The 51,857-nt window shown below is 64.5% G+C and carries 48 protein-coding genes (1 of these 48 only partly in view); 21 read left to right on the top strand and 27 right to left on the bottom strand.

Going from position 1 to position 51,857, the window contains the following annotated elements; genetic code table 11:
- Both AC0L3P_RS24260 and AC0L3P_RS24265 read right to left on the bottom strand, forming a co-directional pair.
- On the bottom strand, positions 1–427 hold the 5' end (the start) of the coding sequence (locus AC0L3P_RS24260) for a mucoidy inhibitor MuiA family protein (protein ID WP_354059802.1). Its footprint begins 1,250 nt before the window's first position; only the first 427 of its 1,677 coding nucleotides appear in the window; the start codon lies at positions 425–427; its stop codon lies off the left edge, out of view.
- Between the two features lie 168 nt (positions 428–595).
- Entirely contained in the window at positions 596–1,216 is a 621-nt protein-coding gene (locus AC0L3P_RS24265; RefSeq protein WP_473305668.1) for a response regulator transcription factor, read from the bottom strand.
- 203 nt (positions 1,217–1,419) lie between these two features.
- Between AC0L3P_RS24265 and AC0L3P_RS24270 the strand changes: the two genes are divergently transcribed.
- Positions 1,420–2,448, top strand: a complete 1,029-nt coding sequence (locus AC0L3P_RS24270) for an AraC family transcriptional regulator (protein WP_473305671.1) — start codon at positions 1,420–1,422, stop codon at positions 2,446–2,448.
- Between the two features lie 2 nt (positions 2,449–2,450).
- On the opposite strand, the gene AC0L3P_RS24275 is transcribed toward AC0L3P_RS24270, so the two are convergent.
- On the bottom strand, positions 2,451–3,662 hold the full coding sequence (locus tag AC0L3P_RS24275; protein WP_473305674.1) for an NnrS family protein: 1,212 nt from the start codon (positions 3,660–3,662) through the stop codon (positions 2,451–2,453).
- A gap of 128 nt (positions 3,663–3,790) precedes the next feature.
- Between AC0L3P_RS24275 and AC0L3P_RS24280 the strand changes: the two genes are divergently transcribed.
- Positions 3,791–4,501, top strand: coding sequence for a Crp/Fnr family transcriptional regulator (locus AC0L3P_RS24280; RefSeq protein WP_473305676.1), 711 nt, complete (start codon positions 3,791–3,793; stop codon positions 4,499–4,501).
- 87 nt (positions 4,502–4,588) lie between these two features.
- On the opposite strand, the gene AC0L3P_RS24285 is transcribed toward AC0L3P_RS24280, so the two are convergent.
- Complete coding sequence (locus AC0L3P_RS24285; RefSeq protein WP_473305678.1) at positions 4,589–4,786, bottom strand: DUF1858 domain-containing protein; 198 nt, start codon at positions 4,784–4,786, stop codon at positions 4,589–4,591.
- 180 nt (positions 4,787–4,966) lie between these two features.
- The gene (gene hemN / locus AC0L3P_RS24290) at positions 4,967–6,319 is read right to left on the bottom strand and encodes an oxygen-independent coproporphyrinogen III oxidase (protein WP_473305681.1); all 1,353 of its coding nucleotides are present in this window, start codon (positions 6,317–6,319) and stop codon (positions 4,967–4,969) included.
- A 159-nt stretch (positions 6,320–6,478) separates the two neighbouring features.
- Here hemN and AC0L3P_RS24295 point away from each other — a divergent pair, with 159 nt between their 5' ends.
- The 3 genes from AC0L3P_RS24295 to AC0L3P_RS24305 all read left to right on the top strand — a co-directional run bounded on the left by AC0L3P_RS24295 (position 6,479) and on the right by AC0L3P_RS24305 (position 8,950).
- Positions 6,479–6,685 (top strand): hypothetical protein, encoded by a 207-nt coding sequence (locus AC0L3P_RS24295; protein WP_354059792.1) that lies wholly within the window; start codon positions 6,479–6,481, stop codon positions 6,683–6,685.
- A 237-nt stretch (positions 6,686–6,922) separates the two neighbouring features.
- Positions 6,923–8,020: a copper-containing nitrite reductase gene (nirK, locus tag AC0L3P_RS24300; RefSeq protein WP_473305686.1), complete on the top strand. Its 1,098-nt coding sequence runs from the start codon at positions 6,923–6,925 to the stop codon at positions 8,018–8,020.
- 51 nt (positions 8,021–8,071) lie between these two features.
- Complete coding sequence (locus AC0L3P_RS24305; protein ID WP_473305688.1) at positions 8,072–8,950, top strand: SUMF1/EgtB/PvdO family nonheme iron enzyme; 879 nt, start codon at positions 8,072–8,074, stop codon at positions 8,948–8,950.
- 43 nt (positions 8,951–8,993) lie between these two features.
- Here the strand turns inward: AC0L3P_RS24305 and AC0L3P_RS24310 are convergent, their stop codons facing one another.
- Genes AC0L3P_RS24310 through AC0L3P_RS24320 form a run of 3 tightly spaced genes read right to left on the bottom strand, consistent with a single transcriptional unit; the run spans position 8,994 to position 11,028 of the window.
- On the bottom strand, positions 8,994–9,629 hold the full coding sequence (locus tag AC0L3P_RS24310; protein ID WP_473305691.1) for a GNAT family N-acetyltransferase: 636 nt from the start codon (positions 9,627–9,629) through the stop codon (positions 8,994–8,996).
- Between the two features lie 22 nt (positions 9,630–9,651).
- Positions 9,652–10,302, bottom strand: a complete 651-nt coding sequence (locus tag AC0L3P_RS24315) for a CoA transferase subunit B (RefSeq protein ID WP_473305693.1) — start codon at positions 10,300–10,302, stop codon at positions 9,652–9,654.
- Between the two features lie 18 nt (positions 10,303–10,320).
- Positions 10,321–11,028 (bottom strand): CoA transferase subunit A, encoded by a 708-nt coding sequence (locus AC0L3P_RS24320; protein WP_007596238.1) that lies wholly within the window; start codon positions 11,026–11,028, stop codon positions 10,321–10,323.
- A 288-nt stretch (positions 11,029–11,316) separates the two neighbouring features.
- Between AC0L3P_RS24320 and AC0L3P_RS24325 the strand changes: the two genes are divergently transcribed.
- The 5 genes from AC0L3P_RS24325 to AC0L3P_RS24345 all read left to right on the top strand — a co-directional run bounded on the left by AC0L3P_RS24325 (position 11,317) and on the right by AC0L3P_RS24345 (position 17,758).
- Positions 11,317–13,245, top strand: coding sequence for an AsmA family protein (locus AC0L3P_RS24325; RefSeq protein WP_473305762.1), 1,929 nt, complete (start codon positions 11,317–11,319; stop codon positions 13,243–13,245).
- A 206-nt stretch (positions 13,246–13,451) separates the two neighbouring features.
- On the top strand, positions 13,452–14,837 hold the full coding sequence (locus AC0L3P_RS24330; protein WP_473305696.1) for an ABC transporter substrate-binding protein: 1,386 nt from the start codon (positions 13,452–13,454) through the stop codon (positions 14,835–14,837).
- 94 nt (positions 14,838–14,931) lie between these two features.
- Positions 14,932–15,804 carry a carbohydrate ABC transporter permease gene (locus AC0L3P_RS24335; protein WP_354059779.1) on the top strand — a complete coding sequence of 291 codons (873 nt, stop codon included), beginning with the start codon at positions 14,932–14,934 and terminating at the stop codon, positions 15,802–15,804.
- Complete coding sequence (locus AC0L3P_RS24340) at positions 15,801–16,652, top strand: carbohydrate ABC transporter permease (protein ID WP_007596245.1); 852 nt, start codon at positions 15,801–15,803, stop codon at positions 16,650–16,652. The genes AC0L3P_RS24335 and AC0L3P_RS24340 overlap by 4 nt, the downstream gene beginning before the upstream one ends.
- A gap of 113 nt (positions 16,653–16,765) precedes the next feature.
- Positions 16,766–17,758, top strand: coding sequence for a hypothetical protein (locus tag AC0L3P_RS24345; protein WP_473305703.1), 993 nt, complete (start codon positions 16,766–16,768; stop codon positions 17,756–17,758).
- Here AC0L3P_RS24345 and AC0L3P_RS24350 read toward each other — a convergent pair.
- The 5 genes from AC0L3P_RS24350 to AC0L3P_RS24370 form a co-directional block, all read right to left on the bottom strand.
- Complete coding sequence (locus tag AC0L3P_RS24350; protein ID WP_473305705.1) at positions 17,691–18,503, bottom strand: ABC transporter permease; 813 nt, start codon at positions 18,501–18,503, stop codon at positions 17,691–17,693. The genes AC0L3P_RS24345 and AC0L3P_RS24350 overlap by 68 nt on opposite strands.
- 4 nt (positions 18,504–18,507) lie before the next feature.
- Positions 18,508–19,422 (bottom strand): ABC transporter permease, encoded by a 915-nt coding sequence (locus AC0L3P_RS24355; RefSeq protein ID WP_473305707.1) that lies wholly within the window; start codon positions 19,420–19,422, stop codon positions 18,508–18,510.
- Positions 19,419–20,588, bottom strand: coding sequence for an ABC transporter ATP-binding protein (locus tag AC0L3P_RS24360; RefSeq protein ID WP_473305709.1), 1,170 nt, complete (start codon positions 20,586–20,588; stop codon positions 19,419–19,421). Before AC0L3P_RS24360 ends, AC0L3P_RS24355 begins: the two co-directional genes overlap by 4 nt.
- Positions 20,589–20,663: 75 nt before the next feature.
- The gene (locus AC0L3P_RS24365) at positions 20,664–22,124 is read right to left on the bottom strand and encodes a glycerol-3-phosphate dehydrogenase (protein WP_473305711.1); all 1,461 of its coding nucleotides are present in this window, start codon (positions 22,122–22,124) and stop codon (positions 20,664–20,666) included.
- Positions 22,125–22,163: 39 nt separating this feature from the next.
- The gene (locus AC0L3P_RS24370; protein ID WP_473305713.1) at positions 22,164–24,851 is read right to left on the bottom strand and encodes an EAL domain-containing protein; all 2,688 of its coding nucleotides are present in this window, start codon (positions 24,849–24,851) and stop codon (positions 22,164–22,166) included.
- A gap of 202 nt (positions 24,852–25,053) precedes the next feature.
- Here AC0L3P_RS24370 and AC0L3P_RS24375 point away from each other — a divergent pair, with 202 nt between their 5' ends.
- Entirely contained in the window at positions 25,054–26,157 is a 1,104-nt protein-coding gene (locus AC0L3P_RS24375; protein ID WP_473305715.1) for an NAD(P)/FAD-dependent oxidoreductase, read from the top strand.
- Positions 26,158–26,323: 166 nt separating this feature from the next.
- Here the strand turns inward: AC0L3P_RS24375 and AC0L3P_RS24380 are convergent, their stop codons facing one another.
- Entirely contained in the window at positions 26,324–26,503 is a 180-nt protein-coding gene (locus AC0L3P_RS24380) for a YdcH family protein (RefSeq protein WP_007596254.1), read from the bottom strand.
- A 327-nt stretch (positions 26,504–26,830) separates the two neighbouring features.
- Between AC0L3P_RS24380 and AC0L3P_RS24385 the strand changes: the two genes are divergently transcribed.
- From AC0L3P_RS24385 to AC0L3P_RS24395, 3 genes are all read left to right on the top strand, one after another.
- The gene (locus AC0L3P_RS24385; RefSeq protein WP_027519980.1) at positions 26,831–27,037 is read left to right on the top strand and encodes a YdcH family protein; all 207 of its coding nucleotides are present in this window, start codon (positions 26,831–26,833) and stop codon (positions 27,035–27,037) included.
- Between the two features lie 116 nt (positions 27,038–27,153).
- Positions 27,154–27,372, top strand: a complete 219-nt coding sequence (locus tag AC0L3P_RS24390; protein WP_275169573.1) for a hypothetical protein — start codon at positions 27,154–27,156, stop codon at positions 27,370–27,372.
- Between the two features lie 23 nt (positions 27,373–27,395).
- A complete protein-coding gene (locus AC0L3P_RS24395) occupies positions 27,396–27,647 on the top strand; it encodes a hypothetical protein (RefSeq protein WP_354204743.1) in 252 nt (83 codons plus the stop codon).
- On the opposite strand, the gene AC0L3P_RS24400 is transcribed toward AC0L3P_RS24395, so the two are convergent.
- Positions 27,648–28,409, bottom strand: coding sequence for a GGDEF domain-containing protein (locus AC0L3P_RS24400; RefSeq protein WP_354059758.1), 762 nt, complete (start codon positions 28,407–28,409; stop codon positions 27,648–27,650).
- Positions 28,410–28,550: 141 nt separating this feature from the next.
- On the opposite strand from AC0L3P_RS24400, the gene purE reads away from it, so the two are divergent.
- A complete protein-coding gene (gene purE, locus AC0L3P_RS24405; protein WP_275169576.1) occupies positions 28,551–29,039 on the top strand; it encodes a 5-(carboxyamino)imidazole ribonucleotide mutase in 489 nt (162 codons plus the stop codon).
- The gene (locus AC0L3P_RS24410) at positions 29,036–30,142 is read left to right on the top strand and encodes a 5-(carboxyamino)imidazole ribonucleotide synthase (protein ID WP_473305725.1); all 1,107 of its coding nucleotides are present in this window, start codon (positions 29,036–29,038) and stop codon (positions 30,140–30,142) included. Before purE ends, AC0L3P_RS24410 begins: the two co-directional genes overlap by 4 nt.
- Before the next feature lie 35 nt (positions 30,143–30,177).
- Here the strand turns inward: AC0L3P_RS24410 and aqpZ are convergent, their stop codons facing one another.
- Entirely contained in the window at positions 30,178–30,900 is a 723-nt protein-coding gene (gene aqpZ, locus AC0L3P_RS24415; protein ID WP_473305728.1) for an aquaporin Z, read from the bottom strand.
- Between the two features lie 260 nt (positions 30,901–31,160).
- Between aqpZ and rpsU the strand changes: the two genes are divergently transcribed.
- Both rpsU and AC0L3P_RS24425 read left to right on the top strand, forming a co-directional pair.
- On the top strand, positions 31,161–31,469 hold the full coding sequence (gene rpsU, locus AC0L3P_RS24420; RefSeq protein WP_473305731.1) for a 30S ribosomal protein S21: 309 nt from the start codon (positions 31,161–31,163) through the stop codon (positions 31,467–31,469).
- Positions 31,470–31,594: 125 nt separating this feature from the next.
- The gene (locus AC0L3P_RS24425) at positions 31,595–32,245 is read left to right on the top strand and encodes a tetratricopeptide repeat protein (RefSeq protein WP_473305733.1); all 651 of its coding nucleotides are present in this window, start codon (positions 31,595–31,597) and stop codon (positions 32,243–32,245) included.
- A 27-nt stretch (positions 32,246–32,272) separates the two neighbouring features.
- Here the strand turns inward: AC0L3P_RS24425 and AC0L3P_RS24430 are convergent, their stop codons facing one another.
- From AC0L3P_RS24430 to AC0L3P_RS24480, 11 genes are all read right to left on the bottom strand, one after another.
- Entirely contained in the window at positions 32,273–33,220 is a 948-nt protein-coding gene (locus AC0L3P_RS24430) for a hypothetical protein (RefSeq protein ID WP_473305735.1), read from the bottom strand.
- Between the two features lie 92 nt (positions 33,221–33,312).
- The gene (locus AC0L3P_RS24435) at positions 33,313–33,597 is read right to left on the bottom strand and encodes a cupin domain-containing protein (RefSeq protein ID WP_354204730.1); all 285 of its coding nucleotides are present in this window, start codon (positions 33,595–33,597) and stop codon (positions 33,313–33,315) included.
- Between the two features lie 35 nt (positions 33,598–33,632).
- The gene (locus tag AC0L3P_RS24440) at positions 33,633–34,730 is read right to left on the bottom strand and encodes a calcium:cation antiporter (RefSeq protein WP_275169582.1); all 1,098 of its coding nucleotides are present in this window, start codon (positions 34,728–34,730) and stop codon (positions 33,633–33,635) included.
- Positions 34,731–34,780: 50 nt separating this feature from the next.
- Positions 34,781–36,262, bottom strand: coding sequence for a sodium:proton antiporter (locus tag AC0L3P_RS24445; RefSeq protein WP_473305740.1), 1,482 nt, complete (start codon positions 36,260–36,262; stop codon positions 34,781–34,783).
- Complete coding sequence (locus tag AC0L3P_RS24450) at positions 36,216–37,025, bottom strand: alpha/beta hydrolase (protein WP_473305742.1); 810 nt, start codon at positions 37,023–37,025, stop codon at positions 36,216–36,218. The genes AC0L3P_RS24445 and AC0L3P_RS24450 overlap by 47 nt, the downstream gene beginning before the upstream one ends.
- 164 nt (positions 37,026–37,189) lie before the next feature.
- The gene (locus AC0L3P_RS24455; protein ID WP_085349147.1) at positions 37,190–38,587 is read right to left on the bottom strand and encodes an NAD(P)(+) transhydrogenase (Re/Si-specific) subunit beta; all 1,398 of its coding nucleotides are present in this window, start codon (positions 38,585–38,587) and stop codon (positions 37,190–37,192) included.
- A gap of 42 nt (positions 38,588–38,629) precedes the next feature.
- Positions 38,630–38,947, bottom strand: a complete 318-nt coding sequence (locus tag AC0L3P_RS24460; protein ID WP_007596278.1) for a proton-translocating transhydrogenase family protein — start codon at positions 38,945–38,947, stop codon at positions 38,630–38,632.
- 11 nt (positions 38,948–38,958) lie between these two features.
- Positions 38,959–40,086: a Re/Si-specific NAD(P)(+) transhydrogenase subunit alpha gene (locus AC0L3P_RS24465; RefSeq protein ID WP_473305745.1), complete on the bottom strand. Its 1,128-nt coding sequence runs from the start codon at positions 40,084–40,086 to the stop codon at positions 38,959–38,961.
- 137 nt (positions 40,087–40,223) lie between these two features.
- Entirely contained in the window at positions 40,224–40,376 is a 153-nt protein-coding gene (locus AC0L3P_RS24470; protein ID WP_007596280.1) for an aa3-type cytochrome c oxidase subunit IV, read from the bottom strand.
- Positions 40,377–40,518: 142 nt separating this feature from the next.
- Complete coding sequence (locus AC0L3P_RS24475) at positions 40,519–43,485, bottom strand: cell division protein (protein WP_473305747.1); 2,967 nt, start codon at positions 43,483–43,485, stop codon at positions 40,519–40,521.
- A gap of 264 nt (positions 43,486–43,749) precedes the next feature.
- Positions 43,750–45,717: a M3 family oligoendopeptidase gene (locus tag AC0L3P_RS24480; RefSeq protein ID WP_473305749.1), complete on the bottom strand. Its 1,968-nt coding sequence runs from the start codon at positions 45,715–45,717 to the stop codon at positions 43,750–43,752.
- Positions 45,718–45,844: 127 nt separating this feature from the next.
- Between AC0L3P_RS24480 and AC0L3P_RS24485 the strand changes: the two genes are divergently transcribed.
- The 3 genes from AC0L3P_RS24485 (at position 45,845) to AC0L3P_RS24495 (ending at position 51,754) form a co-directional block, all read left to right on the top strand.
- On the top strand, positions 45,845–47,341 hold the full coding sequence (locus AC0L3P_RS24485; RefSeq protein ID WP_473305751.1) for a sigma-54-dependent transcriptional regulator: 1,497 nt from the start codon (positions 45,845–45,847) through the stop codon (positions 47,339–47,341).
- 347 nt (positions 47,342–47,688) lie between these two features.
- Positions 47,689–49,842, top strand: a complete 2,154-nt coding sequence (locus AC0L3P_RS24490; RefSeq protein ID WP_473305754.1) for a L,D-transpeptidase family protein — start codon at positions 47,689–47,691, stop codon at positions 49,840–49,842.
- 289 nt (positions 49,843–50,131) lie between these two features.
- Positions 50,132–51,754 carry a peptidoglycan L,D-endopeptidase MepK gene (locus AC0L3P_RS24495; RefSeq protein ID WP_473305756.1) on the top strand — a complete coding sequence of 541 codons (1,623 nt, stop codon included), beginning with the start codon at positions 50,132–50,134 and terminating at the stop codon, positions 51,752–51,754.
- Positions 51,755–51,857: the final 103 nt, after the last annotated feature.

Consider the following 51,857-nt stretch of genomic DNA (forward strand, 5'->3'; position numbering starts at 1 on the left):
CGGGCGACGCTTCCGCAAAATGCTCCGCGAATTTGCGCCGCGCATTGGCCGAGTCGATCGCGCCTTGCAGGTCGGCGCGCTGGTCGTTCAGCGCCTCGATGCGCTTGTCCAGCTCCGGCAAATTGACCGGCGCCGCACGTGGCGTTCGCGCATCGATCGTGCCGATGGTGAGCTTCGCTCCCCCCTCACCCTCCACCCGGATCGAGGAGGTGTCGAGACCAAGCGGGAAGTCCTTGGCAATGAGCGTCGAGTCACCAGACGGCAGGTCCACCGCGATGACGCGGGTGACGGTCGCGCCATCGGGGTAAACGGTGACGGTATCGATGGCCGATGTGGCGTCCAATTCTGCGGCCCATGACGGCGACGCGAATGCCGTGGTCAACAGAACCAGGCTCGTCGTTGCCAAACATTTTGCGGTGATGCGCATCAAGTCCCTCCTCCAACTCATCGCCGCCGCCAGCCGGACGCGCGATCCAATGCCTCGCCAACATGGTTGGACGCGGCAGGGAAGGAATTGGTTCGATTGGGGTTTCCGTGGGGCGTCGCCGCGGCGGCAGCAAGGCCCGCAATATGTCGTCGGCCCGCGACGAAGCCCTTAATCCTGAGCGGACGAAGCCTGCCCGAAGATGCGGCGAAGCAGGTCTGTCACGTTCTTGGCACCGGCCTTCCTCAGAATGCCGGCGCGATAGCCCTCGACCGTCCGTGCGCTCAGATGCATGCGCCGGGCGATCTCCTTGTTGGTCAGGCCGGCGGCGAGATGCTCGAGCACGTCGCCTTCACGCGCGCTCAGGGGTTCGCAGCCCGGCAACCAGCGCTGCCGGTTGGAGCCGGGCTGCGCGAACTCGTCGATGGCGGCACCGATCCGGTCGACGATGTCGCGGGTGCGGAACGGCTTCTCGATGAAGTCGGCCGCACCGCTCCTGATGGCGTCGACCGCCATGGCGATGCTGCCGTTTGCCGCGGTCACCAGCACCGGCGCCATGCAGTTTTCCTCGCGCAGGCGCTTGAGCACGTCGAGACCGGAGCGATCGGGCGGCATCTCCAGCAGCACGCAGGCCGGCATCCGCGCCTTGGCTTCCGAGAGCAGAGATGCGCCGTCGGCGAAGCAGATCACGTTGTATGCGCTCTGTTGAAGCGCGGTGGAAAGTTGTTCGCGGGAGGCGGCATCGGTGTCGATGACGAATACCTCACCCTTGGAAAGCATGTTCCCCGGCATAATTCCGATCCAGCAATGTCTTTGGTCAAATGGTCCGAGACGGCAGCGGGGCCTCATCGCGCCGCGCCGTCATATGCACGGCATTCGCGCCCGTGCTTCGGTTTCACTTATGTATGTTCCACCTGGTTCCCGGATTTGACGGATCGGGACATAAACTTTACATTTCGGGACATCTGCGGGAATGGCTGGCAGGAACGGGTCGCATGACCGACCTCATTCGTAGCGCAGGCTTGAGCTATTACCCGGAGGTCGCCCGGTCGGTCGGGCTCGACCCCAAACAAATGATGCGCAAGGTCAGGCTGCCGCTAGCCTGCCTCGACAAGCCCGACACGCCCATTGCCGTCACCGGCCTGCGACGTCTGCTCGAATTATCGGCAGAGGCGTCCGGAGCCGAAGATTTCGGCTTGCGCCTTGCCGAGCGCGGCGGGCTGACCAATTTCGGAGCGGTCGGCTTGATCGTGCGTGAACAGGCGACGGTTGGTGAAGCCATCGAAGCCTTCTCGCGCTTCATCCCGATCCATCACGACGGCATGAAGCTGGACGTCACCCGCGACAAGCAAACCGTAACCGTCACGCTGCACCTGCGCGGCCGGCAGCCGACCGCGCCACGCCAATCGATCGACATGGCGCTCGGCAGCGTCCACCGCATCATCCAGTCGCTGTTCGGCAGCGATTGGCGGCCGCAGGAAGTGCACCTGCATTATCCACCGCCGCACGACCGCAAGCGCTACCGCGAGTTCTACGGCTGCCGTGTGACTTTCAATGCGGAGGACGATTCGATCCTGCTGTCGGCACACGACATGGAGCGCCGGATCCCGAGCGCGCATCCGCTGATCGCGAGCTATCTGCGCAAGCGGATCGAGGCGATCGAGACGCGGCCGGCAAGCTGGGAGGAGAAGGTCGACGAGGTCGTGCGTCTCCTGCTCGCCGGCGGCGACTGCACGGTCGAGCGCGTCGCCGAGCACCTTGCCTGCACCCGCCGCACCATCCACCGCCACCTCGCCGAAGCCGGCACCAGCTTCTCGGCCATTCTCGACGCGCAGCGCGCCGATCTCGCGGTCCAGCTGATCGACGACCCCGGCCGGCCGCTGGCCGACATCGCCGTGCAGCTCGGCTTCTCCGCGCAGAGCGCCATGGCCCGCTGGTTCCGCGGCCGCTTCGGCTGCACCATCACCGCATGGCGCAAAGGCGTCCGGCCGCTGGAATCCCTGACCGCGGCGACCACGGCTTGAATTCAGCGTGCCGGGACGGGCACGCCCATGATGGCGAGGGCGCGGCGATGGCTGCCGGCGAGCAGCGGGCCGAACGCGATGGCAAAGCCGAGGAACGCAACGATCCAGCCGCAGGCGGCAAGGTGCAGCAACGCATCGCTGTGCCCCGGCCAAACCACCGCCGCGACCCGCGCCAGCGCCGCGACGATGATCGCGGCATAGATGGCTTGTGTCGCCGGCGAAGCCGTCAGCGCCTGTCCGGTATGGCCGAGACTCGCACGGGTCATCACCGCGAGCGTCATGGTCCCGGCCGCGCCCGCCATCCAGGTGTGGATGCCCGCGCTCGGCGGCAACGCGCCGAAGACGGCAAAAGCATGCAGGAGGAAGCCGAGCGGCACGAAGACATAGCCGACATGGAGAATCAGGAGCAGCCGCTCGCGGAAGGTGCGATCACCGGCCCAGCGTGCGAGTCGCACCAGGTGCAGCACACCGACCAAGGCCATCACCGCCGCGGTGACCGTACTCAACGGCGCGGCGATCCATGAGACGAGCGCCAGCGCACTGCACCCGATCACCACACCGTCAAAACGCCCGAACGGCACCGGGAGACGGCCGGGGTTGAACTTGACCAGCCAGTTTCGGGTGAAGCTCGGGATGATGCGGCCGCCGATCAGCGAGATCATCAGAACGACCACGCCGATGCCGACGCGGATGCTGACATCAGCCGCACCCGCATAATGCGCTTCGAGATGGAAGGCGACATTGCCGGCGAGCAGCACCAGTACCAGCACCACGACGGGCAGGTTGCGCCAGTTGCCGCCGGCGATGATCTCGCGCGTTGCAGCAGCGACGACCAGCGTCAGGAAGGCGGCATCGACGGCAAGCGCGAACCCCCAGCCGATATCGGCGGACAGCGTCACCGCGACCCGCCCGGCGAGCCAGACCGCCAGCAGCGCGCCCAAGGACGGCCCCTGGATCGGCAGCCGGCCGGTCCAGTTCGGGATCGCCGTGAACAGGAATCCCGTGATCACCGCCGGCAGGAAGCCATAGAGCATCTCATGGACGTGCCAGTCGCGCGGCGCGAAAGCGGAGCTCATCGACAATTCGCCGTAGAACATCGGCAGCCAGGCCAGGATCGAAAGCCCTGCCTGGATGGCGGCGAGCAGGAAAAAGGGCCGAAAGCTGTTCGCAAACAGCGGCCAGCCCTCAAAGTTACGGGATCGGGCGCCAGCCATGGGTCAACTCCAGTCGATTCAAATCGTCGCCTGGAAAAATACTGCCGTCCGGCCGGCTCGTTTTTGAGCTATCGCAAACACCCTGACGATTGCAGGTGTCATCACACTTCCAGCGCCAAGGAGGCAGGATGGCCAAGGTCGACACATCGCTGGTTGCGCATTTGCCGCTGTTTGGGGGTGTAAAACCGGAGGACCTCGAGGAGATCCTGCGCGAGGCCCGCTCGGCACGCTACCCCAAAAACAGCGCCATTTTTGAGCAGGGCGCGGACGCGCAATCCTTCTTCCTGCTGCTGCACGGCCATGTCCGCGCGGCCAAGACCACACCGACCGGCGAGCAGATCGTGGTCCGCTATGTCGCGCCGGGCGAGACGTTCGGGCTCGCGATGGCGATCGGAGCCGCGCGCTATCCGGCCACGGCGATCGCGGTCCACGACAGCGTCGCCCTGATCTGGCCGACCTCGGCCTGGCCGCGACTGGTCGAGCGATTTCCCTCGCTCGCCGCCAACACGCTCCAGACTGTCGGCACTCGGCTGCAGGAGAGCCACACCCGGATCCTGGAAATGTCGACCCAGCAGGTCGAGCAGCGCGTCGCGCATGCGCTGCTGCGCCTCGCCAAACAATCCGGCAAGAAGCTCGACCACGGCATCGAGATCGACTTCCCGATCAGCCGCCAGGACATCGCGCAGATGACCGGCACCACGCTGCACACCGTGAGCCGGATCCTGAGCGGCTGGGAACAGCAGGGGCTGGTCGAAAGCGGCCGTCAGCGCATCATCCTGCGCGATCCGCATGGGATCGTTGTGCTGGCGGAGCGAAGCCCGGACAGCGGCGCGGCATAGGGCCAGGGGTGAGGGTCGCGTCCGCTTACGGCGAAAGCGCCCCTCACCCGGGAATCCGCGCGCGGCCCGCGCGAAGTCCGGACCGGTTCACGCCGGCACGCGGTCCCGCAGCGCGGCGAGGAATTTGTCGCGATCGATGCCATGCTCGCGGCAGGCGTCATCGACCGTGTGAAAGGTTGCGATCGGACAACCCACGCAGGCCATCCTGAAGGCGAGAAACACGCGGACCGTGTGCGGCGCCGTGCGCATGATGTCATCGACCAGATCGTCGGATCCAAAAGGCATGGACAACACCTCCGTTCCGAAACCACGATAGCGGAGCGGGCGGCGGCTTCTTTGTTGGAGCGCAATCTGGTTGTCATTCCCGGGCGCGCGAAGCGCGAGCCCGGAATCCATCGGGCAGCAGACCAAGAGGTGAAATGGATTCCGGGCTCGCGCCAAGTGGCGCGCCCCGGAATGGCGGGACTACACCGCCCGGCTATGCAACTGCTTCGCGGGATCGAGATGCGCGTCGAATGCGGCGGCGACGCTGCGCACGAGAAAGCGCGAGTCCTTTGCGACTGCGATGCGGTCGCCGTCCAGTCTCACGACGCCGTCGGAAATCAGCGGCTGCAGACGCGACGCCGATTTCAGCATTGTCCCGGCCTCTGCGCCATGACGCGCGCAGATGTCGCCGAGATCGGCGCTGAACTCGCACATGATGCGTTCGATGATGTCGGCGCGCAGCCGGTCGTCGTCGGTGAGCCCATAGCCTTTCGCGGTGGCCAAATGGCCCGCGGCGATGCTCTGCGCATAGGCGCCGATCTGCACCTCGTTCTGGACATAGCCCTGCGGCAAATGTCCGATCGCGCTCGCGCCGAAGCCGAGCAGAACTTCGCTCTTGTCGGTGGTGTAGCCCTGAAAATTGCGCCGCAGCGTGCGTTGCTCGAAGGCCACGGCCATGGAATCGTCGGGCCGCGCGAAATGATCGAGCCCGATCTGCACGTAACCGGCCTCCTTCAACGCATTGGCGATCGCGCAGGCCTGGTCGTGGCGCCCAAGGCCGTCGGGTAGCACGGCCTCGTTGATCATGCGCTGGTGCTTCTTGAAAGCAGGCACATGCGCGTAGCCGAACACCGAGAAGCGGTCGGGCCCAAGCTCGAGCGAACGTCGCACCGTATCCAGGCACGAGGCAACGGTCTGGTGCGGCAGTCCATAGATCAGATCGAAATTGATCCCGTTGACGCCGGCGCGCTGGAGCATGTCGACGACGGAAGCCGTCTGCTCAAAACTCTGCACACGGTTGATCGCGCGCTGCACGACAGGGTCGAAGCTCTGCACGCCCAGGCTCGCGCGATTGACGCCGGAGAGCCGCATGGCCTCGACCATCTCGGCAGTCAGTGTGCGGGGATCGATCTCGACTGCAATCTCGGCCGACGGCAGCACGAAGAACGATTGGCGCATCGCCGCCATCAACTCGGCAAAAGCCTCCGGCGCCATGATCGTTGGCGTGCCGCCGCCGAAATGGATGTGCTCGACCTTGATGCGCCGGCCGATGGTCTCGGACACCTGCGCGATCTCGCTGCGCAGCGTACGCAGATAGGCCGCGATGAGACCGTCTCGACGAACGATCTGGGTATGGCAGCCGCAATACCAGCACATCTCGCGGCAGAACGGCACGTGCAGATAAAGCGACGCGCTGGCCAACGACGGGAGCTCCGCCAGCCACCGGGTGTAGGCACCCGCGCCGATCGCCGGCGAGAAATGCGGTGCGGTCGGGTAGCTCGTGTAGCGCGGCAGTCGTTCCTCGCCGTAACTCACCGCAAGATCGGCCCTCATATCCTACCCATTCGTCAATCAATGTTGCGCAGCGGGGCGGCGCATCCCGGATAGCGCTAAATTACCCGTTTTCGGGCGCGAAACCTTGCGCTCGCTCAAAGTCCGCGCACGGGATCGGAGCCATGGTGATATTTGATTATTGCCCTCTGGAGACAGGTTATGGCGTCGTTCGCGCTCGATCTCGTTCTGTGGCTCACCGGCGTTCGCGGCCATATCCCGCGCTTCGACGATTTTCGTCCCGTCCCCTCCACCCCTGCCGTTGGCGCCGGCCACCTGGTACGCGTGATGGTCATCACGGCCGCCGTCTTTGCCGCGCTGTCGCTCGCGGTTTGGGGGACGGTCTGGATTGCGATCCAGTTGCTCTAGTCGACTACAATCCATTCGCAATCGACGTAATTGAACATGCGAACGATTTACGGCCGGTGCGGCTGACGTCGGGCGCCGTCGCGTCTTTGGTATCGCCGATGCGATCTTCGACAAACTCCTAAGGATTTTTACCGGAGGCGAATACGGCAAAAGCTTGTTGCAGCACAAACACGCTTGCCGCGATCGGCGCACACTGCATTCCGTCATCAAGACCATTTCAGATGAAGGATGCTTCCAATGTTCACCCGCCGAGCCGCATTGATCAGCGCCGCCGCAACCGCCCTGATGCTGGCGACCCCCGCCTTGGCCGCCGACGATCTCAAACTGCCGCGCCAGAAGGTCGAGCTGGTCGCTCCGCCCTTCGTGCATGCGCACGAGCAAGCGACCAAGCAGGGCCCCAAGATCGTTGAGTTCACGCTCACGATCGAGGAGAAGAAGGTCGTCATCGACGAGAAGGGCACCACCTTCCAGGCGATGACCTTCAACGGCTCGATGCCGGGCCCGATGATGGTCGTGCACGAGGGCGACTACGTCGAAACGACGCTGGTCAATCCCGCAACCAACTCCATGCCGCACAACATCGACTTCCATTCCGCGACCGGTGCGCTCGGCGGCGGTGCGCTCACGCTGGTCAATCCCGGCGAGCAAGTCGTCTTGCGCTGGAAGGCGACCAAGACCGGCGTGTTCGTCTACCATTGCGCACCGGGCGGCCCGATGATCCCCTGGCATGTCGTCTCCGGCATGAACGGCGCCGTGATGGTGCTGCCGCGCGACGGCCTCAACGACGGCAAGGGCCACGCGCTGAAATACGACAAGGTCTACTATGTCGGCGAGCAGGACATGTACGTGCCGCGCGACGACAAGGGCAATTTCAAGTCCTATGAATCGCCGGGCGAAGCCTTCACCGACACCGAAGAGGTGATGAAGAAGCTGATCCCCTCCCATGTCGTGTTCAACGGCAAGGTCGGCGCGCTCACCGGCAAGAACGCGCTCACCGCCAATGTCGGCGAGAACGTGCTGATCGTGCATTCTCAGGCCAATCGCGACAGCCGTCCGCATCTGATCGGCGGCCATGGCGACTATGTCTGGGAGACCGGCAAGTTCTCCAACGCGCCGGAGACCGGGCTCGAGACCTGGTTCATCCGCGGCGGCTCGGCGGGAGCTGCGCTGTACAAGTTCATGCAGCCCGGCATCTACGCCTATGTCACGCACAATCTGATCGAGGCCGCCGACCTCGGCGCCACCGCGCACTTCAAGGTCGAAGGCAAATGGAACGACGATCTGATGATGCAGGTGAAGGCCCCTGCCGATATCCCGGCCCCCAACACCAACTAGACGCGACGAGGGGCGGGTGATGACCGGCCCCTTTTTCCTTGGGGAACGACCATGCTGATCGCATTCAAGCTGAAACTGTTCCTCGCCTGCGCCGCCGGGCTCGCAGGGCCGATCGCGGTAGCGCCGCTGGTGTCGGACATCGGGCCTGGCGGCACCGTGACGGAGCCCGCCATCGTCAGGGTCGCACCAGGCAGCCTGTCCTATCGAGAGGCCGGCGATTTCACCCGTGGCGGGCAGCAGGCGGAAGCGCCGCTGAGCGCGATGCGCTTCGAGAGGCCGCTGCACATCATGCGGCATCAGGTCTCGTCATCCGACTACCAGATTTGCGTGCAGGAGGGGGCTTGTCGCGCGCTTGATCGCGGCGTGGCAATCGTCTCCGATCGGCCTGCGGTGCAGGTGAGCTGGCACGATGCCGAGGCTTATGCAGCATGGCTATCGCGCAAGACCGGTCACAGCTACCGCCTGCCGAGCGACGCGGAATGGGCGTTTGCGGCCGGCTCCAGATTCAGGGATGACGGCCTTCCGGTGGACGCAGCAGATCCATCGAAGCGCTGGATCGGCCGCTACGAGCGTGAATCCGAGCGCGACCTCTTCGACACGACGGCCTATCGGTTCGGCAAGTTCGGTTCGAACGAGCACGGCATCGAGGATCTCGCCGGCAATGTCTGGGAGTGGACCTCGACCTGCTTCGTGCGCTCGCGGATCGACGAGGCCGGCAATGCCGGCCGCCCCACCGTGAATTGCGGCGTGCGGATCGCCGAGGGCGCGCACCGCGCCTATGTCACCGATTTCATTCGCGACGCCCGTGCCGGCGGCTGCGCGCAAGGCGTCCCGCCCGCCAATCTCGGCTTCCGCCTGGTTCGCGAGGAAACGTCGTGGGTCGCCAGCGTGTCGGCGCGGTGGAGCAAGACGTGGGCAGCGAGGTCGTGAGGGATCGTAGCGTCATGGCCTTCGCCAGCACGACACCGGGAATTCACATCGCCCGCGCGAACATGCGAAAGCCCGGCGCACCGATGATCGCCTCGAAGGCCGGATCGCGCTTCTCCTCGGCAAGGACGAAGCCGGCCTTGGCATAAGCGCGCTCGGCCGGCTCGTTGCCGATCAGGAACGATATCGTCGCCCGGGTAAATCCAGCTGCCCGCCCCTTCTCCAGCGCATGCGCGATCAGTGACTGCACCAGGCCGCGGCCGCGATAGGCGGGATCGGTCGCGACATGCTCGATCATCCAATCGCCCTCGCCGCCCTGAACCCAGCAGGCGCGCGTGTAGCCGCCACGTTGACGAATGGCCTCCAGCTCTGCCGCGGCGAGCCCGGACGCGGCTGCGACTTCCTCGATCGCACGCCAAGCCGCTGGTCCCGTGCCGGCCGCCGGTAGCGCACACAAGGCGGCAGCAGGCTTGCCATCGATCTCGGCGACCAGAAATTGCGAGACGTGCCACATCGACACCGCTCGGGCGGCTGCGACGCGCGCGATGAATTCGCGGCACTGTGTTTCAGGCCAGCCGAGCGCAACGTCGAACCAGCCGCGCTGCCGGTAGCCGCGCTGCGATGACAGGATGCTTTGTGCGATGAAATCAGCGTCTTCGGGACGCGCAGACCGTATCGTCATGCGCGCCCCTTTTGCGAAAACCTTACGTATTCTTCAGCGCGACGCGGAATTCGGCTTCGGTCTTGGCCTTGACCTCGTCGAGCGAGACGCCGTCGGCGAGCTCGATCAGCGCCATGCCGCCGCTGCCGTGCTTGTCGATGGAGAAGACAGCCAGGTCAGTCACGACCATGTCGACCACGCGCTCGCCGGTCAGCGGCAAATTGCACTGCTTCAGGAGCTTTGGACCGTCCTTGGCCGAATGCTCCATCACCACGACCACGCGCTTGACGCCGGCGACGAGATCCATCGCGCCGCCCATGCCCTTGACCATCTTGCCGGGGATCATCCAGTTGGCGAGATCGCCGTTCTGGGCCACCTGCATGGCACCGAGGATCGACAGATCCATGTGGCCGCCACGGATCATGCCGAAGGAATCCGCGCTCGAGAAATACGAGGTCGACGGCAGCTCGCTCACGGTCTGCTTGCCGGCGTTGATGAGATCGGCGTCCTCTTCACCCTCATACGGGAACGGGCCCATGCCGAGCATGCCGTTCTCGCTCTGGAGGCTGACGTCCATGCCGTCCGGGATGTAGTTCGAGACCAGCGTCGGGATGCCGATGCCGAGATTGACGTAATAGCCGTCACGCAGTTCCTTCGCGGCGCGCGCAGCCATCTGTTCACGGGTCCAGGCCATGTGGTTCTCCTGATACGCTTAAGCGGCGGTGCGCGGGCGGGTGTTGCGGAATTCGATGCGCTTCTTGGCCGTTCCGACCTCGACGATGCGCTTTACGAAAAGACCGGGCGTGTGAATGTGGTCGGGATCGAGTTCGCCGGCCGGAACCAGATGCTCGACCTCGGCCACCGTGACCTTGGCGGCGGTCGCCATCATCGGGTTAAAATTGCGCGCGGTCTTGCGGTAGATGAGATTGCCGGCGGTGTCGCCCTTCCAGGCGTGGACGATGGCGAGGTCGGCGAACAGGCCGCGCTCCATCAGGTATTTCTGTCCGTCGAATTCCTTCACTTCCTTGCCCTCGGCGATCAGCGTGCCGACGCCGGTCTTGGTGTAGAAGGCCGGAATGCCGGCGCCGCCGGCGCGGATGCGCTCGGCCAGCGTGCCCTGCGGATTGAATTCGAGTTCCAGCTCGCCGGCGAGGAATTGCTGGGCAAACAGCTTGTTCTCGCCGACATAGGACGAGATCATCTTCTTGATCTGTCGGGTTTCGAGCAGGCGGCTGAGGCCGATGCCGTCGACGCCGGCATTGTTTGAGACCACCGTCAGGTCCTTGACGCCGGAGTCGCGGATCGCGTCCGACAGCGTCTCGGCGATGCCGCAGAGGCCGAAGCCGCCCGACATGATCATCATGCCGTCTTTCAGAACGCCCTCGAGAGCCGACTTGGCGTCGGGATAGACCTTGTTCATGCAAAAAACCTCGACTGAACCTTCGGCTTGCAGGCGTCGCGCCTTATTGGCGGCGATTATTAGGCGAAATCGTCCAAAGCCGTCAATGATACGGGGTTCTCCGCTCCGCCGCTGGGTGATAGAAGCTGCCCAAGCTGTGGGCGCAACCGTTCCCGCGGCCTTGAAAGCGACAAGAAAACCCATCAACTTTCGGCACTTAACACAATAGGTCTTGGGCGTGGGGCGCGCAGGTTTCCCGGCCCGCCTTCTGGCTCCAGCGACCAACTCGATCAGGACATGCCATTGACCATGGCCCAAGGAATGAAGCGCCTCGGGACGCCGATCGCGGCGCTGCTCGGCGTGGCGCTGATCGCCCTGATCGCGACCTCATGGCTCATCAACCGCGACGCGCTGCGCAAGGCTGTGGAAACGCAGATCCGCGACGTCACCGGGCTCGAGGTCAATGTCGCAGGCGCGATCGACATTTCGGTGCTGCCGGCAAGCTACATCTCCTTCCATGACGTCGGCCTGAAGGGCGGCGGCACCAGCGACCCCGCGCTCCGTGTCGACGTGCTTACTGCGAACCTGCGGCTGCTGCCGCTGCTGCTGCAGCGGTTCGAGATCGCCGACCTGACGCTGTTGCGGCCGCGCATCCATGTCAGCCTGAAGCCGGACGGCGAAAGCAACTGGACGCCGTTCATCCAAACCATCGCGCGCACCATGAAGCCCGGCGCCGAGAATCAGGTGTCGTTCTCCGAGATCCGGATCCAGGACGGCGTGCTCAATTACGAGGACGCTGCCACGCACGGCACCGAGAAGTTCGAGGACATCGACCTGTCGCTGGCCTGGCCCTCGATCTCGCGCTCCTTCGCCGCGACCGGACAGTTCGACTGGCGCGGCGAACGGGTCGACGGCTCGATCAGCTTTTCCGATTTCGTCGCCGCCCTCTCCGGCGAGCGCTCGGGGTTGAAGGCGCGGATCGCGAGCGCGCCGCTCAAGCTCGCCTTCGACGGCAACGTCGCCAACCGCACCAGCCCGATGATGGAGGGCACGCTCACGATCGACAGCCCGTCCTTGCGCAACGCGTTGCGCTGGACCGGCCAGCCGCAGCCCGCCAGCGGCGGCTTCGGCCGCTTCGCGCTGAAGGCGCGCGCCAATGTCGTCGGCGCATCGATCGCGCTCACCAACGTCAATGTCGAGCTCGACGGCAACACCGCCGAGGGCGTGATGACCTACGCCAATAATGGCCGGCAGACGCTGCAGGCGACGCTCGCAGCCGACGCGCTCGACTTCACACCCTACATCTCGACCTTCCGCCTGCTCGCGAGCGGCGCGCGCGACTGGAACAGGCAGCTGTTCGACCTCAACGCCCTGTCGACCACCGACCTCGACATGCGCCTGTCGGCAGCCAAGCTGACGGTCGGGGCGTCGAAACTCGGCCGCACCGCGATCGGCGCGAATCTACGCAACGGCACGCTGGCGCTCTCGGTCGGCGAGGCCCAGGTCTATGGCGGCATCGCCAAGGGCTCGTTCGGCATCGCGCGCTCCGACACCGTCGCCGACATCAAGGCGCAATTCCAGTTCACCGACGTCGACCTTCAGGCCTGCGCCGCCGAGCTGTTCGGTATCAACAAGCTGTCCGGCCGCGGCAACATCAACGTCTCGCTCCTCGCGTCCGGCTCGAGCCCGTTCGGCCTCGTGCAGTCGCTCGACGGCAGCGCCACCGTGACCGGGCATGACGGCGCGATCTCGGGCTTCAATGCCGAGCAGCTCCTGAAGCGGCTCGAGCGCCGGCCGCTGTCCGGTGGCGGCAATTTCCGCAACGGCTCCACCCCTTACGACAATCTCACCATCGCGGTGAAGTTCTCCGACGGTGTCGCCACCGCCGAGGACATTCGCGTCGAAGGACCTGCAGCGAAGATCACGATGACCGGCACCGCCTCGGTGCCGACGCGCGAATACGACATGAAGGGCGTGGCCAGCCTCAACAGCGCGTCGGGGTTCGAATTGCCCTTCGTGGTGCAGGGCCCCTGGGATGACCCCCTGGTCTTTCCCGATCCGGAAAGCCTGATCCGCCGCTCGCCGGCCTCTGCGCCCCTGCTCGACATGCTGAAGGACCGCAAGCCGGGCGACGCGGTGCGCTCCGCGATCGAGCGCATCACCGGCACCGGAAAACGTCCCGCACCGGCCGAATCGCCGACGGCGCAGAACGCCAAGGAAGGCGCGAAGTCCAATTAAGCACGGCGATCAAGCGGCACCAGCCGATCGTGCGAATTGATCAGGGCGCATTGATGCGGCGATTGGATCGATGCGCACATTAAGCATCTCCACAGGGCGATCCCCCACGACCTATGTCTGACAAGAAGCCGCTAGATCGTACCACGGCCATGCGCTAGTGTTTTATACGACCGGTTAAAAACACCGGCCGTTTGAGGGAGAAAAACGTGAAATCCAAGGTTATTGGCGCAGTATCACTGGCGGTCGCTGCGGCCGGGCTGTTCGCAGCCGCTGCACCCGCATTTGCGCAGCAGAAGACGATTACGGTCTGGTGGGGCAAGGGCTTCTACCGCTCCGAAGACGACGCGCTGATCGAGACGATCAAGAGGTTCGAAGCCAAGACTGGAATCAAGGTCGAATTGTCGCAGTACGCGATCCAGGACATGATTCCGAAGACGGTCGCCGCGCTCGATGCCGGCACCGTGCCCGATGTCGCCTATTCCGATTCCTATGACGTGCAGGCGCAGGGCAAGTGGGCCTATGAGGGCAAGCTCGAGGACCTCTCGGAAGTCATGGAGCCGATCAAGGGCCGATTCGTGCAGAACACGCTGGACGCCTCGATCCTCTATAACGATGTCACCAAGAAGAAGGCCTATTACGGCTTCCCGCTGAAGCAGCAGAGCATGCATGTCGAGATCTGGAACGACATGCTGGAGAAGGCCGGCTTCAAGCTCGCCGACATCCCGACCGACTGGGAAGGCTACTGGACGTTCTGGTGCGACAAGGTGCAACCGGGAATCCGCAAAGCCACCGGCCAGCGCATCTACGGCGTCGGCCAGCCGATGGGCGTGGAATCCACCGATGCCTTCCAGTCGTTCTACACCTTCATGGACGCCTACCACGTCAAGCTGGTCGACGACGACGGCAAGCTCACCGTCGACGATCCCAAGGTCCGCGAGAACCTTATCAAGGCGCTGAAGGACTACACCGACACCTATATCAAAGGCTGCACGCCGCCGTCCTCCACGACCTGGAAGGATCCGGACAACAACGTCGCCTTCCACAACAAGACAATCGTGATGACCCACAACTTCACGATCTCGATCGCGGCGAAATGGTTCGAGGATTCCCAGAACCAGGCACTCACGCAAGAGCAGCGCGACGCCGGCAAGAAGGCCTATGAACAGGACATCGTCACGGCGTCCTTCCCCAAGGCGCCGGATGGTTCGACCATCCGCTACCGCTCCGACGTCAAGACCGGGCTGGTCTTCACCGCGGCCAAGAACAAGGCTGAGGCCAAGCAGTTCATCAGCTTCCTGCTCCAGGAAGAGAACGTCCGGCCCTATATCGAGGGCGCGCTCGGCCGCTGGTTCCCGGTGACGAAGGAAAGCCAGGCCAGCCCGTTCTGGCAGGCCGACAAGCACCGCAAGGCGGTCTACGCCCAGTTCACCGGCGGCACCGCTGCGTTCGACTTCACCAAGAACTGGAAGTTCACGATTCTCAACAACGAGAACGTGTGGGCCAAGGCGATGAACCGGGTGGTCAGCGAGAAGGTTCCAGTCGACAAGGCCGTCGACGAACTGATCGCCCGCATCAAGCAGGTCGCGGGTTAAGTCATCATCCCCTCGCCCCGCCCTGGGGGTGAAGTTATAACAACAGTACCGGCCGCGTTTCGCGGCCGGCAACTCTTTGAAGAGTCCAACAAGAATGGCGATTACGCTCTCTGGTGATCAGTCGATCCCCGCACCGCCCTTGTCGTCGCGGCTGACCCCGGCGCAAATCTGGGGCATCGTGCTGCTCGCACCCTATTTGCTCGTTTTCCTCGCCTTCGTCGTCTACCCCGTCTGTTACGGGTTATGGCTGGCGCGGGCTCCGTCGAATTATGTCGCGCTCTATCACGACCCGATCTTTGCGCGCGCCGCCGTCAACACGCTGATCTTCCTGGTCATCGGCATCAACATCAAGATGCTGATCGCGCTGTTCCTGTCCGGCTTCTTCGCGCAGCAGCGCACCTGGATCAAATGGCTCTCCGTGGTCTTCATCCTGCCCTGGGCAGTGCCGTCGATCCCGACCATCCTGTCGGTGCGCTTCATGTTCAACCCCGAATGGGGCATGGTCAACCACCTCATCTTCTCCTTGACCGGCGATGACGGTCCGAACTGGCTGAACGACCCGACGGTGGCGCTGACCATGGCGATCGGCGTCCACATCTGGAAATCGCTGCCGTTCTGGACGCTGATTCTGATGACCGGACGGCTTGCGATCGCGCACGACCTGTTCGAGGCCGCAGAGGTCGACGGCGCGAGCTGGTGGCAGAAATTCCGTTACATCACCTGGCCGTCGCTGCAGACCCTCTACATCACCTGCACGCTGCTCTCGATGATCTGGACGCTCGGCGACTTCAACAGCGTCTATCTGCTCACCGGCGGCGGCCCGGCCGACCTCACCCACGTGTTGTCGACGCTCGGCATCCGCTATCTCCGGCTCGACCAGCTCTCGCTCGCGATGGCCTCCATCGTCTGCGCGATACCGTTCGTCCTGCCGCTGATGTACTTCATGATGAAACGGTTGTCGCGATGAAGCTTCCCTCTCTCCGTGACGTCGCGACCGAGGCGCGGCTGCTCCTGATCGGCATTCCCGTCCTGCTCTGGACGATGATACCGATCTATCACATGTTCCTGTTCGCGATCTCGCCGAAGGAGGACGCGTTCTCGGGCAAGCTGTGGCCGGATCATCCGACGCTGCACAACTTCGAAATCGTGTTCAAACAGCAGCATTACTTCCTGCGCGACTTCTATGTGCAGTTCTGGAATTCGCTGGTGATCGCGGCGGCCGTCGGCGTGCTGACGCTGGTCATCGCGACCGCGGCGGCGTTCTCGATCTCGCGGCTGCGCGTGCCCGGCGGGCGCATCGTGATGAACCTCGCGCTGTTCACCTATTTCATCCCGGCGGCGTTCCTCGCGGTGCCGATGTATCGCACCATGGGCAATTACGGCCTGCTCAACAATCATTGGTCGCTGATCCTGGCCATGGTGACGATCGCCAGCCCTTACGCGATCTGGGTGCTCAAGCAGGCCTCCGACAAGCTGCCGGTCGAGCTGGACGAGGCCGCCGTGATGGACGGCGCGACGACCCTCCAGATCTTCCGCCTGGTCTATTTGCCGCTGATGATGCCCTCGCTGGTTGCGATCGGCACCTACGCGGTGCTGCTCGCCTGGAACGAATACCTCTACGCGTTCCTGCTGCTCTCGAACGACCGCGAGATCACACTGCCGGTCGCGCTCGGCAACTTCCTGGCCGCCGACGACTCGCCGTGGGAGCTGCTGATGACGACCGGCTTCATCTACGCGCTACCGCCGGCGGCGATCTACTACGCTTTCCGCCGCTACATGGTGGGCGGGCTCACGGCAGGTGCGGTGAAGTCCTGACGCAACAGGACGGATCGGGTCGCCACAAGCAAGGCGCTTGAGCAGCCCAGCGGACAATTGCAAGTTGTTCGCGTCTGCTCTAACTTGCGTCCCGCAAAGCCGGCGGGGCGCTCATGCGCAGCAACGATGCACTCCATCTTGGCCTGATGCTCGGGGCGCTCGCGGCGTCCTATCTGGTGCCGTTCGAGCTGTTGCTGCTGGCCTATGTTGTGCTCGGCCCGGCGCATTATTTCACCGAGATCTCATGGCTGCACGATCGCAGCTACTATCTGCCTCACCGCGGGATTGCCGCTGTCCTGGCGGTTGTCGCCGTGGTCGCGGCCCTGATCGACAATGCGTCATGGTTCGGCTTTGCGATGTGGGGCGCGCTGATCGTCTGCGCCATGCTGGCGGCGACCACCTCGGCGATCGAGAGCATGCTGCTGTTCATGGCGGCAATCGCGCTGTCCGCCATCATGTATTCGAGCGGGTCGTCACTCGCGGTCATCGGCATCCTGATTCCGACCCTGATCCACGTCTGCCTGTTCACGCTGATTTTCATGGTGCTCGGTGCCTACCGACCCGGCAGCCGCGTGCAGGCCGCGCTGGTGGCTGTCTACCTCGTCGCGATCGCCACGATCCTGCTGCTGCCGCCGACGGCCGAAATCCGGATCACGAGCTTTGCCCGCGTCGGACAGGATTACTTCGGCAATCTCGGCCCGGCCCTCGGCCGCCTGTTCGGCGTGCCAGGACTCGTCCTCGACGTCAGGCTGACCAGCCTGCTCGCCTTCGTCTACACCTATCACTATCTCAACTGGTTCATCAAAGCCGACGTGATCCGCTGGACCGCTGTGCCAAAGGCGCGGCTGGCGGCGATGGCCGGCGCCAGCGCCGTCTCGACCGCGCTGTATTTCTACGATTACGCCTTCGGCTTCACCTTCCTGCTGGCGCTGAGCCTGATCCACATCCTGCTCGAATTTCCGCTCGACAGCCTTGCGCTGCGGCAGCTTGGCGCTGCGGCTCAGGACGCGTCTCGCGCATGGTTAACCGGACGAACGGCTACAGCGGCGCCGCGCTCTCGCCCTGCGAGCTCGACAATTTCGAGGCGAGCGAGGCGATCACGATGACGACCGCGATCAAGGCGATCACCAGCGTGCAGATCGCGTTGATCTCGGGCTTCACTCCCAGCCGCACCTCCGAATAGATCCGGATCGGCAGCGTCGCCGAGCCCGGGCCGGTGGTGAAGCTCGCGATCACGAGATCGTCCAGCGACAGCGTAAAGGCGAGCATCCAGCCCGCGACGATCGCGGGCGCGATCAGCGGCAGCGTCACGGCCACGAACGCGCGCACCGGATCGCAGCCGAGATCCATCGCGGCCTCTTCCAATGAACGGTCGAGCGAACCGAGGCGGGACTGCACGACGACGGCGACGAAGCACATCGTCAGCGTGGTGTGCGCGATCGTCACCGTCCAGAAGCCGCGCTCGGCATTCAGCGCCACGAACAGCAGCAGCAGCGACAAGCCGGTGATTACCTCCGGCATGACCAGCGGCGCATAGAGCATGCCGGAGAACAGGGTGCGGCCGCGGAACCGCTCGCCGCGCGACAGGGCCACTGCGGCGAGCGTGCCGATCAGGGTCGCAATGGTCGCCGACGAAACGGCGACGCGCAGGCTCATCCAGGCCGCCTCGATCATGGCGCGATCATTGAAGAACTCGTGATACCAGCGCAGCGACCAGCCACCCCACACCGTCACCAGCCGCGAGGCGTTGAAGGAATAGATGACGAGGATCAGGATCGGCAGATAGAGGAAGGCCAGACCCAGCGCGAGCGAGGCGACGTTGAAGCGGGACAGGCGGGAGACCTTGCGCATCGCCTCACCGACCCTGTTCCAGCTGACGCTTCTGCAGCCGTTCATACAGCAGCAGCGGCACCAGCAGCACCACCAACAGCACGATGGCCGCGGCCGAGGCGACCGGCCAGTCCTTGTTGGTAAAGAATTCGAGCCACAGCGTCTGGCCGATCATCAGGGAATTGGAGCCGGCCAGGAGATCCGGAATGACGAACTCGCCGACGATGGGGATGAAACATAGCAGCACGCCGGCGCCGACGCCGGGCAGCGACAGCGGGAAGGTGACCAGCCAGAACACCTGCCAGCGCGGCGCGCCGAGATCGGAGGCGGCCTCCTCCAGCACCGGCTCCATTTTCGCCAGCGTGGCGTAGAGCGGCAGGATCATGAACGGCAGATAGGAATAAACGATGCCGATATACATCGCGCTGTCGGTCGAGAGCCACACCACCGGCTGGCCGACCAGATGCAGCGCCAGCAGGATCTGGTTGAGCAGGCCGTCGTGCTGGAGGATGTTGATCCAGGCATAGATGCGGATCAGGAACGAAGTCCAGAACGGCACGATCACCAGCACCATCGCCACGGCCTGCCAGCGCGCCGGCAGCCGCGCCATGCCGTAGGCGACGGGATAGCCGATCAGGAGCAACAGCGCGGTCGCGGTGACGGCGACGGTGAGGCTACGCACATAGGCGAACACGTAGATGTCGTCGGAGGCGAGCAGCTTGAAATTGTCGGTCGAGAGCGCGGCAAAGGCGGCCTTCAGCGCCCCCCATCCCGCCATCAGGTCGAACACCGGCTCGTAAGGCGGCTGCGCGATCGCCGTCTGCGACAGGCTGATCTTCAGCACGAAGCCGAACGGCACCAGGAAGAACAGCACCATCCAGACATAGGGCGCTATCGCGGCAAGGCGAGCCGGTCGCGCAAAAATGCGGCGCGCGCTCATGACGGCAGCACCACGCAGTCGTCGGGCGTGAACCAGGCGACGACAGGCTGGTTCAGGCTGTAGGCGTCGACGTCGAGGCGCGCGCTGTTGGCGACCGAAGCCTGCAGCATCCCGCCGGCGCCGAGGTTCACCTTGTAAGTGGTGGTGCCGCCGAGATAACAGATGTCGGCGATCACGCCGTCCAGCTGGTTGATCGCCGTTCCATGACCGGCTTCCCTCACCGGACCACGGCGCGACAGCTTGACCTTCTCGGGGCGGATCGCAACCGATAATCTGACCTCACCGAACGGCTCGCGCGGCTCCGCCACCACCAGCGGTCCCGCATCGCGCGTGCCGATGACCAGACGATGACCGTCGCGCAATTTGGACTCGGCGTCGAACAGGTTGATGTCGCCGACAAACTCCGCGATCCAGCGCGAGCGTGGCGCCTCGTAGAGTTCGCGGGGGGTCGCGACCTGCGCGAGCTTGCCGTCCCTCATCACGCCGATCCGGCTCGCCATCGTCATCGCCTCTTCCTGATCGTGGGTGACGATGATGAAGGTCATGCCGAGCCGGCGTTGCAGCTCCATCAGCTCGCCTTGGGTGCTTTCGCGCAACTTCTTGTCCAGCGCTGCGAGCGGCTCATCGAGCAGAAGCAGTTGCGGGCGTCGCGCCAGTGCGCGCGCCAACGCCACGCGCTGGCGCTGACCGCCGGAGAGCTGGTCGGGCTTGCGCTTCTCGAGCCCGTCGAGCTTTACCAGCGCAACCATCTCCGCGACACGCGTGGCAATGTCGGCGCGTGCCATGCCGGCGCGCTTCAGGCCGAAGGCGATGTTGTCGCGCACCGACAAGTGCGGAAACAGCGCGTAGTTCTGGAACATCATGTTGATCGGCCGCTCATGCGGCAGCGCCCGCGCGATGTCCTTGCCGCCGAGCAGGATGCGCCCTTGATCCGGCGCCTCGAAACCGGCGAGCATGCGCAGCAGCGTGGTCTTGCCGCAGCCGCTGGGCCCGAGCAGTGCAAAGAACTCGCCGGCCTTGATGTCGAGCGACACGCCGTCGACCGCACGGAACGTCCCGAACGTCTTGGCGACGCCCTCAATGCGCAGCAGCGGCTCGCCGGCCGCGAACTGCCTCTCTCCGACCGCCTCCGCAATAGCGTCTGTTCCGGGCAACTCGTCAGTCATGGTCCCTGCCAACCCCAATCCCGCCGCACGCTAGCGGCCGATCGTTCCTCACTCAACCGGTTAGAGGCGGTTCGTTCACATCGGATTCGCCATGAACGCAGCCAGCGCATCGCATCCCTCCGCCGACATCGTCAGGCCGAGCTTGGAGCGGCGCCACAGGATGTCCTCGGGAAAACGCGCCCATTCGTGGGTCATGAGATAGCGCACCTCCGCGCCGGTCAACTCGGGACCGAAGGCGGGGCCGAGATCGTCGCGGGTCTTCGCCTCGGCAAGCACAGCCGATAGCCGCGAGCCATAGGCCGCGACGAGGCGTTGGGCCTGAGTTTCGGAGAGAAAACGCCAGCGATCACGCGCAAGATCGACCTCGGTGTCGAAACAATCCCAGGCAAAGTCTCCGCCGGGTAGCGCCGCGCCAGCCGTCCAGGGCGGCGACATCGGATAGAACGGCGTCAACTTCGCCACCGCGCGCTCCGCCCGCAGGCGCGAGGTGGTGACGTCACCGCCGAACATCGTGATCAGCGGCGCCTTGCGCCGCCGCGCGTGGAACAACGTCGTGCCGTCACGCCCGCGCGCGGACGCCAGCGTCAGGTTGACGCCGGAGACCGCGCGCACCACGTCGGTCGGCGCGACGCGCTCGCGGAAATAGCGACTGGCCGCTTCGCAGAGATAGTTGACGTCCGCTCCCGGCATCGCGACGATCGCGGGATCGCCGGTGAAATCGTGCGTGACTGTGCCGATCAGCGTGAAATCGCGCTCGACAGGGCTCGCGAAAATCAACCGGCCATCACTGTTCTGGAAGACGTAGACGTTATCGGAATCAAAGAGCCGCGGGACGATGATCTGGCTCATCTGCATCGCCGCCATGGCGGGTTGCGGCTGCCGCAGCACGGTCTCGGCGACCATCGACGTCCAGCCGCCGGTGGCATTGGCCAGTGCCCGGGCCGTGATCGTGCGGCGATGGCCGCGGTCGACCACCGCGAGCCGCCATGTGTCGGTCCGATCGGCACGCACACAGCGCGCTCCAGTCCGAATCACGGCGCCGCGCTCGGCCGCATCAAGTGCCGTGAGCACCACCAGCCGGGAATCGTCGACGACGCAGTCCGAATATTCGAAGGCGGTGCCGAACGGTCGTTTCAGCGCGTTGCCGACCGGATGATGCGTGATGTCGAGGGTCGCCGTTGCAGGCAGGCCGCTCCGGCTGGTGAGGCTGTCGTAGAGGAATAGGCCAACGCGCAGCAGCCATGGTGGGCGCTCGTCGGAATGCGCCGGGATCACGAAGCGCATCGGCCGAACCAGATGCGGTGCGATCCGGAGCCAGGTCCGGCGTTCGGCGAGCGCCCGGCGCACCCGTCCGAAGCCGCGCCGTTCCAGGACCGAGAGATCGCCGTGGATCAGCCGCGGTGTTGCCGAGGACGCCGCGCCGCCCAGATCGCCCTGCTCCAACAGGATGACCCGCAGGCCGCGGCCGGCGGCATCGCGCGCGAGGCTGACACCGTTCAGGCCGCCGCCGATGATCGCAAGGTCGTAATCCGTCATGAAGCCGTCGAATGGGAGCGAAAGAAGCGCCCATCCTCACTAGCCGGTCTTGAGCGCAAGCTCCATGACTTCGGCGCGACCGACGAGGCCGGCATATTTCCCGATCGGCAGGGGCTTGCCGAGCAGATAGCCCTGCACGCCGTCACATCCTTCCGCGGCGAGGAAGGCGAGTTGTTCGAGCGTCTCGACGCCCTCGGCAACGATCGACATGTCCAGGCCATGGCCGAGATCGATCACCGCGCGTACGATCGCCGCCGATTGCGGGTTGCGGCCGAGATTGATGATGAAGGCGCGGTCGATCTTGATCTTGTCGAACGGGAACGCCTGGAGATAGCTCAGCGAGGAATAACCGCTGCCGAAATCGTCCATGGAAATGCGCACGCCGAGCGCCTTGAGCCGGCGCAACAGCGCAAGACCGCGATCAAAGTCCTCGATCAGCACGCCCTCGGTGATCTCGAGTTCCAGCCGGCCGGGTGCGAGACCCGTCTCGATCAGGATGGAATGGACGAGCCCGACCACGTCGCCGTGCATGAACTGCGCCGGCGACAGGTTGACCGCGATCTGAAGCGGCGTCGGCCAGGACGCGGCCTCGCGGCATGCCTCGCGCAGGATCCACTCGCCCATCTCGACGATCAGGCCGCTTTCCTCTGCGATCGGAATGAATTCGGCCGGGGAGACCTGGCCGCGCACCGGATGCTGCCAGCGTGCCAGCGCCTCGAAGCCGATGATCTCGCTCTCCGCGACGCTATTGCCGGCGGCTCCCTGCGGCTGGAAGGCGAGCGAGAGCTCGCCGTTCTTGATCGCCATCGAGAGGTCCTGGTGCAGCACGCGGCGATCGCGAATCTGCTGGTCCATCTCCGGCTGGAACAGGCTGATCGTGCCGCGCGATTTCTGCTTGGCGCGGAACAGCGCCGCGCCGGCATTGGCGAGCAGCGAGGCGGCGTCGGCGCCGTTGTGCGGGAAGATCGACATGCCGGTGGTGACACCGGCGCGGACCGGGCGGCCGTCGATCTGGAATTCCTCGGCGATGGCTTTACCGATCTGCTGCGCCAGCGCGAGACCTGCCTCCGGCTGCTTGCCGTCGATGATCAGGCCGAACTCGTCGCCGGACAGGCGCGCCACCACGCCGCCGCGCGCGGAATCCTGGAGCCGCTGGGCCACCTCGACCAGGAGCTTGTCGCCGTGCGCATGACCGAAGACGTCGTTGATCTCCTTGAGGCCGTCGAGATCGACGCACAGAACCGCGAACTCTTCGCCGGTGCCCTCGCAGGCCTCGATCATCTGGGTCAAAGCCTGCAGGAAAGCGGCACGGTTCGGCAAATCGGTGAGGCCATCGTGATAGGCCATATGCGCCATGCGCGACTCGGTCTGCCGGCGATCGGTGACGTCCTCGTGGGTCTTGATCAGATATTGCGGCTCGCCGGTGTCGCTCAGCACGGTGGCACGGCGAGTGAGGAACAGCCGCAGCCCGTTCTTTGTGGAGATCGGGTGCTCTTCGGTGATCATCCCACGCTTCTTGATCGCGGCTTCGTCGCGCGCGATGATCAGCTTGGCTTCCTTGGGATTGAAGATGTCGGACGCGGTCAGGCCCGTGGCTTCCTCGCGCCTGCGGTTGAGGATCGTCTCCGCGCTGCGGTTGGCGAGCAGATAGCGGCCGTCCTTGACCTGCTCGACGATCAGGGCCACCGGGATGTTGTCGACCACGAGCTCCAGGAACTTCTTCGTGCTCTCCAGCTCCTGCGACAGCGAGCGGCGGTCGGTAATGTCCTCGAACACCACCAGCAGAAATTCAGGCTTGTTGCTCTCGTTGCGAACCACGATCCGGATCGAGGCTACCATGCGCTGGGTCGCGCCGCGCTCGACCTCGAATTCGTTGCGGTACTGGCCGGCGGGCGCGATCAGCGCCGCCCGATCGGTCGCCTCGATGGTGGCCGCCGAATTTGGCCCGAACAGTTCGCGCGCGTTCTTGCCGACAACCTGGTCCCGCGAAAATCCCCAGAAGCGCTCATAGGCGCTATTGGCGAAGATGTAGCGACCATCATCGATGTTCTTCGCGGCCACGCAGGCCGGCACGTGGTCCAGCAATGTTTCCAGGAACTGCTTGGTGGAGGCGAGCTGCCGAGACAGCCTGCGCTGCTCGCTGACGTCCAGATGCGTCGCCACCGAGCCGCCGTTGGGCAGCACGAAATACTTTACCAGGATGGCCCGGCCATCCGGCAGCTCGGTGATCAAGCCGTTGGTGCTTGCCGCTTTCTCGTAGAACTCCTCGTCGGAGGCGCCGCCGAGCACTCCGCGCTTGCGTCGCAGCTCAAGGATGTCATGGCCGGTCATTCCGGCCCAGATGTCCGACCGCATCAAGCCGTAGATATCGAGATAGCGGTCGTTGCAGAAGATGATGCGCCGTTGCGCATCCGTCATCACCACGCCCTGGTTAAGGTTGTTCATCGCGGATGAGACGAAGGCATTGCGCCGCAGCTGCAGGCGCCTGGTCCGGCGCAGCGAGGAATGGATCCACAGCGCGACCGCGACGAGGAACGAGCAGATCACGACGCCCGCGATCAGGGCTTCCCAGATCACGTCGGGATCGAGGTGGCCGAGATAGCTCGGAGGAGTGAAGCTGTCGGAGAGGGCAAAGGCGCGCGCAGGCGTCACCGCTGCGAACAGGCACACGACGGCCTGCACCGCAATCGGAAGCGCGCTGCCCGCGTGCCAGTTCTTCTCAGCCATCAGCCACCCGCGATTTCAACGTCGGATTGTCTGGCCTCGCGGGTTTGGATCGGGTAAACGCCTGTACGCGCAACGGAAAAATGTGGCATCAAATACGGCAATTGCCCTGACATGATAAATGCTTCCTTAACGGAAAACGCCCCCGCGCCGCCGTCCCCAGGCGTGAGGCCATCGTCGCTTCGAACGGACGTCCTGCACAACCATGGATAGGGTCGACTGCGTTGTCATCGGAGCCGGCGTGATCGGGCTCGCGGTGGCTCGAAAGCTGGCGCAGGCCGGGCGCGAGGTGATCGTGCTCGAGGAAGCCGAGGCCATCGGCACCATCACCTCCGCGCGCAACAGCGAGGTGATTCATGCCGGCATCTACTACCGCGCCGGAAGCTGGATGGCGCGCATGTGCGTCGACGGCAAGCACGCGCTCTACCGTTACTGTTCCGAGCGCGGCATCCCGCACAGGAATTGCGGCAAGCTGATCGTCGCGACCAATCCGAAAGAGACCGAGAAGCTGCAATCGATCAAGGCGCATGCCGAGGCCAACGGCGTACTCGACATGCAGCTGCTCGCGGGCGATGCGGCATCTGCGCTGGAGCCGGCGCTCGCCTGCGACGCCGCGCTGCTGTCGCCGTCGACCGGCATCATCGACAGCCACGCCTACATGCTCTCGCTGCGCGGCGAAGCCGAGGACGCGGGCGCGGCCTTCGCGTTTCACACCCCGCTGATCCGTGCCAAGGCAACCGCCGGCGTGATCGAGATCGAGGCGGGCGGCGAAGCGCCGATGACGCTGCAATGCAGCCTCCTCGTCAACGCCGCCGGGCTCTCGGCGACCGCGGTGGCGCGCAACATCGAGGGCATGCCGCTGGAACGGATTCCGACGGCCTACCTCGCCAAGGGAAACTACTTCAGCTGCAATGCCAGGGCGCCGTTCTCGCACCTGATCTATCCGGTGCCAGAGCCCGGTGGCCTAGGGGTGCATCTGACGCTGGACATGGCAGGGCAGGCACGTTTCGGCCCCGACGTCGAGTGGATCGAAACGATCGACTATGAGGTCGATCCGTCGCGCGCCGAACGCTTCTACCCGGCCATCCGCAAATACTGGCCGACGCTGCCTGACGGCGCGCTCATGCCGAGCTATTCGGGCATCCGTCCGAAGATCGTGCCGCCGGCGGTGGCCACGCAGGATTTCTTGATGCAAGGTCCGCGCGATCACGGTGTCGAAGGCCTGATCAATCTGTTCGGCATCGAGTCGCCGGGATTGACGTCATCGCTCGCGATCGCGGATCACGTCGCCGAGCTCGCAAACATCTAGTGTTCTAAAGCGAAGTGGATTGCGGTTGCGCGTGAAGAACCGCGCCCAGACACGAATCTAGAGCCGCGCAAATCCTTGCACGATGCACCTCGCAGCAGGGATGAGCGCAAAGGCTCCCATCCCTGCCAGAAAGGGTACGTTCAACTCTACGCTGTTGCAGGGGTTACTAGTGGAGCGTGTCGCCGTGCCTGAGACGCTCGATCTGGTCCTTGACCATCAACTTCCGGCGCTTCAACTCAACAATTTGCAGGTCGTCTGTTGAAAGGTGCACGAGAGCTTCGTGCAATTCGTTTTCGAGAGTTTTATGCTTCCGTTCCAATTCAACCAGATGTGCCTGAATTGTCATTCGAAACCTCCTCGGTAGGGGGGAACCTTGGATTCGACCGGACAACGAAGTGTACATCACCGATTCGTTCTGTCGATGGGTATCCGTCGTCGCACTGTCATTTTTGAAAATTCATATGTAACGAAGCGTGAGTAAGGGAACCACGCGGGATAAATCCGTGATATCAATGCGCTTGCGCAACTCGAGAGCGACCGCAGAAATATCTCGCGGGAGATCGACGCGGGACAGCCCGAGATCGCTTGCGATCACGGCGCGCAAGGACGATAGTTTCCACAGGGCATCCACAGCCTTAATCTCACGCCTATCGGTTTTTCGGCCACCGCAGACATGACCAATGAAGATGCGCGCGAACTCGAATCCGAGCTCGCCCGGTTGCACCAGGAACACCGAGATCTCGATGCGGCGATCGATGCACTGCATCAATCGCCCGCCCCCGACCTGTTGCGGTTACAGCGGTTGAAGAAACGCAAACTGTTGTTGCGTGACCGTATCGCGTTCATCGAAGACCAGATCACGCCCGACATCATCGCCTGATCCACAGGTAGAACTTTAGGGCGGCCCCGCCGCACCTGAATCCGCTTGACTCGAAAGGAACAAAATAAGAACATTTGAGCACCAACGCCCCGGAAAACCGTCCAAGGAAAACGCAGATGTCGGCAACCGTCCTTCTCGACAACAGCCATTATGAACAGGCCTGCGATCAGGCGATCGCGATGTGCGACGGCAATCTGCGCAGCACCATCAAGGCGCTAATCATGGCCAACGAATATCTGGAGGCCGAGCTGGAGGAATTGCAGGCGGCGATTTCCGCCGGCTGCATTCCGGAGACCTCGCGCAGCAAGATGCGGAGCAAGAGCAGCGCCGCCTGAGCTGTCAACTATCGGAGCCGACCATGTCCGATGTCACCTACTACGTTGCATTACCCTTCCTCACCGACGAGGACGGATCGCCGGTCGCAGGTGCGGCCGAGGAATGCCAGAGCGTGGCGGCCGCGTTACGGCGCGCCGAGATTATGTCGCACGGCGCCGGCCACACCGGCGCGGTCGCGTTCAGCCGCAGCGGCGATCCCATGACCGGCGAATTCGGTGACGCCAAACTGCTCCGCAGCTTCGGCAACGTACCGAAAGACCTCGGCACGCTGTAATTAGCTGCTGACGAGCCTGATGCGCGGCTCGTGCCGCCGATGGGCCTTGCGCACATACATCGCAGCATCGGCCTCCTCCAGGGCGCGCGCGGCGTCGGACTGCACTCCGAGCAGGGCGACCCCGGCGGAGGCGCCCGCGCTCACGTGCTGCCCGCGAAAGACAAAGGACAATTCGTCGATGGCCTGCTCGAAGCCCGCGGCCTTCGCCTTGGCATCGGTCTCGCTGAGGTTCCAGAGCAGCAGCGCGAACTCGTCGCCGCCGAGCCGGCCGACCACATCCGAGGCGCGGATCTGCCGCGTCAGCGTGGTGGCAATCGCCTTCAGCACCTCGTCGCCAGCCGCATGGCCGAAGGAATCGTTGATCGGCTTCAGCCGATCAACGTCGAGCACGATAAGGGCGCCGCTGGCGCGGTAGCGCTTCATGTAGGCGACGGCGCGTGCGAGCTCGCGTTCGAAGCCGCGCCGGTTCGGAATTTCGAGCAGGAAGTCGGTGTCGGCGGCCGCCTCCAGCTCCGCGACCCGCCGCAGCGCCCCCTTGAGCTTGCTCCGGAGGTCGCGGATGGTCGCGTTGATGGCCGGCTTGGCGCCGTCACTGGCAGACGCTTCGCGCCGCGGCGGCCTGCTCGGACGCCGCGCTGGACTCTTGGCAGGACTCTTGGCCGGACTCTTGCCCTGACGCTTGGGAGCAACTTTGGAGCGACGGGCGCTGATTTTCGGGCCCTTTTTGGCCTTCGCAGCGCTCGCCCTTTTCGGTTTCTTCATGGGCATCCTGCTCAATGAAGGCTTGCGGGGATTCACCAAGACAGGATAGTGCATTCCCTTCTCCTTGCCACCGCCTTGCGAGCCACCGGCCGGAACCGCTAATCTGGCCTATCTTCCTGTTTTTCGAGCACAATTGACGTCATGACCGCGCCAATCGCCATCATCATGGGAAGCCAGTCGGACTGGGACACGATGCGGCATACCGCCGACACGCTTGCAGCGCTCGGCGTTGTCACCGACACCCGCATCGTTTCGGCACACCGCACCCCCGACCGGCTGTTTGCGTTCGCCAAGGGCGCCAAGGCGGCTGGTTACAAGGTCATCATCGCCGGCGCGGGTGGCGCAGCCCATCTGCCCGGCATGGCGGCTGCGCTGACGGAACTGCCCGTGTTCGGCGTTCCCATCGAATCCAGGACGCTCAAGGGCATCGATTCGCTCTATTCGATCGTCCAAATGCCCGCAGGCATCCCGGTCGGCACCCTCGCCATCGGCAAGGCCGGCGCCATCAATGCGGCGCTACTGGCGGCAGCCGTGCTGGCCTTGTCCGACCCGGCCTTGTCCGACCGCCTCGCCGCCTGGCGCAAGGCGCAGACCGAGGCCGTGGCCGAGCGCCCGGAGGACAAGGCGTGACTGACGCAAAGCAGGTGAAGCTGAAGCCCGGCGACACCATTGGCATCCTCGGCGGCGGACAATTAGGGCGGATGCTGGCGATGGCGGCGGCCCGGCTCGGCCTGCGCTGCCAAGTGTTCTCGCCCGATCCGGACTCACCGGCCTTCGACGTCGTCCTGAATGCGACCTGCGCCGAATATGCCGATGTCGAAGCGCTCGAGCTGTTCGCCAACGACGTCGACGTCATCACCTACGAATTCGAGAACGTGCCGTCCGCGGCCGCGATGGTGCTGGATGCTCGTCGCCCGGTGCTGCCCAACCGCAAGATCCTCGAGACCACCCAGGACCGGCTCGCCGAGAAGGATTTCGTGACGCGGCTGGGCATCGGCACAGCCGCCTATGCCGACGTCACCTCGGTCCCGTCGTTGCGCGAGGCAATCGCCAGGATCGGCCTTCCGGCGGTGCTGAAGACCCGCCGCTTCGGCTATGACGGCAAGGGCCAGGCTATCATCCGCGAGGGCGACGACATCGCGAAAGTGTGGACCAGTCTCGCCACCAAATCGGCGATCCTGGAAGCCTTCGTGCCCTACGAATGTGAGATTTCCGTCATCGCCGCCCGCTCGGCCACAGGCCAGGTCGAGTGTTTCGACGTCACCGAAAACGAGCACCGCGACCACATCCTGAAGATCTCCCGTGCGCCCGCCCGGATCCCGGATGTGCTCGCCGAGGAAGCGCGCAGCATTGCCGGCAAGATCGCGGGCGCGCTCGATTATGTCGGCGTGCTTGCCGTCGAGATGTTTGTGCTCGCCAGCGGCACCGGACCCAAGGTGCTGGTCAATGAGATCGCTCCGCGCGTGCACAATTCCGGACACTGGACGCTCGACGGTGCGTCCGTCTCGCAGTTCGAGCAGCACATCCGCGCCATTGCCGGCTGGCCTCTCGGCAAGCCCGTGCGCCACGGCGAAGTCGTCACCATGACCAATCTGATCGGCGACGAGATCAACGAGTATGACAAGTGGCTGAGCGTGCCGGGCGCGACCGTGCACATCTACGGCAAGGGCGCGCCGCGTCCCGGCCGCAAGATGGGCCACGTCACTGAAGTGCGACCCACGACTGGCAAGTAACGGGACCGCGGCGCATGCCGCGATCCCGCTTGCGATTACGCCGTCTTCGCGCCCGCGACGACGCCGGTGGGTTCGTCGCTGAGCCAGCGATAGATCACCCCGCCCAGCGCCCCCCCGATCAGTGGCGCAACCCAGAACAACCAGAGCTGCGCTGTCGCCCAGCCGCCGACGAACAATGCGGGACCCGTGCTGCGCGCCGGGTTCACCGAGGTGTTGGTGACGGGGATGCTGACGAGATGGATCATCACCAGCGCGAGCCCGATCGCCAGCGGTGCAAAGCCCGCGGGCGCGCGGCCGTGGGTGGCGCCCATGATGATGAACAGGAACATCATGGTCATCACCACCTCGATAAGGAAGCATACCATCATGCTGTACTGGCCGGGAGAATGGGCGTCGTAGCCGTTGGACGCGAAGCCCTTGCTGACGTCGAAGCCGGGAGCTCCGCTTGCGATGACGTAGAGCAGCCACGCGGCCACGATCGCGCCGGCCACCTGTGCGATCACATAAGGTAGAATCTGCCCGGCCGGAAAGCGCCCGCCGGCGGCGAGACCGACGGTGACGGCCGGATTGAGATGGCAGCCTGAGATGTGGCCGATCGCATAGGCCATGGTGACCACGCTCAGCCCGAATGCCAGGGAGACACCGACCAGACCGATGCCAACCTGCGGAAAGCCGGCTGCGATCACCGCACTTCCGCAACCTGCGAATGTGAGCCAAAAGGTGCCGATAGCTTCGGCTGCGTACTTCTTCATATCCATGTGTCGTCCCCTGCTTTCAAAGATTCCGGAACAAAGCTCCGAAAACGGCCCCACCCTTGGCGTCAAATCTCCCAAATCAGGGCCGCACAGAGGTATTTCGCCTCATTTAATGGCTGAACTTGGCCCGAAAACCCGCTTGGCCGGTGGACATCCCAGGTTTTGTCTGATACATCCGCGCCCTCAAGGTTAAGGGCTTGTGCGTTTCGCCATCCCCTTTGACTTACCAGAATTCAAATCCGATCCACTGAAGAGGATGCCGCGTGCAGGTTCTCGTTCGCGATAACAATGTCGATCAAGCCCTCAAGGCGCTGAAGAAGAAGATGCAGCGCGAGGGTATTTTCCGCGAGATGAAGCTCCGCGGTCACTACGAAAAGCCCTCCGAGAAGAAGGCCCGCGAAAAGGCCGAAGCCGTGCGTCGCGCACGCAAGCTGGCCCGCAAGAAGCTGCAGCGCGAAGGCCTGCTGCCGATGAAGCCGAAGCCGGTGTTCGGCGCTGGCCCCGGCGGTGATCGTGGCGGTCGCGGCGGTCCGGGTGCAAGTGCAAGTGCTGGTCCGCGCGGACCGCGCTGATTTACCGGACTTGAGAGATTTCAGTTTTCGATGACGCGGGCCCTTGGCCCGCGTTATTGTTTTGTGAGCGGTGCCTTCCTGGGATGGGGCACTACCGATGCGGCACTGGCGCGAGCGAACCGTAGATGGCCTCCCCTTTCCCCAAGCGCGGCTTGGCGCGGTTACGCCAGATCTTGCTGCAGCCATTTGCGCTGGCCTTGATGGGAATCTCGCTGTGCGGCTGCTCCTTCGACCTGGGATCGCTGACGCCGGATAAGGAGAAGCCGCAGGAGGCACCCAAGGCAGCTGCGACCGCCGAGAACGTGGTCAGCGCCGGCAATGTCAGCGAAGCCCAGGCCCATACGGCAAAGGCCCAGGCCCTGGCAAAGTCCGGCGACGCAGCTGCTGCGCTCGATGAATTCAATCACGCGGTCGGACTCGATCCCTACAATGCGCAGGCGCTCTATGGCCGCGCCCTGATCTACCAAGGCAAGAACCAGCACGATTTCGCGATTGCCGATTTCAGTGCCGCGAGCGGCCTTAACCCGCAGAAGGTCGAGCCCCTGCTCGGCCGCGCCATCAGCTATCTCGCCCTCGGCAAGGTCAAGGAGGCCGCGGCCGATCTGGATGAGGCTTCCGAGGCCGATCCCCACAATGCCCAGGTCTGGACCATACGCGGGCAAGCCTATGAACGGCTGGGCGACAGGACCAAGGCGGCGGCGTCCTACACCAAGGCGGTCTCGCTTCGTCCACGCGACGACGCCGCCCGCAGCGGCCTTGCCCGCGTCGGCGGCTGACGATCCTGGCGCAGCGCAGGCGCCGTCTTAATCCGGGGTGACGCTCTTCGGCAGAACGGAGTGGAACATGGACTTGACGCCCGACAGCATGTCGTCGGCGACATTGGTCTTCGGCCGCGGCATGGACCCGCCGGCATCGGCGCGCAGATCGAGCGGGGGCGCAATCATCGGGACCGGAATATCAGCCGGAGGCGTCAGCCGATTCGGGTTCTCGTTGCCGACCGAGGCCGTGTAGGGCGGGCTCGCCTGCGACGAGCCGCCATTACCATAGGCCTCGGCTGCGGGCGTCGAGACCGTGATCGGCGGCGGCAACGGACGCACCGTTGACGGATCCAGAGGGATGATACGCGGGGCCTCCGGAGTGCGGGCGGCTTCGCGCACCGCAGGCTCCTGAGTCTTCTCGGGCGGCTTTGCCTCCGAAGACTTGGTCTCAACCGACTTGGCCTCAACCGACTTGGCCTCAACCGCTTTGCCCTCAGGCGACTTGCGCAGGCGCTCGATCGCGGCGCGCACGAGATCATTGGCGTCGGGGGTGGCGGCCGGCGCGGCAGCAGCCGGCGCCGAATTGGCCTCCACCACCGGGGTGGCGGGAGCGGGTGCACTGACGGCCGGGGTGGACTTGGCGACTGCCTTGTCGCGTGCGGACGGCTTGCCTCGCGGGGTGGCCTCGGCCGGCGCCACGTCCGCCGTAGAAGTCTTCGACTCCGCGGTGGGCTGATCGGCAGCCTTCTCGGCCGCCGGCTTGTCCGCCACCTTCTTCTCGGAAATGCCCTTGGCCTTGACGCCTGGCGCGGGCAGGTTTGCCAGATCGGCGGGCTTGCCGTTCTTGCCAGCCTCGGCGGGCGCCATCACGGCCGCGGGTGCATCCGCCGCCGGCTTGGCGTTGATGTAATGGTTAACGATGTATGCCCCGATGATCGTTGCGAGCACCGAGGGGAAGATGTCCATCGAGATTTTAGCGATGTATTTCAGCATTCCGGCCACTCCCCGCGCGATCTGATGCGGGAACTTTGAGGCATAGTGAGGGATCAACTGCGACGGATCAATGGCAAAGGGGTACGCCGGAATTACGGCTTCAGCTCGACCTCAAGGAACACGATCTCGGTTGCGGTTTCGTTAAGCACGTCGTGCTTGACGCCGGCCTTGCGAAAATAGGATTTTCCGGCCGCGAGCTGTGCCTTGGACCGCTCGCCACTGGGTGCCACGATGGTCATTTCCCCTGCGACCACGGGAACAATGACGTAGTCCATGCCGTGGGTGTGATGCCCGGTGGCGCTGTTTGGCGCGAGCCGCCACTCGGTCACCCGAACCTGCTCATTGTCGACCTGAACTTCGGACTTGGCGGCAAGCATCGGAACTCTCCTGGGGGCACGTCCGGAAAACCGGTTCAGGGCACGAAAACCATGAACACGTAGACGGCAAATACCACCATATGGACCAGCCCGAACAGGACATTGGTCCTGCCCGTACCGAAGGTCAGCATGCTCAAAAAGAAGGTCAGGAGCAAAAGCACGCTGCCCTGGTCGCTGAGGCCGAGCGTGAGCTCCTTGTCGAGCGCATAGGTTGCGACACCGACGGCCGGGATGGTCAGCCCGATGGTGGCGAGCGACGAGCCGAGCGCGAGATTGATGCTCTTCTGGAGGTCGTTCTTGCGGGCGGCCGACACGGCCGCGACGCCTTCCGGCAGCAGGATCAGGAGCGCGACCAGAAGTCCGGCAAAGGCAGGCGGCGCACCGATCCTGGCCCCAACGGCATCGACGACCAGCGAGAATTTCTTAGACAGCAGCACGACCGCCAGCAGCGCAATCAGCAGCAGCACGACGCTGAGCACCATGGTCCGGCCCGACCGATGCCCCTCGCCGCTGCCGCCATCCGCCCGCTCGTGAACGAAGTAATCCTTGTGCAGCACGGTCTGGGTGTAGAGAAACACCCCATACAGCGCGAGCGTGACCACGTCGACGAAGCCGAGTTGAACCGCCGAATAAACCGGGCCCGGCGTGGTCGTCGTGTAGTTCGGCATGATCAGAGTGATGGTCGCGAGCGCGAACAGCACGCTGAGATAGACGTTGGCGCCGGAGAGCTGAAAGCCCTGCTCGCGATACCGCAGGCCGCCGATGAAGATGCAGAGCCCGACGAGGCCATTGCAGACGATCATGACAACGGCGAACACGGTGTCGCGCGCAAGTTCCGGGGCAGGCTTGTCGCCCAGCATGATCGTGGTGATCAGCGCCACCTCGATGATGGTCACCGCGAGCGTCAGCACCAGCGTGCCGTAGGGTTCGCCGACCCGCTCGGCGATCATTTCGGCATGATGGACCGCGGCAAACACCGTGCCGAACAGGATGACGAGGAGCAGGAGGGCGAAGACGAGCCCGCCGAACGACAGCGTGAACACATAGTCCGTCGCGCTGACGGCCACGAACAGCAGCACGGCCAGCGCCGGAAAGATCCAGGCCGACCGAGGCATCGGATTATGCGCGCTCATCCATCGGCTCCAATCGTCTCAGCCGAGCAGTAGCAAATCGGGCGGCAGATTCAATGCCAGCGCAGGATCGGCGCGAACGGTAGTAGCGTCAGCAGCAAGAATAGCGGGATCAGCACCGCGCTGGCACGCACGAAATAACCGAAGAAGCTCGGCATCTCGATGCCGTTCTCGCTCGCAATGCTGCTCACCATGAAGTTCGGCGCATTGCCGATATAGGTGAGCGCGCCCATGTAGACTGCTCCCATGGAGATGGAGGCGAGCGTGCCCGAAAGCTCGTGCATCAGCACCTGCGGGTCGCCGCCGGCGAGCTCGAAGAACAACAGATAGGTCGGCGCATTGTCGAGGAACGCCGACATCAGGCCGGTGAACCAGAAATAGGCAACCTCGCGCGGCGCGCCGTCCGGCCCGGTCACAGCCGACAACAGCCAGGCGAACGCGCCGTGATGGCCGGCATCGAGCATGGCAATGACCGGGATGATCGCGATAAAAATGCCGGCGAACAGCTTTGCGACTTCGCGGATCGGCTCCCAGGTGAAGCCGTTGGCCTGCCTGTGCTCGTCCGGCGTCAACCACACCGACAGGGCCGCTATCGCCAGCAGCGCCGCGTTGCGGGCAATGTCTTCCAGCTCCAGCCTGGTTCCGAGAATGTCGAAGGCGATGCCGGACTTCCACATCGCCGAGGCCAGCAGGCTCGCGACGATGGCTGCGATCAGCACCAGGTTGACGAGGCCGCGGATGCGGACCGGCTTCGCGGCGCCGGCGGCGCCGAGCAAGGGTTCGCTACGGAAGCGCCAGACGTCGATGACGACGAAGATCGCGAGCAGCAGTCCGGCAACGATCGCCGTCTGCAGCCAGATGGTCCGCGTGGTCCAGAAGAAGTCGACGCCATGCAGGAAACCGACGAACAGCGGGGGATCGCCGAGCGGGCTCAGCGCGCCGCCGACATTGGCGACCAGGATGATGAAGAAGATGACGACATGGGCGTTGTAGCGCCGCGGCCGGTTGGCGCGGATCAGAGGGCGGATCAGGATCATGGCCGCCCCGGTGGTGCCGACGACGCTCGCCATCGCCGTACCGAGCGCGAGGATGCCGGCGTTGGCCGCCGGGGTCGCCTTGATGTCGCCCGTCACGAGAATGCCCCCCGCCACGACATAGAGCGAGAACAGCAGCACGATGAAGCCGAGATATTCGGCGAGCATGGCGTGAACGAGCGCCGCCAGCGTCGCCATGCTCCCGGCAAGGAGGACCAGCGAAGCGAGTGCCAGCAGCGACCAGGCCGCGGCGATCTTGCCGTAATGATGGTGCCAGATTTTTGCAAACAGCAGCGGCCCGAGCGCGATCGACAGCAGGAGGCCGGCAAAGGGCAGCGCATAGGGCCAGCCCATCGCCGCGCCGTCGAGCCCGGTCGCAGCCCATGCGTGCTGTGGCAACAACACGACGAGGATCGCGGCGATGAACCCGCTCTCGCGCCGAACGACAAGCCGTCTAGAAAGCAATGAAGCGCCTCGCCGTTTCGATCGCACCGAACGCATCGAGATTGTCGTGTCCCCCGCCTGCAAAGCGAACGAACTGCTTCGGTTCGTGCGCGAGCGCGAGCGCGAGCGCGAACAGACGCTCTCCGAACACGATCGAAATGGCAAGGTCATTGGTGCCATGCATCACCAATAGCGGCACAGTGACGCGCGGGATACGCTCGTCGGAATGAAATGGATCGCGCATCAGCAGGCGCACCGGAACGTACCAGAACGATGAAGCTGCAATGTCGGCCGTCGATGTGTAGGGAGCTTCCAGGATGAGTTTTCCAATACGATGCTCCGAGGCGATTGCGACCGCCACGCCGGTCCCGAGCGAAAAGCCCCAGGCGGCGATTCGTTCCGCCGCGTAGCGCACAGTGGTGAAGGCGTAGGCGGCCGCGGCATCGCGCAGCAGGCCCGTCTCGCTCGGCGCCCCGCTCGAGCCGGCATAGCCGCGATAGGACAGCGCGACGAGGCCGGTGCCGTCCGCCGTCATGGCCTTGAAACGGCTGATGCGACCGGCGAGATAATCGCCATTGCCGGGAAAATACAGGATCACGGGCCGGCCAAGCCTCGCCGGCACGTGCCAGACGATGACCTTCTCGCCATCGGAGGTGGTCAGGACGTGCTCTTCGGCCTCAGGGAGGCCCGCGGCGTCCGGCGTGGTGCGACCGACGGGCGGGATCGGAAACAGCATCTCGCGCTGCCTGACATACAGCACGAGGAGACCGGCGAAATAGACGGTCACGAGCAGGATGGCGATCCACTTGACGATGGTCATGATGACGCGGCCCGGCCCCCGTTCAGGGCTTGCGACAGCTCCGCAGCAATTTCATGACATCGCCCGAGGGCGCGCCGGAAAGGCGCGGCGGCCGCACGCCGCCTGCTGAGCGGCGCTCCATGCGACGCGTGCTCGCGCGTCGCATTCGCCCACATGCCTCCGCGCTACATCGCCTTGACGATGTTCTCGGTGACCTTCTTGGCGTCGCCGAGCAGCATCATGGTGTTGTCGCGATAGAACAGCGGATTGTCGATGCCGGCATAGCCCGAAGCGAGCGAGCGCTTGATGAACATCACGGTGCCGGCCTTCCAGACCTGGAGCACCGGCATGCCGTAGATCGGCGAGGTCTTGTCCTCTTCGGCCGCCGGATTGGTGACGTCGTTGGCGCCGATCACGAAGGCGATGTCGGCCTGCGCGAATTCGGAGTTGATGTCCTCGAGCTCGAACACCTCGTCATAGGGCACGTTGGCTTCGGCCAGCAGCACGTTCATGTGGCCGGGCATGCGGCCGGCGACCGGGTGAATGGCGTATTTCACCTCGACGCCTTCCTTCTTCAGGATGTCGCCCATTTCGCGTAGCGCATGCTGAGCCTGCGCCACCGCCATGCCGTAACCGGGCACGATGATGACTTTCTGCGCGTTCTTCATGATGAAGGCCGCATCGTCGGCCGAGCCGAGCTTGGCCGGCTTCTGCTCGCCGCCGCCACCGCCCGCCGCCGCGGTCTCGCCACCGAAGCCGCCGAGGATGACGGAGATGAAGGAGCGGTTCATCGCGTGGCACATGATGTAGGACAAGATCGCGCCGCTCGATCCCACCAGCGCGCCGGTGATGATCAGCGCGGAATTGCCGAGAGTGAAGCCGATGCCGGCCGCGGCCCAGCCCGAGTAAGAGTTCAGCATCGAAATCACGACCGGCATGTCGGCGCCGCCGATCGGGATGATCATGAGCACGCCGAGCGCCAGCGCGATGATGACGATCAGCCAGAAGTCGAGCGCGCTGCCCGTCATGACCAGCCCGACGATGAAGACGACGAGGGCGATCGCAAGCGCGATGTTGATGATGTGACGGAACGGCAGGATGATCGGGGCACCGCTCATGCGCGCGGACAGCTTCAGGAACGCGATCACCGAACCGGTGAAGGTCAGCGCGCCGATGGCGACGCCGAGCGACATCTCGACCAGGCTCTGCGGATGGATGTTGCCGGGGCTGCCGATGTCGAAGGCTTCCGGCGCGTAGAATGCACCGGCCGCGACCAGCACCGCGGCCATACCGACCAGCGAATGGAAGGCGGCGACCAGTTCCGGCATCGAGGTCATCGGCACGCGACGGGCGATCACCGCGCCGACGCTGCCGCCGATCGCGATACCAAGGATCACGAGGATCCAGGCGAGGCCGTCCGCCGGCGGATGGCTGGCGAGCGTGGTGGCGACCGCGATCGCCATACCGATCATGCCAAAGAAATTGCCCTGCCGCGATGAGGCGGGGCTGGACAGCCCGCGCAGTGACAGGATGAACAGCACACCTGCCACGAGATACAGAACTGCAGCCAGATTGGCGTTCATCTCAGGTCCCCTTTGTCTTCGTCACCCCGAGGTGCACGCCGCTCACTTCACTTTCTTCTTGTACATCGCCAGCATGCGCTGGGTGACAAGGAAGCCGCCGAAGATATTCACGCAGGCGAAAATGAGCGCGATGAAGCCGAAGCCGCGCGCCCAGCCCGAACCGCTCGAGATCATGCCGACGCCGACCGCCAGCAGCGCGCCGACCACGATCACCGAGGAGATCGCATTGGTCACGCTCATCAGCGGCGTATGCAGCGCAGGGGTCACCGACCACACCACGAAATAGCCGACGAAGACGGCGAGAACGAAGATCGACAGCCGGAAGACGAAGGGGTCGACGACTTGTGCAATATGCTCCATGACGGCTCTCCTTACGCTTTCGGCTGGAAATTCGGGTGGATGACGGCGCCGTCCCGGGTCAGCGCAGTCGCCTTGACGAGTTCGTCGTCCCAGTTCACGGCCAGCGCCTTGCTGGTCTTGTCGACCATCGTTTCGATGAAGTTAAACAAATTGCGCGCGTAGAGGCTGGAGGCCGACGCCGCGACGCGGCCGGCGACGTTGGTGTAGCCGACGATCTTGATGCCATCGACCTCGGCGACCTGGCCCGCCTTGACGCCTTCGACATTGCCGCCGCGCTCGACGGCGAGATCGACCAGCACCGACCCCGGCTTCATCGACTTGACCATGTCGGCCGTGACGAGCCTCGGCGCAGGCCGTCCCGGAATCAGCGCGGTGGTGATCACGATGTCCTGCTTCTTGATGTGCTCGGCGGTGAGCGCGGCCTGCTTGGCCTGGTACTCCTTGGACATTTCCTTGGCGTAGCCGCCGGCGGTCTGGGCGTTCTTGAATTCCTCGTCCTCGACGGCGAGGAATTTCGCACCGAGCGATTCGACCTGCTCCTTGGTGGCGGGCCGGACGTCGGTCGCGGTGACGACGGCGCCGAGACGGCGCGCGGTCGCGATCGCCTGGAGGCCGGCGACGCCGACGCCCATCACGAACACTTTGGCGGCGGGCACGGTGCCGGCCGCGGTCATCATCATCGGGAAGGCGCGTCCGAAGGCCTCGGCGCCCTCGATCACGGCGCGGTAGCCGGCAAGGTTGGCCTGCGAGGACAGCACGTCCATCACCTGCGCGCGGGTGATGCGCGGCATCAATTCCATCGCGAAGGCGGAGACGCCGGCATCGGCTATCGTCTTCAGCGCGGCCTCGTTGCCGTAGGGGTCCATGATGGCGATGACGAGCGCGCCGCGCTTGTACTGCGCCAACTCCGAGGCTTCAGGGCGCTTCACCTTGATGATGATGTCGGCGTCCTTCAGCGCGTCGGCGCTGACGGTGGCGCCCACGGCGGTGAATTCGGAGTCCGGCAGGCCCGACTTGAGGCCGGCGCCCGGCTCAATGGCGATCTCGGCGCCCAGCGCCTTGAACTTCTTCACCGTATCCGGCGAAGCGGCGACCCGCGGCTCCGACGGATCGATTTCCTTGGCAACGGCGATCTTCATAGGCCCTCCGGCGACGCGGGAAGAAGCGCGCACGCGAACTTAGCGTTACTCCCGCAACGTTGGATACCGGTTTTCAATCCGGCTTGATTGCAAATTTTATGGGCACCGACGACGCTGGCGGTGCTGCAGGGGATGGATCAGGTCAGGAAGATCGCCATCAGGATCACGATAAGCGCGACCGAGACCGTGCCGTACTTCACCAGCTTGATGAAGCCCTCGTAGGTCTGCTCGTGGGCAACGTAGTCGTTGCCGTCGGCGGTGCTGTACGCCACTTCGCTATGGTCAGCCATGAATTGTCCCCAGTCGAAAGTCGAATTTCATGGCTGGGATACCGCAAACTTTCGGGCAGGGCAACGGCAGGCAGGCGCGGTTTCCCGGCAAATCAGGTCATTTGGAATTCCGATTGGCGGGAAAGCCCGGCGCTACAGCCGCTCAGCCCTGATCGATCATCGTGGCGGTGATGTTCACGGCCGCTCGCTGGGGTACCGGGAGACCGAGCGCCTCGCGGACCGTGTCAACCGCCGGCTCGCCTGCTTCGGTGAATCGAGCCATCCGCGGGGCCGTCCCAGGGCCGACCGCCACCGCATGGTCCCCGGCCAGGAAGCCATGGGTCATGTGGAAACCAAGCGCGCGATAGACCTCGAACTGCTCCTCCGAGAAGAACTGATCGCCGGTGGTCTCGTGGGGGAACGTGTCGTTACGCCGCGCGTAGTCGCGGATGTAGTCGTTCTCGTCGTTGGAGAGCGAGGACTTGATGTAGACGAGATAGCCCCTGTCATCGCCACCATAGTCGATGGTGCCGATCGCCACATGAACATGCTCGCCGGCCTCGTCCGGCGTCTCAGGAGAGGTTCGTGTGGACTTCTTGTCGGCGTTCGCCGCCATGATGGCGCGCGTGCGGTCGCGGATCGGCGTCCATGGCAAATCGATCCGGACGCCGAGATCGATGCGGGCGTAGCGCTGGAGCTTCATCAGCGAGGAGAAATTCATCGCCGCGTCGGCTTCCGCGTCGACCACAACGATCACCTTGCAGCGCCGGCGCAGCAGCTCGTAGACGCCGAGGTTTTCGATGTGGCCGCCGTCGGTGAGATAGACGCCGTCGCTGTTCTCGTAGAGACGGCCCGAGATTTCCGACCACAGGAAGAGCGGCGTGGAGCGGCGCTGCGGCCGAACAGTGGCCTCGACATAGCGCGGATTGCTCAGCCAGTAGCCCAGCCGCACGTTCAACAGCGCGAGCGTCGGCGTCAGCGCCCTGATCGAGTTCGAGCCCATGTTCGACGACGCCGCCGCCCCCGAGATCGCCATTGCGGTGGCGAGGTCGAGGCTTTGCTCAAGGTGCTCGACCGCCGGGGTCTTGGCGTAGCGCGTCGCCTCGCTGCCGACATAGAGCGGCGAGAACACAAAGAAATCGGCATTGCGGCCGCGCCGGTTGGCGAAGTCCGACCCCTGGATGTTGAGCGCCGTGTTGATGAGATGATAGGGCGCCCCCAGCTTCCGCGCGGCAGGCCGGTCCCCCGTCGCGACCTGGTCACTCGGGGCCGCATAGAGCTCGCTCAACCTCATGCGATCGAGCGGCTTGAAATCGCGTCCCTGATCGAGGCTGGCTTCTGCGCGCGCGATATTGCCGTCTGCCGACCGACCCGGATCGAACAGAAAAGCCTTGCTCAGCCGGTCGCGGTACAGGCGGTGAAGCGAATTCGCGTTGGGCGTCAGCGACCACGAGATCGCAAACAGCAGCAGGCCGACGAGCGTATACAGGATCACCACGGGCAGGCTGTGCGCATAGCCGGAGCCTCTATCCAACCAGTCGAATTGTCGTGCGATATTGCTCGCGCCAGACCTGAGCCAGGCCGGAACGTGGGATACGGGCGTCAGCCAGTCCGTGGTCGCGGTGGCTGCGGCGGCCGTTGGCGTGATCTCGGCCGAGAAGGTGCCGGCGCTCGCGTCGAACTCGATCTTGCCCGACAGATTGCCCGACGCGGGCACGGTTGATTTGTTGGCCGCTAGGCAACCCTTCTGCGCCATGGCGGTCAGAGGCGCCTGGCATTTTTCGATCGGATCGTTGGCGATGCCCCAATAAGACAAGTAGAGAAAGGCGACCCAGATGATCAGTGGCAGCGCCAATCCGGCGGTCCACAACGCGACCTTGGCAATGATCGCGAGCATCATCGAGCCCCATTGCGAGGATACGCTGTCGCCCTTCAGGAATTCGGCGAACTGCTGCCTGAAAGCAGTAACGAAAACACCGATCGGCGCGGCAATTGCAGCCAGCGACTGAACCCAGGTGACCGCGACGCCGCGGACCGGACCGCCGATCGCGTTGCTGTCGGCGACATCGAACATCTGCGACAGCATGAAGGGCTGGAATTCGAAGAACGCAATCGCGGCAAGCAGGACCAAAAAAGTCGCGCCGGCGGTCGGCCAATGCGAGCGGAACTCCTGACGCTTTTCGGGACTTGCAAATGACTGCTTGAGCGCCCAGCCGAAGAACAGGGCGACGCCGATGATCGCCGTTGCCAGCGTCAGCGCGAAATGCGCGATTTGAAGGACGCGCGCGAAATCGCAGGCGATGCCGAGCAGGAACGCGATGGCCGCAGCATAGGTCAGGAAGATGGTCGGGCCGATGCCCCGCTCCGCGCGCGAGCTCAGATAAGCGATCCCTCCGCAAGCAAGCAGCGCCAGCGCGACGATCGCCCCGATCGCAGTGAAGCCGAAGCGGTCCGCGATCCAGCCGAAATGATGCAGCTCACACTGCGGCAAAGCGCCTTCGGCGATATCGACGCCGAAGAAATTTGCGACCGTGAGGCAGCTCCGCAGCGGCGTCGACCAGATCGTGACGGCTGCGAGCAGCAGCACGACGGGCAGGGTCAATCCGATATTGGCGATCAGGCCCCGCGCCACGATTGCAATCCCGGTCAAGAGATCGCGGAAGCCGGCCGGGATCAGATAGTTGGAATAATTCCTGATATGTCCGACCGACGGCGTATCGCTGATCTCGCTGGCGGTCGCAGTTCTCCCGGCCGATTGCTGGCCGAACACAAACCGCCCTGTCACCGTCATGGTCGTGCTGAGCGAGGTGCCGATGTAGCCGCCGCCCGACACGGTGGACAGATAATCGATCCGTCCGATCAAATCGTGGTGGTTCAGCGCCTGGAGCACGCCGAGGCACATGGCGGAGGAGCGGATGCCGCCGCCGGAGAGCGCGAGCCCGACCACGTCGAGCATCTGGCACGCCTCTGTGCCCTCCGGATCGACTTGCCGCGCCTCTTCGCGGCGCGTGTTGATCGCCTCGATCTCGTCGCGGACGATCTGCTGGTGCTTCTCGCACCAGGGCGTTTCCTCTTCGAACGCAGCGGCGTTCCGCGCGCCAGGCAGGGGGACCTGTCCTTGATCGGGCATGCGAGCCTCCCGAGCGGCAAGAGGGTGATCTGCAATCAATAATTGTAAAAATAAAGCGGGTATCTACGGGGTTAGTCTCGCCTCGGGCTCGGACGTTCAAAACCCCCAAGCAGGATCTCGAGGTCGGCCTCGAACGTCGCGGCGAAATGCGCTGGCAAAATATGGCGCCCGCTTTGTTCGAGACCGGTCCGCCGGGGGCGGACCGCTCGCGGAGCCGGCTGGTTCGTCCCGTGCCGCTCCGGAAATAGCCGGCTCGTGCCTACCTCAGCCCATTGCTTCCAGCTCGTCGATCATTCCGGCGATGACGCTCAGGCCGCCGTCCCAGAACTTTGGATCCTTGGCATCGAGCCCGAACGGCCGCAGCAGCTCGGAATAATGCTTGGTGCCGCCGGCGGCGAGCATGTCGAGATAGCGCTCGGCAAAGCCTTCGGCCGCGTTCTCGTAGACGGCGTAGAGCGAGTTCACGAGACAATCGCCGAACGCATAGGCGTAGACGTAGAACGGCGAATGGATGAAGTGGGGGATGTACATCCAGTAGTTCTCGTAGCCCGCTTTGATCTCGATTGCCGGACCAAGGCTCTCGCCCTGCACCGAGAGCCAGATCTCGCCGAGCCGCGTCGCGGTGAGTTCGCCGTTCTTGCGTTCGGTGTGGACCGCGCGCTCGAAGGAATAGAACGCGATCTGCCGCACCACGGTGTTGATCATGTCCTCGACCTTGCCGGCGAGCAGCGCCTGGCGCTGCTTTGCGCTCTTGGTCTGCGCCAGCAGCCGCCGGAAGGTCAGCATCTCGCCGAACACGCTCGCGGTCTCCGCCAGCGTCAGCGGCGTCGGCGCCATCAACGCGCCGTTCCTGGCCGCCAGCACCTGGTGCACGCCGTGGCCGAGCTCGTGGGCGAGCGTCATCACGTCGCGCGGCTTGCCCTGGTAGTTCATCAGCACGTAGGGGTGCGCGGACGGCGTGGTCGGATGCGAGAAGGCACCCGGCGCCTTGCCCGGACGCACCGGCGCGTCGATCCAGCGGTCGGTGAAGAAGCGCTCGGCGATATCAGCCATCTTTGGCGAGAAGCCGCGATAGGCGGAGAGCACCATGCTTCGCGCGTCGGGCCAGCCGATCACGTCGGTGGCCGCAAAAGGCAGCGGCGCGTTGCGATCCCAATAGGCCAGGCGCTTCCTGCCGAACCAGCGTGCCTTCAGCGCGTAGTAGCGATGCGACAATTTTGGATAGGCCGCGCGGACCGAGGCGACCAGCGCATCCACAACCTCGCGCTCGACGCGATTGTTCAGATGCCGGGAATCCGCGACGTCCTTGAAGCCGCGCCAGCTGTCGGAGATGTCCTTGTCCTTGGCCAGGGTGTTGGTGATCAGCGCAAAAGTGCGCTCATTGGCCTTGAAGGTCTTTGCGAGCGCCTCTGCCGCGGCCTTGCGCTTGGCGCCGTCGCGGTCCTGCAGAAGATTGAGCGTCGGCTCGATCGCGAGCTCCTTGGGCCCGACCTTGAAACGCAGGCTCGAGATGGTCTGGTCGAACAGCCGGTTGAAGGCTGAATAGCCGGTCTGCGACTTCTCCAGGAAGAGCTGCTCGAGCTTGTCGTCGAGCTGGTACGGCTTCTCCTTGCGCAGATCCTCGATCCAGGGACGGTAGTGCGCGAGCTCAGCGGCCTGCATCGCGCGGTTCAAAATATCGTCATCGATTCGATTGAGCTCGAGCGCGAAGAACAGCAGATGCGTCGATGCCGTCGTCAGGCGCTCGGAAACGTCGCCGTAAAACTTTGAAATCTTGGGGTCCACGCTGTCGCCGGCATGAACGAGGCCGGCGTACGAGCCGAGCCGGCCGGCGAGGTCGTCGATCGCCTCATAGCGTCGCACGGCTTCAGCGAGCCATTTTCCGCCATCTTCCTTTGCTGTTCCTGTGGCGAGCTTGCCCTTGTAATCCGTCTCGAACGCGACGCAATCGGCGTCCATCCTTTCGAGATCGCGCGCCACTTCCGGCGCATCGATCCCGGAATAGAGGTCGGCGAGGTTCCACTCCGGAAGCTTGCCGGTCTTGCTCGCAGGCTTGGCAGGCGAAGAGTTGGCGAGTGAAGACTTGGCGAGTGAAGGCTTGGCGAGTGAAGGCTTGGTGGGTGAACGCTTGGAGGGTTTTGCCTTGGCTGCGGATGTCTTGGTGTTCGGCTTGCGAAGAGCGGGCTTGCTGATGGCGGACTTCTTAACTGCAGACTTGGAGCGCGAATTCATTGTGTGGGAAACCTGTGTTCAACAATCGCGACGGCGGGCGGGGGCATCAGGGTTTAACAGTGCGTTAATCGGCTTCGGCCAGAGTGCCCCGATTCGAGACAGATAGTAGTAGCGTGCGGGGAACACCATGGCTGCCAGTATTTTGATCGCCGACGACGACGCTGTAGCCCGCCGGCTGGTCGAAAACATGGTGCAGAAATGCGGCTATGAAACGATCGTCGTGGACTCCGGCGACGCGGCGATCGCCGCCCTCACCGCCCCTGACGCGGCCATCGACGGCGTCATCCTAGATCTCGTGATGCCCGGCCTCGATGGCATGGGCGTGCTGGCGAAAATCCGCGAAGCGGGTCTTAGCATCCCCGTCATCGTGCAGACGGCCCATGGCGGCATCGACAATGTTATCTCGGCGATGCGCGCGGGCGCGGCCGATTTCGTGGTCAAGCCGGTCGGCTTCGAGCGGCTCCAGGTCTCTCTTCGCAACGCGCTCAATTCGTCCGCGCTCAAGGGCGAATTGCAGCGCATCCGTCACAGCCGCGAGGGCCGGCTGACCTTCTCCGACATCATCACCCGCGCCGAGGCGATGGCGGGCGTGATGCGCGCGGCGCAGAAAGCAACAAACTCATCGATCCCGGTGCTGATCGAGGGCGAGTCCGGCGTCGGCAAGGAGATGTTCGCGCGTGCCATTCATGGCAGCGGCGAGCGCAAGGCAAAGCCGTTCGTCGCGGTCAATTGCGGCGCGATCCCCGACAACCTCGTCGAGTCCATCCTGTTCGGTCACGAGAAGGGTGCCTTCACCGGCGCCACCGAACGGCACACGGGCAAGTTCGTCGAAGCTCATGGCGGCACGCTGTTCCTGGACGAGGTCAGCGAGCTGCCGCTGAGCGCGCAGGTCAAGCTGCTTCGCGCGCTCCAGGAAGGCGCGGTCGAGGCGGTCGGCGGCCGCAAACCCGTGAAGGTCGACGTCCGCATCATCTCGGCGACCAACCGCAGGCTGCTTGAGCGGGTCAAGCAGGGCCACTTCCGGGAAGATTTGTTCTATCGGCTGCACGTGCTGCCGCTGACGATCCCGTCGCTGCGCGCCCGGCGCGAGGACATTCCACATCTGCTCAGGCATTTCCTGGCCCGCTTTGCCGCCGAGGAGAACCGCCCCATCACCGGCATCAGCGGCGAGGCTGTTGCGCACCTCGCCCAGCTCGATTGGCCCGGCAACATCCGCCAGCTCGAAAACGCGGTCTACCGCGCCGTGGTGATGAGCGACGGCGACCAGCTTGGCCTCGACGACTTCCCCCTGATCGCCTCGCAACCGCACCCGGGAACAGACATTCCGACCGCGCCGCTGATGCTGGAGCCGATCGCGGCGGCCCCCTCCGTCGTGTCAGGTAATGACATACCGATTGCGCCGTTGCCCCAAGCTGGTGCTCTCTCCATGCTGACCGCGACCGGCGACGTCCGACCGCTGGAGGAGATCGAAAACGAGATCATCCGTTTCGCGATCTCGCATTACCGCGGGCAGATGTCCGAGGTCGCCCGCCGCCTCAAAATCGGCCGCTCCACCCTCTACCGCAAACTCGATGAAGCCGGGGTTCCCGGCCATGGCGGCAAAAGCGGTGAGGAGACGCACTGAGCCTGACGCGAACAGAGGTTCGTCCGGGCGGTGCGATACGACTGTAAGCCGTTCGCATGACGACGGAATTCGACTGCGATTTGAACCGTGACTTGTAAGTGACAGACACAGGGAAAAGCGCGTGGCAGAAGCGCACAATCCGTTGCCAAGAGGCCTCCTTGAAGTCAGTTTGTCGTGAGTTGTCCCGGGTAGCGCTGGCCGCGAAATCGGGGCCTGTATATCGTCTGCGTAGGAATCGTTGCGTGCAGGCGTGCAACTTTCGAGAGGCCGGCGCGGTTTAGCCGAAGCTCAATAGGCGATAACGAAGCTGTTCCATGGGGGACAGTTCACCCGAGGGGTGCGACACAATGCGTGACTGTTTGAACCACCGTGCAGGCTTTGACCGTGTCTTGATGACGGTCGCGGCGACCTTCCTCACGGTATCGGCCAGCTCGGCCCTGGCGCAGGATCAGGCGCGCAGCAGCGCTGCCGAGCTTGCGATCGAAGCCGCGATCCCGCGCCCCGAACCCGCAAACGTCCCGCCCCCGACCGCATCCGATATCAAGCTCGACACCACCGCCACGGTTCAGGACTCGGCAAAGGAGCCGGTCAAGGAACCCGTGAATGCGGAAGCCGCTCCCGCGCCAAACAAGGTCGAGACCAAGCCTTCCGACGTCGCCACCACGCCCGCCGCCGAGGCGCCGAAGAGCGAGACGGCGAAGACCGAACCTGCCAAGGCCGACACGCCGGCCGCTCCCGCGACCGCTGCTGCTCCGGCCTCGGAGCCGGTGAAGGCCGCGAGCAACGTTCCCGCGGCCGACCAGCCGGTCGCCGACAAGCTCAAGGACATCGTCGGCGCCAAGACTGCGCGCTATTTCGACCGCAAGAACGAGCGCGCGGCGATCGAGAAGTTTTACGGCGCACGCGACTTCGCGCCGGTCTGGACGCAAGGCGGCGGCCTGACCGCTGCAGCCAAGGGCGTGATCGCCCGGCTCAAGGATGCGGCCTCCGACGGTCTCAATCCCGCCGATTACCCGCTGCCGGACTTCGCCGCCGCCACGACGCCCGATGCGCTCGCCGATGCCGAGCTCAAGCTCACCGCCAGCATGTTCGACTATGCGCGCCAGGCCCAGAGCGGCCGCATGCACTGGTCGCAGGTCAGCGGCGACATCCTCTATCCCGAGCATCCGGTCGATCCGAACGAGGTGCTCGCCAAGGTCACGACCGCGGCGGACGCCTCCGCGGCGCTCGACAGCTACAATCCGCCGCACAAGCTCTACAAGGAGCTGAAGGCGAAGCTCGCGGAGCTCCGCGGCCAGGGCAACGGCCCGATGATCGAGATCGCCGATGGTCCGACGCTGAAATACACCCCGGCCGGCAAGAAGCAGGCTGAAATCGTCGTTGAAGATCCGCGCGTGCCGCAGCTGCGCGCGAAGCTCGGCATCGCCGAGAACGCCAGCGACACCCGCTATGACGCAGCGGTCGCCGAAGCCGTGCGCAAGTTCCAGAACAGCGCCGAGCTCAAGCCGACCGGCATCCTCGACGACAAGACGGTCAAGGCGATCAACACCCCGAAGCGCGACAAGCAGATCGACGTGGTGCTGGTGAACATGGAGCGCTGGCGCTGGCTGCCGCGCGACCTCGGCGTGCCCGCGCTCGGCGATGCCTACGTTATCCTCAACATTCCCGACTACACGCTGAAGGTGATGCAGCGCGGCCAGCAGGTCTGGACCACCCGCGTCGTCACCGGCAAGCCCGGCACGCATGCGACCCCGCTGCTCACCGAGACGATGAAGTACATCACGGTCAATCCGACCTGGAACGTGCCGCCGTCGATCGTCTACAACGAATATCTGCCGGCGCTTCAGCAGGACCCGACCGTGCTCCAGCGGATGGGGCTCAAGCTCGAACAGAACCGCGACGGCTCGGTGCACATCTCGCAGCCGCCGGGTGAAGCCAATGCGCTCGGCCGCATCCGCTTCAATTTCCCGAACAAGTTCCTGGTCTATCAGCACGACACGCCGGACAAGAACCTGTTCGCCCGGGACGAACGCGCCTTTAGCCACGGCTGCATGCGCGTACAGAACCCGGATCAGTACGCCTCGGTCCTGCTCAACATCGCGCTGCCGAACGAGAAGTACACGCCGGAGCGCGTGCGCAGCATGTACGGCAAGAGCGAGATCGACCTGAAATTCCCGACCCCGATCCCGGTCAACATCACCTATCAGACCGCATTCGTGGATGATGGCGGCAAGCTGCAATTCCGCAAGGACGTCTATGGCCGCGACGCGACCATGATCAACATCCTGAAGAACGGCCGCGGCAGGGATCTCGAGAACGTCGTGGCGCACTCCCAGCCGAGCTATTCACGCCCGGCAACGACGCTGCCGAACGGCGTGCTGGCAGCCAACAATGGCGGCTCGTCCGGCCCGAATTTCTTCGAGCGGCTGTTCGGAGCCCCGACCCCGCCGCCGGCTCCGGTCGGCCGCCGTCCCCAGCCGCAGCGGGTGTTCACCCGCTGAGGCAGGCCCGCCCCGACGCCTGTTTTCCTGAAATTCTCCAATAAAGTCAGCGACCTCATCCTCTGGCTGGGGTCGCTTAACGTTAACCATTCTCCACCTGACCTCGGGCAGCGGGCGTTTTTTCGCCACACTCACCCGGTTAGGTTCGCAATCTGACTTGGTTTGGGGGCGGGAAGGTCAACCTCGAATTAACCTTCTCGCTTTAACAAAGCGTTCATCCTCTTTCGCGCGCTAACGGGGTTTGCGGGAGAGTCCATTTTGAACGCTCGTCGACTGGGTGGGCTCTAACGTGCTGACTGGTATCGCACGCCAATTCGCTGTGCTGTCGTTGTCCCATGCGGGAGTGAAGGCCGGATCCCGGATCGGCCTCGCTGCCGTATTGCTGTTTGCTGCCGCGGGTTCAGTTCATAACGCTGCCGCGCTGAACGAGACCAAGACGCTCTCCTTCCACCACACCCATTCCGGCGAAGACCTCACCGTCACCTTCAAGCGCGACGGGCGCTACGACGAAGCGGCGCTGAAGCAGCTCAACCACTTCCTGCGCGACTGGCGCAGCCAGGACGAGACGGTCATGGACCGTCACCTCTTCGACATCCTGTGGGAAGTCTATCGCGACGTCGACGGCAAGCAGCCGATCCAGATCATCTCCGCCTACCGCTCGCCCGCCACCAACTCCATGCTCCGCCGCCGCTCCTCCGGCGTGGCGCGCTTCAGCCAGCACATGCTGGGGCATGCGATGGACTTCTACATCCCGAACGTGCCGCTGGAGCAGATCCGCTTTGCCGGCCTGCGCCTCCAGCGCGGCGGCGTGGGCTTCTACCCGACCTCAGGCTCGCCATTCGTGCATCTGGACACCGGCAGCATCCGCCACTGGCCGCGCATGACGCATGACCAGCTCGCCCGGGTCTTCCCGGACGGACGCACCGTCCACGTCCCGACCGACGGCACGCCGCTGAAGGGCTATGAGCTCGCCAAGGCCGAGATCGAGCGGCGCGGCAGCGGCGAGGATTCCGGCAGCAAATCGAATTTCTTTGCCAACCTGTTCAAGGGCAAGCCGGCTCCGGCCGCCGCGAGCAACGACGAGGATGACGAGGGCGCGCCCGCGCCGGCCGCGAAGACTGTCGCGCCGACCTTGGTCGCCGCCGCGACCAAGCCGGCCGATCCGGTGCCGACGCCGCGGGCCAAGCCGTCAGCCGCGGCGACCATTCAGCTCGCCTCGGCCGATGCGCAGATCGTCGCGCTGCCCAAGTCGAAGCCGGCGCCCGTGGCTGACAAGCCGGCCGCCGGCAAATCTGCTGACGCCAAGCCCGAGACCCCCGCCGACATCATCAATGCCCGTGGCTTCTGGGACGCCCCGGCCACGCCGCAACAGGCGACGCCTGCTCAAGTGGCTGCGCTGAAGGCGCGCCAAGCGCTTGCGGCCGCCACCGATCCGCAGCCGACCGCTAGCGTGTCCAGCGCCGCCTATCAGGCGCTGGCCTACGCGCCGGCATCCGCCTCCCCGGTCGACCGCGCCAACGTCGTCGCCGCCTCCGCGCCGATCCCGCGCTCCGCCCGTCCCGCCTCCGCGTCGCGCAACGTTGCGCCCGCGACCGAGATCAACACGGTGGTCGGCAAGCGCGTCGACGGCATGGTCGCAACCGCGACCCGGCTCTCCGCAGCCAAGGGCGAAAGCATCTGGCTCAAGATCGTGATGCTATCGCCGAGCGCCAGCCGCGCGATGTCGGTGACGCTGATGGGCGAGCTCGACACGGCCGCAATGCGCGCCTACTTCGTCAAGCCGCAGTCCGTGATCGCGATGGGTTTTGCCGACGACCCGATGCAGGGCCTGTCCTGCGACAGTTTCTCGGGCACCGCGACCGCCAAGCTCGAGACGACATCGTTCGTCATGCGGACAGCTTCGCTGCGCTGAGGCACGGGCCTTCAAGAACCTCCGCAGCCGTCCGCGACGACGAGCCCGCGACGAAATTTGCCAAGGACCAGCTCAAGTCCATCATCGAGCGCATCGAGCGGCT

Source organism: Bradyrhizobium sp. WSM4874, assembly GCF_055811835.1.

Coding starts and splice junctions, on each gene's coding strand:
- AC0L3P_RS24265 (WP_473305668.1), bottom strand. CDS start 1,216: ATGCCGGGGAACATGCTTTCCAAGGGTGAGGTATTCGTCATCGACACC.
- AC0L3P_RS24270 (WP_473305671.1), top strand. CDS start 1,420: ATGACCGACCTCATTCGTAGCGCAGGCTTGAGCTATTACCCGGAGGTC.
- AC0L3P_RS24275 (WP_473305674.1), bottom strand. CDS start 3,662: ATGGCTGGCGCCCGATCCCGTAACTTTGAGGGCTGGCCGCTGTTTGCG.
- AC0L3P_RS24280 (WP_473305676.1), top strand. CDS start 3,791: ATGGCCAAGGTCGACACATCGCTGGTTGCGCATTTGCCGCTGTTTGGG.
- AC0L3P_RS24285 (WP_473305678.1), bottom strand. CDS start 4,786: ATGCCTTTTGGATCCGACGATCTGGTCGATGACATCATGCGCACGGCG.
- hemN (WP_473305681.1), bottom strand. CDS start 6,319: ATGAGGGCCGATCTTGCGGTGAGTTACGGCGAGGAACGACTGCCGCGC.
- AC0L3P_RS24295 (WP_354059792.1), top strand. CDS start 6,479: ATGGCGTCGTTCGCGCTCGATCTCGTTCTGTGGCTCACCGGCGTTCGC.
- nirK (WP_473305686.1), top strand. CDS start 6,923: ATGTTCACCCGCCGAGCCGCATTGATCAGCGCCGCCGCAACCGCCCTG.
- AC0L3P_RS24305 (WP_473305688.1), top strand. CDS start 8,072: ATGCTGATCGCATTCAAGCTGAAACTGTTCCTCGCCTGCGCCGCCGGG.
- AC0L3P_RS24310 (WP_473305691.1), bottom strand. CDS start 9,629: ATGACGATACGGTCTGCGCGTCCCGAAGACGCTGATTTCATCGCACAA.
- AC0L3P_RS24315 (WP_473305693.1), bottom strand. CDS start 10,302: ATGGCCTGGACCCGTGAACAGATGGCTGCGCGCGCCGCGAAGGAACTG.
- AC0L3P_RS24320 (WP_007596238.1), bottom strand. CDS start 11,028: ATGAACAAGGTCTATCCCGACGCCAAGTCGGCTCTCGAGGGCGTTCTG.
- AC0L3P_RS24325 (WP_473305762.1), top strand. CDS start 11,317: ATGGCCCAAGGAATGAAGCGCCTCGGGACGCCGATCGCGGCGCTGCTC.
- AC0L3P_RS24335 (WP_354059779.1), top strand. CDS start 14,932: ATGGCGATTACGCTCTCTGGTGATCAGTCGATCCCCGCACCGCCCTTG.
- AC0L3P_RS24340 (WP_007596245.1), top strand. CDS start 15,801: ATGAAGCTTCCCTCTCTCCGTGACGTCGCGACCGAGGCGCGGCTGCTC.
- AC0L3P_RS24345 (WP_473305703.1), top strand. CDS start 16,766: ATGCGCAGCAACGATGCACTCCATCTTGGCCTGATGCTCGGGGCGCTC.
- AC0L3P_RS24350 (WP_473305705.1), bottom strand. CDS start 18,503: ATGCGCAAGGTCTCCCGCCTGTCCCGCTTCAACGTCGCCTCGCTCGCG.
- AC0L3P_RS24355 (WP_473305707.1), bottom strand. CDS start 19,422: ATGAGCGCGCGCCGCATTTTTGCGCGACCGGCTCGCCTTGCCGCGATA.
- AC0L3P_RS24360 (WP_473305709.1), bottom strand. CDS start 20,588: ATGACTGACGAGTTGCCCGGAACAGACGCTATTGCGGAGGCGGTCGGA.
- AC0L3P_RS24365 (WP_473305711.1), bottom strand. CDS start 22,124: ATGACGGATTACGACCTTGCGATCATCGGCGGCGGCCTGAACGGTGTC.
- AC0L3P_RS24370 (WP_473305713.1), bottom strand. CDS start 24,851: ATGGCTGAGAAGAACTGGCACGCGGGCAGCGCGCTTCCGATTGCGGTG.
- AC0L3P_RS24375 (WP_473305715.1), top strand. CDS start 25,054: ATGGATAGGGTCGACTGCGTTGTCATCGGAGCCGGCGTGATCGGGCTC.
- AC0L3P_RS24380 (WP_007596254.1), bottom strand. CDS start 26,503: ATGACAATTCAGGCACATCTGGTTGAATTGGAACGGAAGCATAAAACT.
- AC0L3P_RS24385 (WP_027519980.1), top strand. CDS start 26,831: ATGACCAATGAAGATGCGCGCGAACTCGAATCCGAGCTCGCCCGGTTG.
- AC0L3P_RS24390 (WP_275169573.1), top strand. CDS start 27,154: ATGTCGGCAACCGTCCTTCTCGACAACAGCCATTATGAACAGGCCTGC.
- AC0L3P_RS24395 (WP_354204743.1), top strand. CDS start 27,396: ATGTCCGATGTCACCTACTACGTTGCATTACCCTTCCTCACCGACGAG.
- AC0L3P_RS24400 (WP_354059758.1), bottom strand. CDS start 28,409: ATGAAGAAACCGAAAAGGGCGAGCGCTGCGAAGGCCAAAAAGGGCCCG.
- purE (WP_275169576.1), top strand. CDS start 28,551: ATGACCGCGCCAATCGCCATCATCATGGGAAGCCAGTCGGACTGGGAC.
- aqpZ (WP_473305728.1), bottom strand. CDS start 30,900: ATGGATATGAAGAAGTACGCAGCCGAAGCTATCGGCACCTTTTGGCTC.
- AC0L3P_RS24425 (WP_473305733.1), top strand. CDS start 31,595: ATGGCCTCCCCTTTCCCCAAGCGCGGCTTGGCGCGGTTACGCCAGATC.
- AC0L3P_RS24430 (WP_473305735.1), bottom strand. CDS start 33,220: ATGCTGAAATACATCGCTAAAATCTCGATGGACATCTTCCCCTCGGTG.
- AC0L3P_RS24435 (WP_354204730.1), bottom strand. CDS start 33,597: ATGCTTGCCGCCAAGTCCGAAGTTCAGGTCGACAATGAGCAGGTTCGG.
- AC0L3P_RS24440 (WP_275169582.1), bottom strand. CDS start 34,730: ATGAGCGCGCATAATCCGATGCCTCGGTCGGCCTGGATCTTTCCGGCG.
- AC0L3P_RS24445 (WP_473305740.1), bottom strand. CDS start 36,262: ATGCGTTCGGTGCGATCGAAACGGCGAGGCGCTTCATTGCTTTCTAGA.
- AC0L3P_RS24450 (WP_473305742.1), bottom strand. CDS start 37,025: ATGACCATCGTCAAGTGGATCGCCATCCTGCTCGTGACCGTCTATTTC.
- AC0L3P_RS24455 (WP_085349147.1), bottom strand. CDS start 38,587: ATGAACGCCAATCTGGCTGCAGTTCTGTATCTCGTGGCAGGTGTGCTG.
- AC0L3P_RS24460 (WP_007596278.1), bottom strand. CDS start 38,947: ATGGAGCATATTGCACAAGTCGTCGACCCCTTCGTCTTCCGGCTGTCG.
- AC0L3P_RS24465 (WP_473305745.1), bottom strand. CDS start 40,086: ATGAAGATCGCCGTTGCCAAGGAAATCGATCCGTCGGAGCCGCGGGTC.
- AC0L3P_RS24470 (WP_007596280.1), bottom strand. CDS start 40,376: ATGGCTGACCATAGCGAAGTGGCGTACAGCACCGCCGACGGCAACGAC.
- AC0L3P_RS24475 (WP_473305747.1), bottom strand. CDS start 43,485: ATGCCCGATCAAGGACAGGTCCCCCTGCCTGGCGCGCGGAACGCCGCT.
- AC0L3P_RS24480 (WP_473305749.1), bottom strand. CDS start 45,717: ATGAATTCGCGCTCCAAGTCTGCAGTTAAGAAGTCCGCCATCAGCAAG.
- AC0L3P_RS24485 (WP_473305751.1), top strand. CDS start 45,845: ATGGCTGCCAGTATTTTGATCGCCGACGACGACGCTGTAGCCCGCCGG.
- AC0L3P_RS24490 (WP_473305754.1), top strand. CDS start 47,689: ATGCGTGACTGTTTGAACCACCGTGCAGGCTTTGACCGTGTCTTGATG.